Origin of the sequence: Rhizobium sp. IBUN (assembly GCF_000510625.1) — a bacterium.
GTDB classification, from domain to species: Bacteria; Pseudomonadota; Alphaproteobacteria; order Rhizobiales; family Rhizobiaceae; genus Rhizobium; species Rhizobium altiplani.
In genome coordinates this window covers 111,797-166,917 of sequence record NZ_AZNV01000003.1, presented here as the reverse complement: position 1 = coordinate 166,917, position 55,121 = coordinate 111,797, and the positions used below count along the sequence as shown (strand labels likewise).

The 55,121-nt window shown below is 61.6% G+C and carries 56 protein-coding genes and 1 pseudogene (2 of these 57 running past the window's edge); 34 read left to right on the top strand and 23 right to left on the bottom strand.

What is annotated here, in order from left to right:
- From rpsT to mutM, 3 genes are all read right to left on the bottom strand, one after another.
- Positions 1 to 121: the beginning of a 30S ribosomal protein S20 gene (rpsT, locus tag RHIBUN_RS0104895; RefSeq protein WP_016552476.1), read on the bottom strand. It extends 158 nt beyond the left edge of the window; the window shows 121 of its 279 coding nt (coding positions 1–121); the start codon lies at positions 119 to 121; its stop codon lies beyond the left edge, outside the window.
- A 185-nt stretch (positions 122 to 306) separates the two neighbouring features.
- The gene (locus RHIBUN_RS0104890) at positions 307 to 1,080 is read right to left on the bottom strand and encodes an enoyl-CoA hydratase (protein WP_025658686.1); all 774 of its coding nucleotides are present in this window, start codon (positions 1,078 to 1,080) and stop codon (positions 307 to 309) included.
- A 14-nt stretch (positions 1,081 to 1,094) separates the two neighbouring features.
- The gene (gene mutM, locus RHIBUN_RS0104885) at positions 1,095 to 1,985 is read right to left on the bottom strand and encodes a bifunctional DNA-formamidopyrimidine glycosylase/DNA-(apurinic or apyrimidinic site) lyase (RefSeq protein WP_025658685.1); all 891 of its coding nucleotides are present in this window, start codon (positions 1,983 to 1,985) and stop codon (positions 1,095 to 1,097) included.
- A 151-nt stretch (positions 1,986 to 2,136) separates the two neighbouring features.
- Between mutM and ubiE the strand changes: the two genes are divergently transcribed.
- The 9 genes from ubiE (at position 2,137) to RHIBUN_RS0104840 (ending at position 13,054) form a co-directional block, all read left to right on the top strand.
- Entirely contained in the window at positions 2,137 to 2,913 is a 777-nt protein-coding gene (gene ubiE / locus RHIBUN_RS0104880) for a bifunctional demethylmenaquinone methyltransferase/2-methoxy-6-polyprenyl-1,4-benzoquinol methylase UbiE (RefSeq protein ID WP_025658684.1), read from the top strand.
- 56 nt (positions 2,914 to 2,969) lie between these two features.
- Positions 2,970 to 4,544: a 2-polyprenylphenol 6-hydroxylase gene (gene ubiB / locus RHIBUN_RS0104875; RefSeq protein ID WP_025658683.1), complete on the top strand. Its 1,575-nt coding sequence runs from the start codon at positions 2,970 to 2,972 to the stop codon at positions 4,542 to 4,544.
- Positions 4,545 to 4,636: 92 nt separating this feature from the next.
- On the top strand, positions 4,637 to 6,220 hold the full coding sequence (locus tag RHIBUN_RS0104870; RefSeq protein ID WP_025658682.1) for an aromatic amino acid lyase: 1,584 nt from the start codon (positions 4,637 to 4,639) through the stop codon (positions 6,218 to 6,220).
- Positions 6,221 to 6,250: 30 nt separating this feature from the next.
- Entirely contained in the window at positions 6,251 to 7,633 is a 1,383-nt protein-coding gene (locus tag RHIBUN_RS0104865) for an amidohydrolase family protein (protein WP_025658681.1), read from the top strand.
- Positions 7,630 to 8,892, top strand: a complete 1,263-nt coding sequence (locus RHIBUN_RS0104860; protein ID WP_025658680.1) for a Zn-dependent hydrolase — start codon at positions 7,630 to 7,632, stop codon at positions 8,890 to 8,892. The genes RHIBUN_RS0104865 and RHIBUN_RS0104860 overlap by 4 nt, the downstream gene beginning before the upstream one ends.
- Positions 8,892 to 9,989 (top strand): DUF917 domain-containing protein, encoded by a 1,098-nt coding sequence (locus tag RHIBUN_RS0104855; RefSeq protein WP_025658679.1) that lies wholly within the window; start codon positions 8,892 to 8,894, stop codon positions 9,987 to 9,989. Before RHIBUN_RS0104860 ends, RHIBUN_RS0104855 begins: the two co-directional genes overlap by 1 nt.
- 4 nt (positions 9,990 to 9,993) lie before the next feature.
- Positions 9,994 to 10,323 (top strand): TfoX/Sxy family protein, encoded by a 330-nt coding sequence (locus tag RHIBUN_RS0104850; RefSeq protein ID WP_025658678.1) that lies wholly within the window; start codon positions 9,994 to 9,996, stop codon positions 10,321 to 10,323.
- 54 nt (positions 10,324 to 10,377) lie between these two features.
- A complete protein-coding gene (locus RHIBUN_RS0104845) occupies positions 10,378 to 12,039 on the top strand; it encodes a urocanate hydratase (protein WP_025658677.1) in 1,662 nt (553 codons plus the stop codon).
- 136 nt (positions 12,040 to 12,175) lie between these two features.
- On the top strand, positions 12,176 to 13,054 hold the full coding sequence (locus RHIBUN_RS0104840) for a DMT family transporter (RefSeq protein WP_025658676.1): 879 nt from the start codon (positions 12,176 to 12,178) through the stop codon (positions 13,052 to 13,054).
- Positions 13,055 to 13,076: 22 nt separating this feature from the next.
- Here the strand turns inward: RHIBUN_RS0104840 and RHIBUN_RS0104835 are convergent, their stop codons facing one another.
- Complete coding sequence (locus RHIBUN_RS0104835; protein ID WP_025658675.1) at positions 13,077 to 14,357, bottom strand: MFS transporter; 1,281 nt, start codon at positions 14,355 to 14,357, stop codon at positions 13,077 to 13,079.
- Positions 14,358 to 14,454: 97 nt separating this feature from the next.
- Here RHIBUN_RS0104835 and RHIBUN_RS0104830 point away from each other — a divergent pair, with 97 nt between their 5' ends.
- Positions 14,455 to 15,327, top strand: coding sequence for a LysR family transcriptional regulator (locus RHIBUN_RS0104830; protein WP_025658674.1), 873 nt, complete (start codon positions 14,455 to 14,457; stop codon positions 15,325 to 15,327).
- On the opposite strand, the gene RHIBUN_RS0104825 is transcribed toward RHIBUN_RS0104830, so the two are convergent.
- Complete coding sequence (locus tag RHIBUN_RS0104825) at positions 15,328 to 16,233, bottom strand: LysR family transcriptional regulator (protein ID WP_025658673.1); 906 nt, start codon at positions 16,231 to 16,233, stop codon at positions 15,328 to 15,330.
- Positions 16,234 to 16,358: 125 nt separating this feature from the next.
- Here RHIBUN_RS0104825 and RHIBUN_RS0104820 point away from each other — a divergent pair, with 125 nt between their 5' ends.
- Both RHIBUN_RS0104820 and RHIBUN_RS0104815 read left to right on the top strand, forming a co-directional pair.
- Positions 16,359 to 17,123, top strand: coding sequence for an SDR family oxidoreductase (locus tag RHIBUN_RS0104820; protein WP_025658672.1), 765 nt, complete (start codon positions 16,359 to 16,361; stop codon positions 17,121 to 17,123).
- A 132-nt stretch (positions 17,124 to 17,255) separates the two neighbouring features.
- Positions 17,256 to 17,993: an SDR family oxidoreductase gene (locus RHIBUN_RS0104815; RefSeq protein ID WP_025658671.1), complete on the top strand. Its 738-nt coding sequence runs from the start codon at positions 17,256 to 17,258 to the stop codon at positions 17,991 to 17,993.
- Positions 17,994 to 18,121: 128 nt separating this feature from the next.
- Here the strand turns inward: RHIBUN_RS0104815 and RHIBUN_RS0104810 are convergent, their stop codons facing one another.
- Positions 18,122 to 19,492: a PepSY domain-containing protein gene (locus RHIBUN_RS0104810; protein WP_025658670.1), complete on the bottom strand. Its 1,371-nt coding sequence runs from the start codon at positions 19,490 to 19,492 to the stop codon at positions 18,122 to 18,124.
- Positions 19,493 to 19,555: 63 nt separating this feature from the next.
- On the bottom strand, positions 19,556 to 19,963 hold the full coding sequence (locus tag RHIBUN_RS0104805; RefSeq protein ID WP_025658669.1) for a DUF2946 family protein: 408 nt from the start codon (positions 19,961 to 19,963) through the stop codon (positions 19,556 to 19,558).
- 124 nt (positions 19,964 to 20,087) lie between these two features.
- On the opposite strand from RHIBUN_RS0104805, the gene coaBC reads away from it, so the two are divergent.
- Positions 20,088 to 21,296 carry a bifunctional phosphopantothenoylcysteine decarboxylase/phosphopantothenate--cysteine ligase CoaBC gene (gene coaBC, locus RHIBUN_RS0104800; protein ID WP_025658668.1) on the top strand — a complete coding sequence of 403 codons (1,209 nt, stop codon included), beginning with the start codon at positions 20,088 to 20,090 and terminating at the stop codon, positions 21,294 to 21,296.
- Here the strand turns inward: coaBC and RHIBUN_RS0104795 are convergent.
- Entirely contained in the window at positions 21,286 to 22,095 is an 810-nt protein-coding gene (locus RHIBUN_RS0104795) for a class II glutamine amidotransferase (protein ID WP_025658667.1), read from the bottom strand. The two genes, coaBC and RHIBUN_RS0104795, sit on opposite strands and share 11 nt — an antisense overlap.
- A 259-nt stretch (positions 22,096 to 22,354) precedes the next feature.
- Here RHIBUN_RS0104795 and RHIBUN_RS0104790 point away from each other — a divergent pair, with 259 nt between their 5' ends.
- From RHIBUN_RS0104790 to otsA, 6 genes are all read left to right on the top strand, one after another.
- Positions 22,355 to 23,266, top strand: a complete 912-nt coding sequence (locus RHIBUN_RS0104790; RefSeq protein WP_025658666.1) for a pirin family protein — start codon at positions 22,355 to 22,357, stop codon at positions 23,264 to 23,266.
- 449 nt (positions 23,267 to 23,715) lie between these two features.
- Entirely contained in the window at positions 23,716 to 24,393 is a 678-nt protein-coding gene (locus RHIBUN_RS0104785) for a FadR/GntR family transcriptional regulator (RefSeq protein ID WP_018116802.1), read from the top strand.
- Positions 24,390 to 25,682 carry an MFS transporter gene (locus RHIBUN_RS0104780; protein WP_025658665.1) on the top strand — a complete coding sequence of 431 codons (1,293 nt, stop codon included), beginning with the start codon at positions 24,390 to 24,392 and terminating at the stop codon, positions 25,680 to 25,682. The genes RHIBUN_RS0104785 and RHIBUN_RS0104780 overlap by 4 nt, the downstream gene beginning before the upstream one ends.
- 86 nt (positions 25,683 to 25,768) lie before the next feature.
- Complete coding sequence (locus tag RHIBUN_RS0104775) at positions 25,769 to 27,292, top strand: carboxypeptidase (RefSeq protein ID WP_025658664.1); 1,524 nt, start codon at positions 25,769 to 25,771, stop codon at positions 27,290 to 27,292.
- Between the two features lie 90 nt (positions 27,293 to 27,382).
- Complete coding sequence (otsB, locus tag RHIBUN_RS0104770; RefSeq protein WP_025658663.1) at positions 27,383 to 28,177, top strand: trehalose-phosphatase; 795 nt, start codon at positions 27,383 to 27,385, stop codon at positions 28,175 to 28,177.
- A gap of 41 nt (positions 28,178 to 28,218) precedes the next feature.
- Positions 28,219 to 29,595 (top strand): alpha,alpha-trehalose-phosphate synthase (UDP-forming), encoded by a 1,377-nt coding sequence (gene otsA / locus RHIBUN_RS0104765; protein WP_018116806.1) that lies wholly within the window; start codon positions 28,219 to 28,221, stop codon positions 29,593 to 29,595.
- 8 nt (positions 29,596 to 29,603) lie between these two features.
- On the opposite strand, the gene RHIBUN_RS0104760 is transcribed toward otsA, so the two are convergent.
- Positions 29,604 to 30,506 carry a LysR substrate-binding domain-containing protein gene (locus RHIBUN_RS0104760; protein WP_025658662.1) on the bottom strand — a complete coding sequence of 301 codons (903 nt, stop codon included), beginning with the start codon at positions 30,504 to 30,506 and terminating at the stop codon, positions 29,604 to 29,606.
- Positions 30,507 to 30,687: 181 nt separating this feature from the next.
- Between RHIBUN_RS0104760 and betC the strand changes: the two genes are divergently transcribed.
- Together betC and RHIBUN_RS0104750 are read left to right on the top strand one after the other, a co-directional pair.
- Entirely contained in the window at positions 30,688 to 32,202 is a 1,515-nt protein-coding gene (gene betC, locus RHIBUN_RS0104755; RefSeq protein ID WP_025658661.1) for a choline-sulfatase, read from the top strand.
- A gap of 54 nt (positions 32,203 to 32,256) precedes the next feature.
- Positions 32,257 to 32,466: a TOBE domain-containing protein gene (locus tag RHIBUN_RS0104750; protein ID WP_018855162.1), complete on the top strand. Its 210-nt coding sequence runs from the start codon at positions 32,257 to 32,259 to the stop codon at positions 32,464 to 32,466.
- Between the two features lie 3 nt (positions 32,467 to 32,469).
- On the opposite strand, the gene tsaA is transcribed toward RHIBUN_RS0104750, so the two are convergent.
- Positions 32,470 to 32,991, bottom strand: coding sequence for a tRNA (N6-threonylcarbamoyladenosine(37)-N6)-methyltransferase TrmO (tsaA, locus tag RHIBUN_RS0104745; protein WP_025658660.1), 522 nt, complete (start codon positions 32,989 to 32,991; stop codon positions 32,470 to 32,472).
- 54 nt (positions 32,992 to 33,045) lie between these two features.
- Positions 33,046 to 34,629, bottom strand: coding sequence for a peptide chain release factor 3 (locus RHIBUN_RS0104740; protein WP_018116811.1), 1,584 nt, complete (start codon positions 34,627 to 34,629; stop codon positions 33,046 to 33,048).
- Positions 34,630 to 34,719: 90 nt separating this feature from the next.
- On the opposite strand from RHIBUN_RS0104740, the gene dut reads away from it, so the two are divergent.
- Entirely contained in the window at positions 34,720 to 35,190 is a 471-nt protein-coding gene (dut, locus tag RHIBUN_RS0104735; protein WP_025658659.1) for a dUTP diphosphatase, read from the top strand.
- Positions 35,187 to 36,089 (top strand): GNAT family N-acetyltransferase, encoded by a 903-nt coding sequence (locus RHIBUN_RS0104730; RefSeq protein WP_025658658.1) that lies wholly within the window; start codon positions 35,187 to 35,189, stop codon positions 36,087 to 36,089. Before dut ends, RHIBUN_RS0104730 begins: the two co-directional genes overlap by 4 nt.
- Before the next feature lies 1 nt (position 36,090).
- Here the strand turns inward: RHIBUN_RS0104730 and RHIBUN_RS0104725 are convergent, their stop codons facing one another.
- Complete coding sequence (locus RHIBUN_RS0104725; RefSeq protein ID WP_025658657.1) at positions 36,091 to 36,561, bottom strand: Lrp/AsnC family transcriptional regulator; 471 nt, start codon at positions 36,559 to 36,561, stop codon at positions 36,091 to 36,093.
- Positions 36,562 to 36,664: 103 nt separating this feature from the next.
- On the opposite strand from RHIBUN_RS0104725, the gene RHIBUN_RS0104720 reads away from it, so the two are divergent.
- Positions 36,665 to 37,561, top strand: a complete 897-nt coding sequence (locus RHIBUN_RS0104720) for a DMT family transporter (RefSeq protein WP_025658656.1) — start codon at positions 36,665 to 36,667, stop codon at positions 37,559 to 37,561.
- A gap of 32 nt (positions 37,562 to 37,593) precedes the next feature.
- Here RHIBUN_RS0104720 and RHIBUN_RS0104715 read toward each other — a convergent pair whose 3' ends face one another.
- Positions 37,594 to 38,112, bottom strand: coding sequence for a DNA starvation/stationary phase protection protein (locus RHIBUN_RS0104715; RefSeq protein ID WP_018116816.1), 519 nt, complete (start codon positions 38,110 to 38,112; stop codon positions 37,594 to 37,596).
- Between the two features lie 206 nt (positions 38,113 to 38,318).
- Here RHIBUN_RS0104715 and RHIBUN_RS0104710 point away from each other — a divergent pair, with 206 nt between their 5' ends.
- Positions 38,319 to 38,936 carry a LysE family translocator gene (locus tag RHIBUN_RS0104710; protein ID WP_018116817.1) on the top strand — a complete coding sequence of 206 codons (618 nt, stop codon included), beginning with the start codon at positions 38,319 to 38,321 and terminating at the stop codon, positions 38,934 to 38,936.
- Positions 38,937 to 39,068: 132 nt separating this feature from the next.
- On the top strand, positions 39,069 to 40,031 hold the full coding sequence (gene cysK, locus RHIBUN_RS0104705) for a cysteine synthase A (protein WP_018116818.1): 963 nt from the start codon (positions 39,069 to 39,071) through the stop codon (positions 40,029 to 40,031).
- A 118-nt stretch (positions 40,032 to 40,149) separates the two neighbouring features.
- Here cysK and RHIBUN_RS33085 read toward each other — a convergent pair.
- The 9 genes and pseudogenes from RHIBUN_RS33085 to rsmI all read right to left on the bottom strand — a co-directional run.
- Positions 40,150 to 40,715 (bottom strand): annotated as a pseudogene (locus RHIBUN_RS33085) (magnesium chelatase domain-containing protein); the annotation flags it as partial.
- A 266-nt stretch (positions 40,716 to 40,981) separates the two neighbouring features.
- Positions 40,982 to 41,929, bottom strand: coding sequence for a glutathione synthase (gene gshB / locus RHIBUN_RS0104695; protein WP_025658654.1), 948 nt, complete (start codon positions 41,927 to 41,929; stop codon positions 40,982 to 40,984).
- A 96-nt stretch (positions 41,930 to 42,025) separates the two neighbouring features.
- Positions 42,026 to 42,535, bottom strand: a complete 510-nt coding sequence (locus RHIBUN_RS0104690) for a cupin domain-containing protein (RefSeq protein ID WP_025658653.1) — start codon at positions 42,533 to 42,535, stop codon at positions 42,026 to 42,028.
- Positions 42,536 to 42,634: 99 nt separating this feature from the next.
- On the bottom strand, positions 42,635 to 43,732 hold the full coding sequence (locus RHIBUN_RS0104685; protein WP_025658652.1) for a sn-glycerol-3-phosphate import ATP-binding protein UgpC: 1,098 nt from the start codon (positions 43,730 to 43,732) through the stop codon (positions 42,635 to 42,637).
- A gap of 11 nt (positions 43,733 to 43,743) precedes the next feature.
- Positions 43,744 to 44,586 carry a sn-glycerol-3-phosphate ABC transporter permease UgpE gene (gene ugpE / locus RHIBUN_RS0104680; protein WP_025658651.1) on the bottom strand — a complete coding sequence of 281 codons (843 nt, stop codon included), beginning with the start codon at positions 44,584 to 44,586 and terminating at the stop codon, positions 43,744 to 43,746.
- Between the two features lie 9 nt (positions 44,587 to 44,595).
- Positions 44,596 to 45,477 carry an ABC transporter permease subunit gene (locus RHIBUN_RS0104675; protein WP_025658650.1) on the bottom strand — a complete coding sequence of 294 codons (882 nt, stop codon included), beginning with the start codon at positions 45,475 to 45,477 and terminating at the stop codon, positions 44,596 to 44,598.
- Between the two features lie 76 nt (positions 45,478 to 45,553).
- Positions 45,554 to 46,852, bottom strand: coding sequence for an extracellular solute-binding protein (locus RHIBUN_RS0104670; protein WP_025658649.1), 1,299 nt, complete (start codon positions 46,850 to 46,852; stop codon positions 45,554 to 45,556).
- Positions 46,853 to 46,939: 87 nt separating this feature from the next.
- Positions 46,940 to 47,341: a YraN family protein gene (locus RHIBUN_RS0104665; protein ID WP_025658648.1), complete on the bottom strand. Its 402-nt coding sequence runs from the start codon at positions 47,339 to 47,341 to the stop codon at positions 46,940 to 46,942.
- Positions 47,331 to 48,233 carry a 16S rRNA (cytidine(1402)-2'-O)-methyltransferase gene (gene rsmI / locus RHIBUN_RS0104660; RefSeq protein ID WP_037215011.1) on the bottom strand — a complete coding sequence of 301 codons (903 nt, stop codon included), beginning with the start codon at positions 48,231 to 48,233 and terminating at the stop codon, positions 47,331 to 47,333. The genes RHIBUN_RS0104665 and rsmI overlap by 11 nt, the downstream gene beginning before the upstream one ends.
- 270 nt (positions 48,234 to 48,503) lie before the next feature.
- Here rsmI and dnaN point away from each other — a divergent pair, with 270 nt between their 5' ends.
- The 7 genes from dnaN (at position 48,504) to RHIBUN_RS36755 (ending at position 53,462) form a co-directional block, all read left to right on the top strand.
- Positions 48,504 to 49,622, top strand: coding sequence for a DNA polymerase III subunit beta (gene dnaN / locus RHIBUN_RS0104655; protein ID WP_018116831.1), 1,119 nt, complete (start codon positions 48,504 to 48,506; stop codon positions 49,620 to 49,622).
- 117 nt (positions 49,623 to 49,739) lie between these two features.
- Complete coding sequence (pmtA, locus tag RHIBUN_RS0104650) at positions 49,740 to 50,333, top strand: phospholipid N-methyltransferase PmtA (RefSeq protein WP_018116832.1); 594 nt, start codon at positions 49,740 to 49,742, stop codon at positions 50,331 to 50,333.
- 4 nt (positions 50,334 to 50,337) lie between these two features.
- Positions 50,338 to 50,925 (top strand): histidine phosphatase family protein, encoded by a 588-nt coding sequence (locus tag RHIBUN_RS0104645; RefSeq protein ID WP_025658646.1) that lies wholly within the window; start codon positions 50,338 to 50,340, stop codon positions 50,923 to 50,925.
- Between the two features lies 1 nt (position 50,926).
- Positions 50,927 to 51,619: an orotidine-5'-phosphate decarboxylase gene (pyrF, locus tag RHIBUN_RS0104640; RefSeq protein ID WP_025658645.1), complete on the top strand. Its 693-nt coding sequence runs from the start codon at positions 50,927 to 50,929 to the stop codon at positions 51,617 to 51,619.
- A 27-nt stretch (positions 51,620 to 51,646) separates the two neighbouring features.
- The gene (locus RHIBUN_RS0104635) at positions 51,647 to 51,934 is read left to right on the top strand and encodes a DUF1330 domain-containing protein (protein ID WP_018116835.1); all 288 of its coding nucleotides are present in this window, start codon (positions 51,647 to 51,649) and stop codon (positions 51,932 to 51,934) included.
- Positions 51,935 to 52,046: 112 nt separating this feature from the next.
- Positions 52,047 to 53,027 carry a complex I NDUFA9 subunit family protein gene (locus tag RHIBUN_RS0104630; RefSeq protein WP_018116836.1) on the top strand — a complete coding sequence of 327 codons (981 nt, stop codon included), beginning with the start codon at positions 52,047 to 52,049 and terminating at the stop codon, positions 53,025 to 53,027.
- Between the two features lie 282 nt (positions 53,028 to 53,309).
- Positions 53,310 to 53,462, top strand: a complete 153-nt coding sequence (locus tag RHIBUN_RS36755; protein WP_007799501.1) for a hypothetical protein — start codon at positions 53,310 to 53,312, stop codon at positions 53,460 to 53,462.
- 106 nt (positions 53,463 to 53,568) lie between these two features.
- Here the strand turns inward: RHIBUN_RS36755 and RHIBUN_RS0104625 are convergent, their stop codons facing one another.
- Positions 53,569 to 54,366: an undecaprenyl-diphosphate phosphatase gene (locus tag RHIBUN_RS0104625; protein WP_025658644.1), complete on the bottom strand. Its 798-nt coding sequence runs from the start codon at positions 54,364 to 54,366 to the stop codon at positions 53,569 to 53,571.
- A 249-nt stretch (positions 54,367 to 54,615) separates the two neighbouring features.
- Between RHIBUN_RS0104625 and RHIBUN_RS0104620 the strand changes: the two genes are divergently transcribed.
- A protein-coding gene (locus RHIBUN_RS0104620) for a glutathione S-transferase family protein (protein WP_018116838.1) crosses the window boundary here: on the top strand, positions 54,616 to 55,121 show its 5' portion. 187 nt of this gene lie beyond the right edge of the window; 506 of the gene's 693 nt are visible here — the first part of the coding sequence; the start codon lies at positions 54,616 to 54,618; its stop codon lies beyond the right edge, outside the window.

The following is a 55,121-nucleotide window of genomic DNA, read 5'->3' as shown; positions in this document are numbered from 1 at the left end:
ATGCGATTGCCTCTTCGACCTTGCGAACGAAAGTACGAACGCGCGAGCGACGAGCCTTATTGACGTCGGTACGGCGGGCGATCTTGCGGGTCGCTTTTTTCGCCGAAGTTGTATTGGCCATGGATGCCTCTCTAAGAATTCGAACAAACTCCGTCATCACCGCGGGCCTTGCGGCCACTTCATACAGTAATGCGGGAGCATAATCGGAAAACCGGAGTGGCTTCCCGAACCGTGGGCGGGCATATAACCCTAAAGCCGACCCACGTCAACGCGCATTTTCAAGGAAACGCCGCCTTTCTCTAAGGCTCAGCGGTTCTTGAAGGCAGGCTTACGCTTTTCGATGAAGGCCGTCATCCCCTCTTTCTGGTCTTCGGTGGAAAACAGGCTATGGAAAAGCCGGCGCTCGAAGCGCAGACCTTCGTCCAGGGTCGTCTCCAAGGCACGGTTGACCGCTTCCTTGGCCATCAGAACGGAAGGACGCGACTGCGAGGCAATCCTGGCGGCCGCCTCCAGCGCCTCGTCCAGCAGGCGCTCGGGCGCCACCACACGTGAAACGAGTCCCGCCCGCTCCGCTTCGGCGGCATCCATCATCCGGCCGGTGAGGATCAGATCCATGGCTTTATATCTGCCGACGGCGCGCGTCAGCCGCTGAGAGCCGCCCATGCCGGGGATGACGCCGAGGGTGATCTCGGGTTGGCCGAACTTGGCAGTCTCCGAGGCGATGATGATGTCACACATCATTGCAAGCTCGCAGCCACCGCCAAGCGCAAAGCCGCTGACGGCAGCGATGACAGGCTTGCGCGCCTTGGCAACGTCGTCCCAGCCGCTCATCAGATCGCGGCTATAGACATCGACATAGCCGAGAGGCTGCATTTCCTTGATGTCGGCACCGGCGGCGAATGCACGCTCGGAGCCAGTCAAAACGATCGCACCAATAGCGTCGTCGGCCTGGAAGGCTTCATGAACCTGTAGAAGCTCCTTTAGCACTGTCGAATTCAGCGCGTTCAGCGCCTGCGGGCGATTCAATGTGATGAGCCCTACCGCTCCGCGAGTTTCGACGATCAGCGTTTCGTAGGCCATGGACAATCCTCCCGTTATTTTTGGCAGTCAGGGCAGTAGAAGGTCGAGCGCCCCGCCTGAACGATGCGCGCGACCGTACCGCCGCAACCGGGCGTGCGGCAAGATAGACTTTCGCGATCATAGACCGAGAAAGAGTGCTGGAAATACCCGAGAGACCCATCCGTCTGGATATGATCCCGCAGGGACGAGCCCCCCGCCTTGATGGCGTCGGCGATGACGTCGCGGATCGACGCAACGAGGAGGTCCATCTGCTTGCTCGGCTTACCGGTCTTGGTGACGACAGTCGCCGCTGCCCGGGTGGGGCGCAAATGCGCGCGCCACAGCGCCTCGCAGACATAGATATTGCCGAGCCCGGCAATATTCTTTTGATCGAGCAGCGCGCTCTTCAGCGGCTGCGCCTTGCCCATGAATCGTTCCGCCAGATAGGCAGCGCTGAGTTCGTTGCCGGTCGGCTCCGGCCCGAGGCCGAAGAGGAAGGGATTGAGATCAAGCTCGGAGCGCTGCGCCATATCCATGAAGCCGAAGCGGCGCGGGTCATTATAGATGACGCGGCTGATGCCATTCGGTCCTTCCAGGTGGAAGATCGCGTGGTCGTGCTTTTCATCCTTCGAACGGGCATGATGAAACTCGCCGGGAGCATCGGATAGCGGTCCTGCCTCGATGCGGAAGGAACCTGACATGCCGAGATGCGAGATGATCGTCGTGCCGTCATCGAGATCGATCAGCAGATATTTGGCGCGGCGACCGAGCGCGACGATTTCGCGACCGGTTGCCCGCGCCTCCAAACCGTCCGGAAAGGGAAATCGCAGGTCCTTGCGGCGCAGTTCCAGGCGGGCGATCCGCGCGCCTTCCATGGTGGGGGCAAGCCCGCGTCTGACGGTTTCGACTTCTGGCAATTCCGGCATCTTAACCCATCTATATCTAACATGTTTCAACCACGGGCGTTGTGCGCTATAGCGCCAAGGTGCCGCAGCTTTGACCGTGGCCCACAGATAGCGCTGCGCGGGTCCGTTCGCTATGGTCGCCGCGCCGATTTCAGATAGATGGAGTATTTCGATGTCAGAAAGCCGTACCTCCGCCGAAGGCGGCATGGAAACATCCTACGGCTTCCGCGAAGTGGCGGATGGTGAAAAGCAGGGCCTCGTCAACGAGGTCTTCCATAAGGTCGCCAAGCGCTACGACATCATGAACGACGTCATGTCGGTCGGCATGCACCGCGTCTGGAAGGATGCGATGATCTCAGCCCTCAATCCGCGCAAGGAACCCGGCTACAAGGTTCTCGACGTTGCCGGCGGCACCGGCGATATCGCGTTTCGCATCGTCGAGGCCTCGAACCGACAGGCCCATGCAACCGTGCTCGACATCAACGGCTCGATGCTCGCCGTCGGAGCCGAACGTGCCGCCAAGAAGAAGCTCTCCGACAACCTCACTTTCGTCGAGGCCAACGCCGAGGACCTGCCGTTCGAAGCAAACAGCTTCGACGCCTATACGATTGCCTTCGGCATCCGCAACGTGCCTCGCATCGACGTGGCGCTCAGCGAAGCCCATCGCGTGCTGAAGCGCGGCGGCCGGCTGCTCGTGCTCGAATTCTCCGAAGTGGACATGCCACTGCTCGACCGCGTCTACGACAGCTGGTCGTTCAACGCCATTCCGAAGTTCGGCAAGGCGATCACCGGCGAGGCCGAGCCCTATCAGTATCTCGTCGAGTCCATCCGTAAGTTCCCCAACCAGGAGAACTTCGCCGAGATGATCCGCAATGCCGGCTTCTCGCGCGTGAGCTTCACGAATTATACCGGCGGCATCGCAGCCCTTCATTCCGGCTGGAAGCTCTGACGCATGGTTGAGGGCACATCGTTCACCCGCTGGCTTTCGCAGGCAGGCAATCCGGCATGAGCACTCTGGGGGCATATTTCCGGCTCTCGCGCGTCGGCTGGATTCTGGTGCGCGAAGGTGTAATTTCGGCCCTGCCGTCGGAAGATCTTCCGCCGTCCGTCGGCATCGCCAAGTCGTTTGTCGGCTTGTTCGCGCGCAATCGTTCGAAATCGAAGAAGCGCAGCGACCGGCTGGCGCAGGCGGTGGAGCGGCTCGGCCCCTCCTACGTGAAGATCGGCCAGTTCCTGGCGACGCGTCCGGATGTCGTAGGCGTCGAGTTTGCCGACGATCTGTCGCAGCTTCAGGACCGCATGGCATTCTTTCCGCTCGTAGCGGCCAAGGCGAGCATCGCCGGGTCTCTCGGCCGCCCGATCGAGGAGCTTTATGCGAGCTTCGATGAGCCGATTGCAGCGGCTTCGATTGCCCAGGTGCACCCCGCCGAGGTCGATACGCCTGCCGGACGCAAGAAGGTAGCGGTCAAGGTCGTCCGCCCCGGCGTGCGCCAGCGGTTCACGCATGATATCGAGGCGATGTACCTCGTCGCTCACATGCAGGAGCGCTTCATGCCTTCTAGCCGGCGCCTGAGGCCGGTGGAGGTCACGAAAACACTGGAGCAGACCACCAAGGTCGAAATGGACTTGCGGCTGGAGGCCGCGGCCCTTTCCGAGATTGCTGAAAACACCGAGAAGGACCCGGGCTTCCGTGTGCCGAAGGTGGATTGGGAGCGCACCGGCCGCGACGTGATCACAATGGAGTGGATCGACGGCGTGAAGATGTCGGATGTCGAGGGCCTGCGCGCCGCCGGCCACGATCTCAACCTGCTCGCGGACACGTTGATCCAGTCGTTCCTCCGCCACACGCTGCGCGACGGCTTCTTCCACGCCGACATGCATCCCGGTAACCTCTTTGTCGACGAACACGGCGATATCGTCGCCGTTGACATGGGGATCGTCGGACGCCTGGGGAAAAAGGAGCGCCGCTTCCTCGCCGAAATTCTCTTCGGCTTCATCACCCGCGACTATATCAGGGTCGCGGAAGTTCACTTCGAAGCCGGCTACGTGCCAGGCCACCACAATGTCGAGAGCTTCGCGCAGGCGATCCGCGCGATCGGCGAGCCGATTCATGGCCAGCCTGCCGAGACGATCTCGATGGGCAAGCTGCTGACGCTGCTGTTTGAGGTGACCGAACTCTTCGACATGGCGACGCGACCGGAACTGGTCATGCTGCAGAAGACCATGGTCGTGGTCGAAGGCGTGTCGCGCATGCTCAATCCACGCTTCAATATGTGGAAGGCGTCCGAACCCGTCGTCGGCGACTGGATCCGCAACAATCTCGGCCCGAAGCGCATCGTCACCGATCTCAAGGACGGGCTGAAGGCGGCTGTGAAGCTTGCCGAAGCGGCGCCGGAGATTGCCGCCAAGACCGAGAAGTTTCACCATCAGCTGCTACAGATGAGCGAGAATGGATTGCGGTTCGACGCGGAAACGGCCGAGGCGATCGGCAAATCCGAGGCGCGCCATAATCGCTCCGGTCGGGTCGCCCTCTGGATTATCGCGCTTGCTCTTCTCTATATAGCCTGGGTGGTCACCTGATCCGTCGCAGCAATGCATGCTGTGTTCGATATTTGGGATATCCCATTCGGTAGCGCCGTCGCATACTCTCACTTTTCAAGGAGATATGGCAGATGAAGCATGAACGCCCCCGCATCGAACTTTCCGGGCAGCCGCTCAGCTTTGCTGAGATGGTGAGGATGGGATCGGGCAAGGTGGCGCTTTCAGCTTCCGCGACCGGAATGGCCCGCATCGAGATTGCCCGGGGGATCGTCGAGGACGCGATCAAGGCCGGGATGCCCGTCTACGGGGCGACCACCGGCGTCGGCGCCATGAAGGATGTCGAGTGGTCTCCAGAAGATCTGGACGCCTTCAATCTCGGGCTGGTGCGTGCGCATCACTTCGGCACCGGGACACCGTTTTCGAGCTCGGTCGTGCGCAATGCGATGGCCATCCGCATCAATACCGCGCTGACCGGACAGGTCGGCTGCACGCGCGAACTCGTCGATGCCTATATGCGAATGCTGGAAGCCGACATCATCCCGGTCGTCCGCCGCACCGGCTCGATCGGTTGCGCCGACATCGGTCTCATGGGACAGATCGGCGCCGTGCTGACCGGCGTCGGGGAAGCGGTCTATCGCGGCAAGCGCATGCAGGCTGCTGACGCCTTCGCCGCCGCCGGCATGAAGCCCTTTACGATGGCCCCGCGCGACAGCTTGGCCTCGCTCAGCGTTAACGCCGTCAGCTTCGCCGCGGCGGCGGATGCGACCCGCAGTGCCGCGGCCTCCATACGCGTGCTGCTGGCCTCCGGCATGATGGCATCAGGCGCGCTCGGCGCTTCCCGCGATCCGTGGCTTTCCGTTCGCCATGTCGGCACCTCCCGGGAGGCCTTGATCGGCTCCTGGCTCTGCAATGCGTCGGACGCCTGGCAATGGCCAGTCAAAACTCATGTCCAGGATCCGTTGAGCCTGCGCATGATCGCGCAGGTCTTCGGTGCAGTCATCGAGAACCTGCTGACGACGGGTCACAAGATCCTCGCCGCTACCGGACGCTCCGACGACAACCCCGTCGTCGTCGAGGGGCGGGTGATGACCTCGGGCGGATCGCTGCCGCTCGACGTGACGATCCTGCTGGAATCGGCCGCTCTCTGCATGGCGCACGCCGCCCGCAATGCTTTCAACCGCTGCGTCCTCCTCGGCAACGGCCAGCGCCGCGACCTGCCGGTCAATCTCGTGCCGCCTGGCCGCATCGCCACTGGCTTTGGCCCGATCATCAAGCTGGCCGGCGAAATCTTCTCCCGCGTCCTGTCTATGTCGAACCCGGTTTCGGCGCAGTCGCTGGTGGTTGCGGCCGGCCTCGAGGATGAGGCTGCCTTCCTGCCGCTGGTAATCGAGCGCTTCGAGCGCCAGATGCGGGCACTGATGCGCCTCGCCGCTCTCGAGGCGCTGCTTTCGGCCCAAGCCGTGGACATTCTCGGCGACAAGCCGAAAGGTGTCGGCGGAATGCTCTATGACGTCGTTCGCAAGCATGCGGACTTTTACACGGTCGACCGGCCACTCTCTGCCGAGGTGGAAGCGATCGAGGAAGAATTCGGCTCCGACGCCTTCATGTCCAAGCTGATCGAAGAGGTGCCGATCGCATCCTTCGACGATTTCTTTGCGCTCGGCTCACTGGAGCGTATCGAGCAGCGTCTGACCCAGGAACCGGTCGCCATCTGATCCTTCAATATTTGCCACGGAGAAAGCGGCATGGCTGATTTCGATCTCGTTCTGCAAGGCACGGTCGTTCTGCCGGAGCGTATCTTGGAAACCGGCTACGTCGCCGTCCGCGACGGCAAGATTGCGGAAATCGGCCTCGGCGTGCCGCCTGCCGCCCGCGAACGCCATCTCCTCGGCAAGGCATTGATCCTGCCCGGAGCAATCGACGCCCAAGTTCACTCTCTGTCGCAGAAGAACCAGGAGGATTTCATCTGGTCGACGCGCTCGGCTGCTGCCGGCGGCGTGACGACGATCGTCGACATGCCCTACGATGAAGGCAATCTTGTCTGTTCGGCGGAAGCGGTAAAGAAGAAGATCGCCCAAGCCGGCCCGCAGGCGCGGGTCGATTTTGCACTCTACGGCACCGTGGATCCCGAGGAAGGCGCCAAGCGGGTCGCCGAAATGGTGGATGCCGGCGTTGCCGCCTTCAAGTTCTCGACGTTTGGTACGGATCCGAAACGTTTTCCGCGCATTCCCCCTGCCCTGTTGGACGAATGCTTTGCCGCAATTGCGCCGACCGGGCTGACCGCCGGCGTCCACAACGAGGATGACGAGGCCGTCCGCGCCTACATGGAGCGCGTGAAAGCAAGCGGGATCACCGATTGGCGGGCGCATGGGTTGTCGCGGCCGCCGATCACCGAACTGCTGGCAATGCACACCATCTTTGAAACCGGCGCCAATACGGGATGTCCCTCGCATGTGGTCCATTGCTCGCTCGGACGCGGCTATGACATCGCGCGCGCCTATCGCCGTGACGGTTTCGAGGCGACGGTGGAATGCTGCATTCACTATCTGACGCTGGACGAGGAAAACGACGTCAAACGCCTCGGCGGCAAGGCGAAGATCAATCCGCCGATCCGGCCGCGTGCCGAGGTCGAGGCGCTGTGGCGCAGGGTTGCCGAGGGCAATGTCTGGCTGGTTTCGACGGATCACGTCAGCTGGTCCGAAAATCGCAAGACCAATCCTGACATGCTGGCGAACGCGTCCGGTGTGCCCGGGCTCGAGGTGATGGTGCCGCTCTTCATCAAGGGTGCCGCCGAGCGCGGTATCCCGCTGACCTTCGCGGCCAAGCTGATGGCAGAGAACCCGGCAAAGCATTTCCGCCTCGACCACGTGAAGGGAGCGCTCACGCCAGGCAAGGACGCCGATATCGTCGTACTTGAGCCGCGCGAAACGGTCTATGACGCAGCTGCGAGCGGCAACAACGTGGTCGGCTGGAGCCCTTACAACGGCATCCGCCTTCCCTGGACGGTCGCCGCGACCTATCTGCGCGGGGAGAAGATCACCCATGGCGCGACGGTGCTGGCTGAACCGGGGACCGGCCGATTTGTGCGTCCGCTGCCGAGGCAGGTGATCGCCGGAGCCGCAGAATGACCAGAAACCTGCCGGTCAACGCAGGTCGTATCGCCGAGGATATCGACGCTCTGGCCAGGATCACCGAGCCCGGCCGTCCCTGGACCCGTCGTGCCTTCTCGCCGCTCTTTCTCGAGGGGCGCGCCTATATCGAAGCGCGCATGCGAGCGGCTGGCCTTGAGACCCGGATCGATGCCGCCGGCAATCTGATCGGCAAGCGGCGGGGCGCCATCGACGGGCGCGGCACGATCATGCTCGGTTCGCATTCAGACACCGTGCCGGATGGCGGGCGTTTCGACGGCATTGCCGGCGTGGTGGCGGCGATTGAGGTCGCGCGTGCGCTCAGCGATCGGGGCATCGAGCTCGATCACGACCTGGAGATCGTCGACTTCCTTGCGGAGGAGGTCAGTATCTTCGGCGTTTCCTGTATCGGCAGCCGGGGCATGACCGGGCAACTGCCGGAAGCCTGGCTTTCGCGCGCGAGTGATGGACGCGACCTCGCCGAGGCGATTGCCGAGGTCGGCGGGCGCCCGGGCGTGCTGCAGCAGCAAAACAGGCCCGATATTTCGGGCTTTCTCGAACTTCATATCGAGCAGGGCCCGGTCCTTGAGAACGAGAAGAAAGATATCGGCATCGTCACTGCGATCGCCGGGATCACCCGGATTGAGATCATCGTCAAAGGCCGCGCCGACCATGCCGGGACGACGCCGATGGATAGCCGCTCGGATGCGCTGGTCGCCGCCGCGCAACTGGTCCTCGATATCCGCAATGCCGCAGCCGCCCGCGCGAAGACGCCGGGGCATTTTGCGGCGACGGTCGGCGAGTTCGGGATCGAGCCGAATGCCGCCAACGTCGTTCCCTCGAAGGTCGTCCTGCTGATCGATGGGCGCGCCGAGATTCGCAACGACATGGAGGCCTTCTGCGAGTGGCTGGACGAACATGTCATAAAGTTAGCCATCGCTTACGGAGTGTCCATCAAAAGCCCGATGCGCGTCTCCGACAACTATCCGACGCCGAGCGATGCCGGGCTATTAAAGACGCTCGAAAGGGCTTGCGAAACCGTCGGCGCCAGGCACCGGCGCATGGCATCGGGCGCCGGACACGACATGGCCTGGATTGCCAAGGTAGCGCCCGCCGCGATGATCTTCGTACCCTGCAAGGAGGGGCGCAGCCACTCCGCTGACGAGTGGGCCGAGAACGACGACATCGCGCTTGGGGCGGCCGTGCTTTTCGAAGCCGTCATGGACATGGACAAGAGCTTGAAGCAGGAGAATGCCTGATGGGACGCATACTCGTTGAGAAGGACGTAGAAGCAGCGGTCAAGGGCGGGTCGGTCTATGCCGCCGGCGGCGGCGGCTGGGCGGATCACGGACGCATGCTCGGCTATGCAGCGGTCAACGTCGGCAAGCCGGAACTTGTGTCGATCGACGAGCTGAAGGACGACGACTGGATCGCGACGGCCGCCGCGATCGGCGCGCCCGCTTCCACGACACCCTGGGAGATGCAGGGCATCGACTATGTGAAGGCGGTGCAGCTGCTGCAGGACGAACTCGGCGAAAAACTGTCCGGCCTGATCATCGGCCAGAACGGCAAGTCGTCGACGCTGAACGGCTGGCTGCCCTCCGCCATTCTCGGAACAAAGGTCGTCGATGCCGTCGGCGATATCCGCGCGCATCCGACCGGCGACATGGGCTCGATCGGCATGGCGGGCTCGCCCGCGCAGATGATCCAGACGGCGGTCGGCGGAAACCGCGCCGAAAGCCGATACATCGAGCTTGTGGTGAAGGGGGCGACGGCGAAGATCTCGCCGATCCTGCGGGCGGCTTCCGACCAGTCGGGCGGCTTCATCGCCAGCTGCCGCAATCCGCTGCGCGCCTCTTATGTGCGTACCCACGCAGCACTTGGCGGCATCTCGATGGCATTGGCGCTGGGCGAGGCGATCATTGCGGCTGAGAAGAACGGCGGGTCAGCCGTGATCGATGCCATCTGCAAGACAACAGGCGGGCACATCCTGGCCGAAGGGATCATCACCAAGAAGGACGTCGTCTATACCAAGGAGGCCTTCGACATCGGCACGATCGTCGTCGGCTCCGGCGACAAGGCGGTGACCATGCATGTGATGAACGAATACATGGCCGTCGACGACATCGAGGGCAAACGGATCGCCACCTTCCCCTCGGTTATCACAACGCTCTCGCCCGAGGGCGAGCCGCTGAGCGTCGGTCAGTTGAAGGGTGGGATGCATGTCTTCATCCTGCATGTGCCGATGAGCATCATTCCGCTGTCGGCAAGCGTTCTCGACCCGACCGTCTATCCCCCGGTGGAGAAGGCGATGGGGATCGAGCTTGCCCGCTACGCGCTCGCGGCAAAGGCCTGATCGCATGGCGCGGGACGTCGGCCTCGAGGAATTGCTGAGGGAAGAGCTGGGTACTATGTCCGGTCTCAGCGAGAAGCCGATGTTCGGTGGTTTGGCCTTTCTGCTCGACGGCAATCTCCTTTGCGGCGCCCGACAAGACGGCATGCTGGTCCGCCTCGGCAAAGGCAATGACGGCTGGGCGCTCGATTTGCCCGGCGCCGTGCAGATGCTTTCCGGCGGTCGCGCCATGCCCGGCTGGATCCGGGTCGGCGCGGAGATTTACGGCGATGACGATTTGCGGCGCCGCCTCCTGGAGGCCGCGACGGCCTTTGTGCGCTCACTGCCCGCCAAGTGAACGGAGCTTGGGCCTAAGAGACCCAAAAAAGACAGAGATAGAGGAACGACCAAGATGCCGAAGCCCAATCCACGTCACCCGAAATTTCCGATACCGGGCGGGCCGGAGCTGCGCGCCAAGGGTTGGCGGCAGGAGGCGCTGCTGCGGCTCCTGGAGAACGTTCTCTCCGTCGGTGAGGATCCGGACAATCTCATCGTCTATGCCGCGCTCGGCAAGGCAGCGCGCAACTGGGCGGCGCACAAGGGCATCGTCAAGGCACTGACCGAAATGGACGAGGACCAGACGCTGCTGATCCAGTCCGGCAAGCCGATCGGCCTCGTGAAGACGCATCCGAAGGCGCCGCTTGTCATCATGGCGAACTGCAACATCGTCGGGCAATGGGCGAAGGCCGAGGTCTTCTACGAGCTGCAGCGCAAGGGGCTGATCTGCTGGGGTGGGCTGACGGCGGGCGCGTGGCAGTATATCGGCAGCCAGGGCGTCATCCAGGGCACCTATGAAATCTTCATGCGCATTGCCGAGCGCCGGTTCGGCGGTGATCTCTTCGGACGCTTCGTGCTGACGGCGGGACTCGGCGGAATGGGCGGCGCGCAGCCGCTCGCCGGCCGCATGGCGGGGGCCGCCATCCTCTGCGTCGACATCGATCCCGAGCGCGCGAAGAAGCGCCAGGAGATCGGCTACTTGCAGGAAATCGCGCCGGATCTCGATACGGCGCTTGCGATGATCGATGCTGCAGTGAAGGACAAGCGGGCGCTTTCGGTTGGTCTCGTCGGCAATGCTGCGGAAATCTATCCCGAGATCGCGCGGCGCGGCATCGTGCCGGATATCGTCACCGACCAGACCTCCGCGCACGACCTCGTCTACGGCTACGTGCCGAAGGGCATGAGCCTTGCGCAGGTTCGCGAACTGCGCGAGGACGGTCAAGGACAGCTGATGGCGGCAAGCCGAGCTTCGATCGTGCAGCACGTCACTGCCATGCTGGACTTCCAGAAGAAGGGCTCCGAGGTCTTCGACAATGGCAACCTTATCCGCACACAGGCCAAGGAAGGCGGCGTCGCCAACGCTTTCGACATTCCGATCTTCACCGAAGCCTATCTGCGACCGCTCTTTGCCCGGGCAATCGGCCCTTTCCGCTGGATGGCACTCTCAGGCGCGGAAAGTGATATCGCCCTGATCGACGATCTGCTGCTCGAAATGTTCCCAGACAACAAGATTATCACCAACTGGATCCGGTTGGCGCGCAAGCACGTGCCCTTCGAAGGACTGCCGGCGCGTATTGCCTGGCTCGGTCACGGTGAACGCACGATGCTGGCCCGCCGGGTCAACGAACTGGTCGCAAGCGGTGAACTGAAAGGTCCTGTCGCCTTCTCGCGTGATCATCTCGACGCCGGTGCGATGGCGCATCCGAACATCATGACCGAGCGGATGAAGGATGGCTCCGACGCCATCGCCGACTGGCCGCTGATCGATGCGATGATGCTCTGCTCGTCGATGGCAGATCTCGTGGCCGTGCATTCCGGCGGGGGCGGCTATGCCGGCTACATGACGAGCTGCGGCCTCACCGTCGTGGCCGATGGCACCGACGCTGCCGACGAGCGGCTCGACCATGCGCTTACCAACGACACGGCGCTTGGCGTCATGCGCTATGCCGATGCCGGCTATGACGAGGCGCTCGACGAGGTGGCCAAGAAGGACGTTCCCTACATTAGGCTCGGATAGCGCTAAGGCACCTGTCTCGGAAGCATTTCTGTCCGATTACGCTATGGCGTGGCGCAACCGATCGATCGCAGGTCGTGCGCCTCTGATAGAGATCGAGTGTTGATTCGACGCTGCCCTTCCAATGAACGGACCCGCCATGCAGCCCCGCACCTACGGTATACTCCTCGTCAGCATTGCTACGATCATGTGGAGCACCGCGGGGCTCTTCGTCCGCGCGCTCGATCTCGATGTCTGGACCGTGCTCGGATGGCGCTCGCTGTTTGGCGGTCTGGCGCTCACGATCATCATTCTGGCAAAGAAGCGGATCAGTGCGGAACCCGGCAAGGTACCGCTCTATTTCTATCCGCTGTTCGGTCTCATGGCCGCTATATCGATGTATGGCTACATCGGCGCGCTGAAGCTGACGACCGTCGCCAACGTGCTGGCGATCTATGCGACCGTCCCGTTCGTCGCGGCAGCCATCGCTTATGTCTGGTTGAAGGAGAAGATCAGCAGGCGTGTGCTCATCGCCAGTATGATCGCCTTCGTTGGCGTTCTGATCGTTGCAGGTTTCGGCGCGAGGCCCCAGGACATCACTGGCAACGCGCTGGCGTTCTTGATGACGCTGACCTTCAGCATCCTGCTCGTCGCGGCGCGGCGCTACCCCGCACTGCGCTTGGCGCCGGTCAATGCGCTTGGATCCGGCTTCTGCGTGCTGCTCTGCCTGCCACTGATGTCGCACGCGATACCGAGCCTGCAGGAGATCCTCGTGCTTGCCGTCTTCGGGTCGACGACATCGGGAATCGCCTATCTACTGTTCATGACCGGCGGCCGCTATATTCCCTCGAGCGAGGCCGGGTTGATCGGTTTGCTCGACGTCGTGCTCGGCCCACTCTGGGTCTGGCTCGCCTTCTCAGAGACGCCGACGCTTTCCACGATCATCGGCGGCGTGATCATCCTGATCTCGGTCTTCTGGTATCTGTGGAGCGGCATGGCCCGGTCACAGCAGCCACGCCGCACGCTGAAAAACGTTTAGTCGGCTTATTTTTCGCAAATGATTACCGCTTCGCCAGCTTGGCGGCGGTGAGCGCCGCGACCATGCCAAGCGCCAGCAGCGACAGCGTGAAGGCAACGACGGCGTTCCAGCCATCGGCACCCCAGAAATAGCCACCGACCGAACCGGCAACACTGGAGCCGATGTAGTAGGACAACAGATAGAGCGCGGACGCGTGCCCCTTGGTGCCGCGGGCAAGGCGACCAACGAGGGCGCTCGCCACCGAGTGGGCGACGAAGAAGCCCGATGTCAGCAACACGATGCCAAAGACGATCAGCGGCAGCGAGGATGACAGCGTGACCGCGACGCCGACCGCCGCAATCGCAATGCCGGCCGGCAGCACGATGAAATGGCCGATGCGATCTCCAAGCAGGCCGGCGAGCCAGGATGCGGCGATACCGAACAGATAGACCGTGAAGATCAGGCCGAGTTCCGTCTGGTTGAGATTGTATGGCGGCTGAACGAGACGGAAACCGATGTAGTTGTAGACGGTGACGAAGCTGCCCATGGCGAGAAAGCCGATGGCGAAGAGCAATGGCAGCGCCGGGTTGCCGATATGGCCAACCCAGGCCCTCACGTGAAAGCGGACATCGAAACCCTTGCGCGGCGCAAAATTGCGCGACGCGGGCAGCAGCAGGAAGAAGCCGATTGCCGCGGCAAGGCCGAGCACGCCAAGCGAACCCAATGCAATGCGCCATGAGAAGAACTCAGCCAATGTGCCGGTGACGACGCGGCCTGCCATGCCGCCAAAAGCATTACCGGCGATGTAAAGACCCATCGAGGCGCCAAGACCGCGGGGATCGATCTCTTCCGAGAGATAGGCCATCGCCACGGCCGGCACGCCGCCAAGCAGCAGCCCTTCAAGCGCGCGGATGACGAGCAGGGCATGCCAACTCGGCACCAAGGCGCAGGCAATCGTGCAGACGGACGCGCCAAGCAGCGAGGCGAACATCAGGCTGCGGCGGCCGAAGCTTTCGGAGACGGCAGCGGCACAGAAGATCGCGAAGGCGAGAAAGCCTGTTGATAGGGACAAGGAGAGCGAGCTCGCTGCCGGGCTCACGCCGAAGTCCGTGGCAAAGATCGGCATCAGCGGCTGCACGCAATAGAGCAGCGAGAAGGTAGCAAAGCCGGAAAGGAAGAGGGCGAGGCTGGCACGTCGATAAGGTGACGTGCCGCGCAGCAAGAACTGCTTTTCCTGCATTTCCGTCGTCGTTCGCACGAGGTGGAGATTCGGACGGGGATGGGTTTCGGAGGCGTCTGGCGAGCTGTTTGCGGCGCGTTGCATTGGGGGTACCAACCTTTCACGCCTTTTGATCTAGCCAGCAGCGCGCCATTTGTCCAATATATGAAAATGACATTCTTCATAGCTTTTGGAGATACCGATGGAGTTGCGCCATATCCGCTATTTTCTCGCCGTCGCCGAAGAGGGAAATTTCACCCGCGCCGCAGCAAACCTCGGCATCGGACAGCCGCCGCTCAGCCAACAGATCCGCGATCTTGAAAACGAGATCGGGGCGGCACTGTTTCATCGCGTCCCACATGGCGCGGAACTGACGGAGGCTGGGAGCGCCTTTTTGCCGGAGGGTCGCGCTGCCATCGCGGCCGCCGAGAAGGCGAAGCTCGCCGCCCAGCGCGCCACCCGAGGCGAGACCGGTCGGCTGGCGCTCGGCTTCACGGCATCCTCAGCCTTCAACACGGCGGTCAGCGGCACGATCCGTCGCTTTCGCTCGCAGTGGCCAGAGGTGAGCCTCTCCTTGACCGAGATGAACAGTAACTGGCTGATGGAGAAACTGCTGCGTGAGGAAATCGACGTTGCCTTCATCAGGCCCGGCCTGGAGGATCCGAAGAACGTCACGCTGAAACGCCTGGCAGATGAGCCGATGCTGATTGCCTTGCCGGCGCACCACCCGCTTGCGAAATACGAGAAGGTGCCCGTGTCGGCGCTTGCCGGCGAGCCGTTCATTCTGTTTCCGCGGACGGTTGGCCTCAGTCTCTATGATGATATCGTGCGTGGCTGCCGCGATGCCGGTTTCGAGCTTGTCGTGACGCAGGAGGCGCCGCAGATCCCATCCGTCGTCAATCTGGTCGCCGCCGATCTCGGCGTATCGATTGTGCCAGCCTCGATTGCCCACCTGACACTCGACGGGGTCGCCTATCGCCAGATCGAGGGGCCGCCGCTGGTGGCGCGTCTCGGGCTTGCGATGCTGAAGGCGCAGCGGTCGCGCGTCGCCGCAAACATGATGAGCCTCGTCTGATCAGCCGGCAGGATCCCAATAAGGCGGATCGCCGAAGGTCTTGCGCAGGTGGTCGGCGACAGCGCGCAGCTTGGCGGACGGATTGCGCCCCTCCGGATGCGCCATGTAGATGAACTCGGCTTCCGGCCTGTAGCCGACATCGATCTCCTGCAGCTGTCCCACACTGATCGCAGGCCCAGCAATGAAGGCTGGCAGAAGCGCGATACCGAGACCCTCAGCCGCGGCATCGCGGATCATGTCCCCATTGTTCATGCCGACGGCCTGGCTTGCCCGCACGACGATGGCTCCATCCGGCGTCTGGAACCGCCAGTCCGCAACGCCCCGGTTGGTGTAGAAGATGCCTTTATGGCCATCGAGATCGGCAAGGGTCTTCGGCACACCATGGCGGCTGAGATAATCCGGTGACGCGACCAAAAGCCGACGGCTGCGACTGAGTTTCCACACGACCAACCGGGAGTCGACGATCGGACCATGCCGGACCACGGCATCATACCCTTCCGAGGAGACATCGACGCGGCGGTCGTCGATGTCGAGCACCAATCGGATTTCCGGATGCGCGGCCAGAAACGGGTATAGCGCGGGGCCAAGATGCATGCGCCCGAAGGTAACGGGGGCGGCAATGCGCAGCGGGCCGGACAACGTGCCTCGGCGCACCGCCATCTCGGCGGTGGCGTCCTCGATTTCCTGAACGATCCGCGTCGCGCGCTCCAGAAAGGCCGTACCGTCTTCCGTCAAAGTGAGTTTTCGCGTGGTGCGATGCAGGAGCACACCGCCAAGCGACTTTTCAAGCTCCGCAAGCCTCTCGCTGACGACAGACTTCGATAGGCGCAGGCGTCGGGCAGCCTCGCTGACCGAGCCGGATTCCACGATCGCCACGAAGGCCGTTATTCCCTCAACCCTGATCATCGTTCGGCAAATCCGAATTCGAGTTCCACCATTTGGAGACTAATCCGAACGAAAAGAAAATGCCATCTTCTGCCCATCGAAAGGGACGGCAATCGCCATCCCAACCCCATACTGGAGATGGAACAATGAACCGCTTGAATGGAAAAGTCGCCATCGTCACTGGCGCAAGTGCCGGCATCGGTCGCGCAACGGCCAAGCTCTTTGCGGCCGAAGGCGCCAAGGTCGTCGTCGGCGCCCGCCGCCAGGCTGAACTCGAAAACCTGGTCGCAGAGATCAAGGCAGCCGGCGGACATGCCGTTGCTGTTGCCGGCGACGTCCGCTCGGAAGACTATCACAAGGCGCTGGTCGCCACCGCCGTCGAGCGCTACGGTAAGCTCGACATTGCCTTCAACAATGCCGGCATCCTTGGCGAAGCCGGCCCGAGCACCGGTGTTTCCGAGGCCGGTTTCACCGAAGCGCTGACGATCAACCTGACGGCCTCCTTCCTGGCTGCCAAGCATCAGATCGCGCAGATGGAAAAGGATGGCGGCGGCTCCGTCATCTTCACCTCGACTTTCGTCGGCTACAGCTTCGCCTTCCCGGGTGTTGCCGCCTATGCCGCCAGCAAGTCCGGCCTTATTGGCCTGACGCAGGCGCTCGCTGCCGAATTCGGCCCGAAGGACGTGCGCGTAAACGCGGTTCTGCCGGGTGCGGTCGATACCGACATGTATCGCGAGATGAACGACACTGAGGGCAAGCAGAGCTTCATCACCAACCTGCATGCGCTGAAGCGTGTCGCAGCGCCTGAGGAACTTGCGCGCTCCGTACTCTACCTCGCATCCGACGACTCGAGCTTCGTCACCGGTACGGCCTCGCTGGTCGATGGTGGCGCATCGATCACCCGCACCTGATCCTGCGTTCGACTATCCGCTCTGACTGGACAAGCTTTCCGAAAAAGGGCGGATTATCGCGACGGCATTTTCATCACATCATCCAAGGCAGCAACGGGCGCTCGCCCAACGGGAACACAGGAACTCACGACAATGGCACGCTTACAGAACAAGACAGCCCTGATCACCGGCGGCACCAGCGGCATCGGCCTCGAAACCGCCCGTCAATTCATCGCCGACGGCGCTCGCGTTGCCATCACCGGCAGCAGCGAAAAGAGCGTCGCGGCGGCCCGTGCCGAATTTGGCGACAAGGCGTTGGTCATCCAGGCGGATGCCGGCAACGCAGCCGGCCAGAAGGTCGTCGCCGGCGCGATCAAGGAGAGCTTCGGGCATCTCGACATTCTTTTCGTCAACGCCGGCGTGGCGGAGTTCGGTGCGCTCGAACAATGGAGCGAGGAAGCCTTCGACAGGTCGGTCGCGATCAACGTCAAGGGACCTTTCTTTCTGATCCAGGCCCTTCTGCCGCTGTTTTCGAACCAGGCTTCGATCGTTCTCAACACGTCGATCAATGCCCATATCGGCATGCCGAATTCGAGCGTCTACGCCCTAACCAAGGGCGCGCTGCTGACGCTTGCAAAGACGCTCTCCGGTGAACTGATCGGCCGCGGCATTCGCGTCAACGCCGTCAGCCCCGGGCCCATCGCGACACCGCTCTATGGCAAGCTCGGCATGTCGGAAACCGACACCAAGGCAAGGGCGGCACAGATCCCGGTCGGCCGGTTCGGCGATGCCGGCGAAGTCGCCAAAACCATCATCTTCCTCGCCTCCGACGAGGCTCCCTACATCGTCGGCAGTGAGCTCGTTATCGATGGCGGGATGAGTAACCTCTGAGGACCGAGATCCATCAGAGGATGCCTGAGAAGGCCGCGGACCCCTCTCCTCCGCGGCCTTTCCGTGTTCATCAGCCGGCATCATGAGGACGACGGCGGGGAGCAGAAGCACCGGATCGCGGCCCGCACTTACGCCGAACGCTTCGTCCTGCTCCTGATATAGACCCAGTCCGCTGCCAGCATGACGACCAGCGACAGGCCAACGAGCGGGAAGAACACTCCGCAAACAGCGAGCATCGCGATCAGGCCGCGGACAACACGCTTGTCAGCAGGCATCGGCGGGACGCCGAGCGAGCCCGCTGGGCGTTGCTTCCACCACATGACGGCCGCCGAAACCGCAAGCAGGATGATCGCCGCGCAAGCGGCAAGCAGCACCAGTTGGTTCGCAAGCCCGAACTGCTGACCGAGATGAGTGTTGATGCCCCATTCGAGCGATTTGCCGAGCGGACCGTAGTCGGCATAGCTCATGTCGATCAGCGGCGTCCCGGAATATTGGTCGAGATGCACGACCCGCTGCTTGGAAAGATCGTCGGGATAGACCGATCCGGTAAACACCCCATCCGCTGTGGTTGGTATGTTGACGGCGTAACCCCGATGCAGGCCAAGACGATCAAAGGTGGCTACGGCGTCATCGAGGCCAATCGCCTGTGCATGATGGGCGTGCCCTGACGAGTGCGGTACTTGCGCCTGCTCCAGCGACCAGGATGTCTTGGCGACGTGGTCGAGATGCTCGTCGGACATAGGTACGGCAACCCGCACGCCCGCGGGATAGCCGAAGTTGTTGCCATTGGCCCATTCGTTGACCTTGCCGCCCCAGACCCCCGACCAAGGCATGCCTGTGATGGCCAGGAAGACGATGAAGAAGCCGACGAAGATACCGGTGACCGCATGAGTGTCCCGCCAGAAGACCCGCCGCTTAGGGGTGCCGCGAACGGAGAGAACACCGCCTGTCTGTAGGCGTGGCCACCAGAGGTAGACGCCGGTGGCAACCAACAGGATCGACCATCCGGCGGCGATCTCGATCAGCATACGCGCGTAGTTGCCGAAATATTTGAGGCTGTGGAGGTAGCGGATCGTCCACATGACAGTGCCGCGATCCGGCAACGCGCCCAGCACCTTAGCGGTATACGGATTGACGTAGACGGCAAGTTTGCCTTCCGCCTCGGTGCCGATGGTGACTTCGGCAGAGGCATCGGGCGTGGCAGGGTCGGTAAACTTGACTGTAATTCCGGGGTAAACAGCACGGGCAGCAGCCACCATCGTGGAAGGTGCCGCGCGGTTTGCGCCTTGCTGCACTTCGACGCGCTTGAGTTCGGAATGGATCACCGCGTCAATCTCATCCTTGAACAGGTAGAGGCCGCCGGTGATCGCCAGCGTGATCATGAAGGGCAGGACAAGAAGGCCTGCGTAAAAATGCCAGCGCCAGACGGCGCGATAGAGGTCGAAGGCGGAGCGCGCGGAGGCGCTGACGCTCTCGCGACCGATGGTAAGATCGGACATGGAGGACTCCCAACGTAGGAAAATCGAACCTCGGCGTGACGCGCGCGAGGTCGAGCGATGACGTCAGGCGGTAATGGGAGGTGCTCGCGGTTCAGCGATCCGCCCGCGTAAAGCGGGCAAAACGTCAGCATCGGTTCGGATCGCTGCGTCGATTGCAGTTTCGACTGCGACGTAGAGGACCGCCGCCTGCGCGGCGAGAACTGCCGGCATGGCAGCCGATGCCAGACGGCAGAGCGTGCCGCACGGGCACTCGGGCGCCTTCTTGGCCGGCAAGTTGCCATGTCCGGCATCGTCGATGGAACCGTGTCCGCTTGAAGAGCAGATGATTGCGAAGGGATCGACGGCGGACGCCGCCATGGAACCCTGCACAGTGCCGCTCAGCAGTCCTTGGATCAGGAATAGACAGGCGACCAGCAGCGCGACGGCGCTGGCCGATACCCGATCCCGCAAGATGCTTCGCATGGTCCCCATGCTTCGCTCCATGCCACAAGAGGGCAGCATTGTCACTGCGACCAACGCGCTTCCGGTGCCGATTGCTTATTATTCCCCAAAGGCTTAGGGTTTGATGCAATCAGATAATCGATGGGAAAAAGCCATGGTTCTCAGCGGCAAACGCATCCTCCTCATCATTTCAGGCGGGATCGCGGCCTATAAAAGCCTGGACGTGATCCGACGGCTCAGAGAGCGGGGTGCGTCCGTGCGACCGCTGATGACGACGGGGGCGCAGGAATTCGTGACGCCGCTTGCCGTCGGCGCGCTCGCCGCCGATCATGTGTTCACCGATCTTTTCTCCCGCCAGGACGAGCAGGATGTCGGCCATATCCGGCTGGCGCGCGATTGCGACCTCGTGCTGATTGCGCCGGCGACGGCGGACCTGCTCGCCAAGATGGCGAACGGGCTTGCGGACGACCTTGCCTCGACGGTGCTGCTTGCGACCGACCGTCCGGTACTCGCCGCCCCCGCCATGAACCCGCACATGTGGGCGCATCCGGCAACCAAGCGCAACGTCGAGACCCTGCGCGGCGACCATATCCGTTTTATCGGACCGATGTCAGGCGAGATGGCGGAGAGCCGCGAAGCGGGCGTCGGCCGGATGGCTGAGCCGCTCGAGATCGTCGCGGCCGCGGAAGCGCTGCTCAACGATGGACCGAGGCCGCTTACCGGCCGCAAGGCGATTGTCACCTCGGGGCCGACTCATGAGCCGATCGACCCTGTGCGCTACATCGCCAATCGCTCTTCCGGCCGTCAGGGGCACGCGATTGCCGCCGCCCTCTCCGCCCTTGGGGCAGATGTGACACTCGTTTCCGGGCCAGTCTCGGTCCCTGATCCCATGGGTGTGAAGGTCATTCACGTCGAGCGCGCAGACCAGATGCGCGACGCTGTTCTCGCCGCGCTTCCCGTCGATGTCGCGGTGATGGTTGCGGCCGTCGCCGACTGGCGTGTTGCCTCGGCCGCCGACCAGAAGATCAAGAAGCATCCGGGCGAATCCATCCCGACGCTCGCGCTGACTGAAAATCCCGATATTCTGAAGACCGTCGGTCATCACACGCTGCGGCCGAAGCTGGTGATCGGCTTTGCGGCGGAGACCCAGGATGTCGAGAGCAACGCCATGGCGAAACTCGAACGCAAGGGGGCTGACATCATCGTCGCCAACGACGTTTCGCCCGCAACCGGCATCATGGGCGGCGTTCGCAACAGGGTGAAGATCGTCGCTCACAGCGGCATCGAACAGTGGCCAGACCTTGCGAAGGAAGAGGTTGCGACGAAGCTCGCGGCGATGATCGCTGAACGGCTCAAGCAGTAATCGCGACCGGGGCGGTCTTTGCCACGGCCAGCGCCGGACGAAACGGTGCGATATCGAGGCCAATGTCGGCAAGCGTAACGGCACTGCCATCCGGGATCTCCGCCCAGGCATCGACATCGTCGTTGAGCGGCTCGGACACCAGGCAATAGCCCCTGCCGACAGGAGACGCGTAGAGCGTCGGCGCCTTGCGGTCGGTCGCATAACGGATCGCATAGAGTAACTTGCCATCGGAAAAGGCGGCCGTGTAGCGCACCAAGACTGAACCCAGGACGTTTTCGGCAAGGCCCTCTACGAAGCGTATCATCTCCGCCATGGCTGCCATCGGCGTCTGGCGCAGGCCAAACTGCAGGGCGAGCAGGAACATCAGTTCGGAATCGGTGGTCCCGCCGCGCGCGTTGAAAAGCTCATCGTCTAGCATGGCCTCCATGGGACGGCGCAGCCGTTCGAAGCCTGAGATCTGGCCGTTGTGCATGAAGGACCAGTTGCCGAAGGTGAAGGGATGGCAGTTGTCGCGCCGCGTGCCGCCGCCGGTGGCGGCCCGCACATGCGCCAAGAACAACGGCGACCGGATCTGCCGCGCAAGGCTCTTCAGGTTGCAGTCGGACCAAGCCGGCAAGGTATCGCGGTAGCGCCCTGGCTCCAGCCGGTCGCCATACCAGGCGATGCCGAAGCCGTCGCCATTGGTGGGGGTTTTGGCGCGGGTGGCGCAATGCGACTGCTCGATCAAGGAGTGCGCGGGCGAGGACACCAGTTCCTCCAGATAGAGGGGGTCTCCACGATAGGCTGCCCAGCGACACATGCTCTTTCCACTCCCGAGCCCGCCCTGAGGCGGGAGAATGCCGAAACGCGACAGTGATTGTCGAACCCGATGGTTAATAAGACCTGAACGGCCTCGTGGCTTGCAAGCGGAAGATGACAAATTTCCGGCGGCGGACGCGATCACATTGCGCAATGGCGCATCTTCTTTTGTGAACAGTGCGTTGCCGGGCAGGCTGATTTTGCGGATGCCGGTCAGGCGGCTATAGTCCCGGGCAAGTCGAACCCTTCGAGAGGATGCCATGTCGATCCGTCCCGTAAAGCATATGAGCACCGCAACTCCGACGATGGAGGGCGCCGGCGTGAAGCTGCATCGCGTCTTCGGCTTCGGGGATCCGTCAATGACCGACCCGTTCCTTATGATGGACGATTTCCGCAATGACAATCCGGCCGAATACATCCGTGGCTTTCCCTGGCATCCGCATCGCGGCATCGAGACGATCACGTACGTGCTCGCCGGCACGGTCGAGCACGGCGACAGCCTCGGCAATCGCGGCCTGCTCGGCTCCGGCGACATCCAGTGGATGACGGCCGGCAGCGGCATCATGCACCAGGAAATGCCGAAGGGCGATTTCGCCGGACGGATGCACGGCTTCCAGCTGTGGGCCAACCTGCCCTCGTCGCTAAAGATGACGGCGCCACGCTATCAGGACGTCAAATCCGCCGACATTCCTGTCGTGGTCGACGACGACGGCACCGCCGTACGCGTTATCTGCGGCGACTTTTGGGGCAAGGCGGGCCCGGTTGACGGCGTAGCTGCCGAACCGATCTATCTCGACGTCTCGGTGCCGCCGGGCAAGAAGAAGCGCCTGCCCGTCGACACCTATCGCAACGCCTTTGCCTATATCTTCGTAGGCTCCGGCACGTTCCGCGACGCCTCCAAGCCGTTTGGCGTCCGCGTCGAGAAGGAGGTCAACGGGGAGGAGTTGAACATTCGCGATATGTCCAGCAACCGCACGCTCGTCGTCTTCGACAGCGGTGATGAAGTGACCGTGCAGGCCGGCGACGAAGGCATCCGCTTTCTGCTCGTTTCGGGCAAGCCAATCGAGGAGCCGGTCGCCTGGCATGGGCCGATCGTCATGAACTCGCGAGAGGAGATCATGCAGGCGATGCGAGAACTGCAGAACGGCACCTTCATCAAGGCCGCACATTGAGCCGGCTTATCCACAAGCGCTACCACTAAATCTGTATATCGACACAACGAAACAACATTTCATTGTAAACGTTGGCGTATTCCCGACAGCGAGGAAATGAAATCGGGCATTCCTGAAGATGTGGCAGCGACTCGGCCGAGGTTTTTTCTTGCATCGCGGACGAATCATCCTACCTTCTTTCCATCGACAACAGAACGAAAGGAAGGTGATCCAATGTCTAATGAGATTTCAGACCTCGTAAAAGGCATGGAAGTGGTGATGAAAGCGAGGCAGCCCTCGCTCTAAGCCCCACCTTCCTAGGATCGCTTTGACGGTCCGGCCATTTACAGGCCAGAACTCATGGAAAGGGTCGCCTCGAGCGACCCTTTTCATTTTACATCACAGGATTGACGACGCCCACGATCTTGGCGTATTCGTAAAGTCATCAGATGACTTTACGAATACCGACGATGCAACCACTCGCAAAAACGAAGCTTGCCGACACGGCCATCGAGGCAATCCGCGCCGAGATATTGGGAAAGCGTTGGGCCGTTGGGGAAAAACTGCCCAACGAGGCAACGCTGTCGTCCATGCTCTCCGTCAGCCGCGGCACCATACGGGAAGCCGTCCGCGTGCTGGTGTCGCAGGGCCTTCTCGAAACCAGGCAGGGCTCCGGAACCTACGTGCTGTCTACCACCGATACGAGGCTGCCGCTCACCATGGCGCGTCGTGCCGGTCTGCGTGATCTCTTCGAGGCCCGGTGTGCACTCGATGTCGAGGCGGCGCGGCTGGCCGCGGTACGACAAACTCCGCAAACCATTGCGGAATTGAGGGCGCTTCTCGCCAAGCGGGGCAATTTCGAAGGCGGCGACAAAAGCGGCTTCGTCGAACGCGACCTTGCCTTCCACCAAGCCGTCATTGCGGCTTCCGGCAACCGCGCGATGGTTGAGATCTATCAGTTCTTCTCCGCCTCGATCGCCGAAACGATCGCGGCGACTTTGGACAATGAGATTCCCGAGCCTGATCTGCAGGCGCACGCCGACATCATCGACGCGATCGCCACCGGCGATCCGCAACAGGCCGACGCGGCCGTTCGCCGCTTCATGGCTCCCATCATCAGCGCTCTCGACCGGATGCTCCATTCATGACCACCCCCCTTCAGGACTCCGCGGAGGTCTACGACCTCGCGGACGAGCAACTTATCGATGCCGAAGCCGATAGCGTTCCCCAACCACAACCCCCAGTGGGCAGCAGTGCAGCGGCACGCTTCCTTCTCGGGGTTAGTCTCGTCCTGATCGCCTTCAATCTGCGGCCGGTCTTCTCCAGCGCCTCCGCGCTGCTGCCCGAAATCAAGACGGAACTCGGCCTTTCGTCGCTCGGCGCCAGCTTGCTGACCACCCTGCCCGTCGTCTGCCTCGGTGCTTTTTCGCCAGTGGCGCCGCGGCTTGCCCAACGAATCGGAGCAGAGCGTACGCTTCTGGGGGTACTCATCCTGCTGGCCCTCGGGACAGCGCTCCGGGGCCTTTCATCCATTCCGCTACTGTTTATCGGCACCGCGCTCGCCGGCGCTTCCATTGCTGTCGGCAACGTGCTGCTGCCTGGCTTGGTCAAGCGTGACTTTGCCGATCGCGCCGCGCTGATGACCGGCTTCTACACGATGGCGCTCTGCGCGGGCGCGGCAAGTGCTGCGGGCTTCACGTTGCCGCTCGAGCACATTCTCGGCGACTCGCTCTCCAGCGCACTGGCCGCCTGGGGGCTGCCCGCGCTGATCGTCGGGATCATCTGGTTGCCGCAAGTGCTGTCCACCAAGAGCCAGGTCAAGCGCAGCGGCTTTTCCGTCCAAGGACTCTGGCGAGACCGGCTGGCATGGCAGGTCACGCTCTTCATGGGCCTGCAGTCTGCTCTGGCTTATTGCGTATTCGGCTGGCTCGTTCCCATCCTGCGCGAGCGCGGCGTTGACGGTTTCACCGCGGGAGCGATCGTTTCGGTATCGGTGATGGTTCAGGCCGCGGCTTGCCTTGTAGCTCCGCAGATCGCCGTGAGGGGCAAGGATCAGCGACTGATCAACGCGTCGCTCTGTGCCGTCGCCGTCGTCGCCTTGCTCGGCCTACTGTTCGCGCCGCTCTCGACGATCTGGGTCTGGGCCGTGCTGCAGGGCATCGGCCAGGGCGGCCTGATCGCCGTCGCCATGACGACAATCGTGCTGCGCTCCCGCGATCCGCATGTGGCGGCCCATCTTTCCGGCATGGCGCAATGCGTGGGCTACCTGCTTGCGGCGATTGGCCCGCTGGTCGTCGGGCTCATCCGCGGCTGGACCGGCAGCTTTGCGTGGTCGGCCGTGCTTTTCGTCGCGCTTGGCGCGGGGGCTGCGATCAACGGCTGGAACGCCGGCCGCGCGGAATATGTGAATGCGCAGACGATCGCAAAAATGGACTAACGCCCCCTCACCATCTGTTGATTTCTCCCGCCAGACGGCGATGTTTAGGTTACGCCTCCAATACCGCTTCCGTCAGAGGTCAAGTTTTGCGTTTCCTATCCGCCATCCTGCTTGCAACAGCCTTGCTGGCGCCACTCGCACCCGCCGTGTCGCAGGAGGGTCGAGGCGAACCTGCCACACGGGCCTCATCGAGCGACGGCGTACTGAAGCTGCTGCCGGAGGACTCGGTCACCCAACACACACTGAAGATCGGCGACCGGACGCTCGACTATGTGGCCACGGCCGGAACGCTTGATCTCTTCGCGCAAGACGGCACCAAATCAGGCGCAATATTCTACACGGCCTATATCGCCAAGAACGGCGCCCCCGACCGCCCGCTGACCTTTGCCTTCAATGGCGGCCCCGGTGCGGCGTCGGCATTCCTGCATCTCGGCCTGATGGGGCCGCGTATCCTGGACTTCGGCCCGAAAGGCGACGATGGGGCCGACGCGAAGTTGGTCGACAACCCGCACACCTGGCTCGACTTTACTGATCTTGTTTTCATCGATCCGATCGGAACTGGCTGGAGCCGGACCGCCAAGGCCGACGACGCCTCCAAATACTACAACGTCAATTCCGACGCAGAGAGCATCGCGAAGGCGATCGCTCTTTATGTCACTCACAACAATCGATCCGGTTCGCCCAAGTATCTTCTCGGCGAGAGCTATGGCGGCTTTCGCGCCGCCAAGGTGGCCGGCGCCCTGAAGGACAGCCAGGGCATTATCGTCTCGGGCGCGATCATGCTTTCGCCACTGCTCGAGGGGCAACTGATGTTCAATGCTGATCAGTTTGCGCTCGGCGCGGCACTCGAATTCCCCTCGCTTGCAGCAGCGCACATGGACAGACGCAACGCTTTCGATGAAGGGCAGCAGCGCGATGCGGAGAAATTTGCGCTTGGCGACTATCTCACGACACTCGCCGGCCCGACGCCAACAGGCGAAGCCGCTAAGGCCTTTTACGAGAAAATTGCCGGCATGACCGGGATCCCCTCAGATGTCGTTGAGAAGAACCGTGGCTTCCTCGGAAATGCTTACGCCAAGCAATCAGAAGGGCAGGACGGGCGCGTTGTCAGCCCTTACGACGCGGCGTTCTCGACGCCCGATCCTTATCCGGAATCAGACTCCGATCGCGGCGACGACGCCATCCTCGACGGCTTCACCCGCGCCTATGGCGGGGCCTTCGCCGACTATGCGCGCAGTGAACTCGGATTCAAGACCGAGATGACCTATTCGCTGCTCGACAGCGATATCAATCGCAAGTGGGAATGGGGCGGGCGTGGCGGCGGTTCCATGCGTCAGGCGAGCGTTACCGACGATATCCGCCAGCTTCTCGCCTCCAATCCGAAATTCCGCCTGCTGATCGCCCATGGCTATAGTGATCTCGTGACGCCCTATGGGGTGAGCCGCTATGTTGTCGACCACCTGCCGGCGTCGCTTGCCGGCGAGCGCGTGGCACTGAAGGTTTATCGTGGCGGCCACATGTTCTATACGCGGGCCGACCAGCGCGCTGCCTTCACCGCCGGGGCCAGGGCCTTCTTCGCCGGACGTTCCGCTGCAATGCCGGCTGAATGAACTGGGTATCCAACGCGAAAACCTGAGATTTTCTCGCGTTTTACGCCAAAATGGGTTGCCTTCGGCCGATGCCGACATAGGTAAGTCACCATGTCATACCCCAGTAAGCCATTTCCTGCCACGATGCCGCAACCGGCCTCGGGGCAGACGGAATTGCTGAGCGCCCTTTCGTCCTCCCCTCAAGACTGCGCTCTTTTTCTCGATATCGATGGGACGGTGCTTGACCTGGCCGGGATGCCGGACGCGATTGTCGTGCCGCCGTCTTTGCCGGCGGCGCTTGACGCGGTCTCGCGAAGGCTTGGCGGTGCGCTTGCCTTGGTAACAGGGCGAGCGCTTGCCTATGCCGACGCGCTGTTTGCGCCATTTCGTTTTCCGATCGCCGGCTTACACGGCGCCGAACTGCGCCGACCTGATGGCAGCGTCGCAAAGGCCGAGACCACTGCCGCATTCGAAGCGATGAAAGCGGATCTTCGCAGGGCGGCTGAAAGCCTGGACGGCGTCATCGTGGAAGACAAAGGCGCCGCCGTTGCCGCTCACTATCGCCTTGTGCCGCAAAGGCAGACAGAGGTGGAGCCGATCATGGAGGCGATGCTGTCCAAGGTAGGGCCCGACTGGACCTTGCAGCGCGGCAAGATGGTTCTCGAAATCCGACCGGCCAGCGCCGACAAAGGTCAGGCCATAGAGGCGTTTCTTTCGATGCCGCCATTTGCCGGCAGGCGTCCGATCACCATCGGTGACGACGTCACGGATGAGGCGATGTTCCGTGTCGCCAATCGCCAGGGCGGCCTCTCCGTTCGGGTCGGCTCGCCCTCCGACACCACCGCCGCCTTGACGCTGCCTTCGGCGTCGGCGGTGCGGGAACTGATCGCGCAGTTCGCCGTTTGATCCCAAGCACCAGGTGCTGCCCTCCCAGGAAAGGAATTTTCGTGTCCCGTCTCGTCATCGTTTCCAATCGCGTGCCAGCTCCCGTGAAGGAGGGCGCAGCCTCGGCCGGCGGACTGGCGGTGGCGCTGAAGGCGGCGCTGGAAGAACGCGGCGGTATCTGGATGGGTTGGTCCGGCAAGTCGAGCGAAAACAACGAGCCCGGCCCGCTCTCCCTGACGGAGGAAGGCAAGATCACCTATGCGCTGACCGATCTCACCGGCAAGGACGTCGAGGAATACTACTTCGGCTTCGCCAATCGCGTGCTTTGGCCGATCTGTCACTATCGGCTGGACCTTGCGGAATACGGCCGCAAGGAGATGGCGGGATATTTCCGCGTCAATCGCTTCTTCGCGCATCGGCTTGCGCCGTTGCTCAAGCCTGACGACATCATCTGGGTACATGACTACCATCTGATTCCGCTGGCCGCGGAATTGCGGCAGATGGGCTTCAAGAACCGCATCGGCTTTTTCCTGCACATTCCCTGGCCGCCCGCCGATGTGCTCTACACCATGCCGGTTCACGAGGAGATCATGCACGGACTTGCGGCCTACGATCTTGTCGGCTTCCAGACGGACCACGATCTGGAGAACTTCGCCGGTTGCCTTCGCCGCGAGGATATGGGTGATGCCATCGGCGACGGCCGCTTCACGGCGAATGGTAAGGTCTTCAAGGGCGGAGCCTACGGCATCAGCATCGAGACGGCAGCCTTTGCCGAGTTCGCCAAGAGGGCCGGCAGCCATCACATGGTGCAGAGGGCGCGGCAGAGCATCAAGGACCGCGACCTGATCATCGGCGTCGATCGGCTGGATTACTCCAAGGGCATCACCCAGCGGCTGGATGCCTTCGAGCGCTTCGTCGTCAACAATCCGGCCCACCAGCGCAAGGTCACCTATCTCCAGATCACCCCGAAGTCCCGCTCGGAGGTGCCGGAATACGAACAGATGCAACGCACCGTCGCGGAGCAGGCAGGCCGCGTCAACGGTGCCTTGGGAACCGTGGACTGGGTGCCGGTCCGCTATATCAACCGCTCCGTCAGCCGCCCAATCCTCGCCGGTCTCTATCGGCTCGCCAAAGTCGGACTGGTCACGCCGCTTCGCGACGGCATGAACCTCGTGGCAAAGGAATATGTCGCAGCGCAGGACCCGGAAGATCCAGGCGTTCTGGTGCTCTCCCGCTTTGCAGGCGCGGCGCGCGAATTGAAGAGCGGCGCGCTGCTGGTCAATCCCTATGATATCGAAGGAACGGCCAACGCGCTGGCGCGCGCCCTGAACATGCCGATGGAAGAGCGCCGCGAGCGCTGGCAGCGGATGATGGACTATCTGCTTGAGCACGACGTGTCGCGCTGGTGCGACGACTTCCTCAATGACCTCGCTGCCTGAGCGCGAGTTCAGACGATTCCCGCCTCTGCCATAAGCCATGCCGTGAGCAGATCGCTTTGAGCGTCGCGTGTTCGCGGCGGCAACAGCCAGTAACCCCGGTCCGGCGCCTCCAGCGTCGGGCCTGCGGTTCTCAGCATCCCCGACGCGAGCAGCGGGTCGACGAGGCCCATCCATCCGATGGCAACGCCCTGCTCACCGATAGCGGCCTGCACGACCAGAGAGTATGTGTTGAAGCTCAGATCGCCCTGCCCCGCGTTAGGATTGCGACTGACCCCGAGTTGCGCGAAGTACCGCCGCCAATCGAACCAAGGCGAAGGCTCCGGCGCATCGAGATGGATCAGGCGTGCGCGGGCAAGGTCAGCCGGCGTGACGATAGCGCCATGGCGATCAAGGAAGCCCTTCGTACAGACGGGCGTGACCCTTTCCGGCAAGAGCAGAACGGCCTGGCGCTCGAACTCCGCGCGCGTACCAAAGACAACGGCAACGTCTCCGTCATCAGAGCGGTCGCGCTGCACTCTTTGCGTCGCGACAATCTGAATATCGACGTTCGGGTAAAGGGCGCGGAACGCATGCATGCGCGGAATCAGCCATAGCGCGGAAAACGCATAATCCGTGCGCAGCCGGATGATCGGCCGATCTGCTTCGTTGCGGAATCGCCGCGCCAGTTCATCGATGTCGCTGACACACTTTGCCACGACATCGAGGAGACGCTGGCCTTCCGGCGTCAACTCCACTCCCCGATGCTGCCGCTTCAACAGGCTGACGCCGAGTTGCTCCTCCAAACGACGGATCTGATAGCTCGCGGCCGGCTGAGTCAGGCCAAGAACACTTGCCGCCGCCGACAGGCTCCCAGTCTTGCCAATTTCCGCGAAGATGCGCATCCACCCAAGATCGAGACGACGGCTTTCCATAAAAATTCCTTAGAGGAGACGTCAAAAAATGCCTACTTCACAGGTCATGCGATATTGATAATCAATAAATCAAACAGATGGCAAACGTGAGGGACTCTCGAACTCTAAGCAGTCGATGCCAACCAGAAGACCTCCGCAGACACGGCTAAGTTCCCGCTCTCGCAAATGAAGGACGATACGCATGGCGCGCCCGAATATTCTCATTCTGATGGTCGATCAGTTCAATGGCACGCTGTTTCCAGACGGACCGGCTGATTTCCTTCACGCGCCTCATCTGAAGGCCCTGGCAGAGCGTTCGGTGCGCTTCGCCAACACCTATACGGCAAGTCCGCTTTGCGCCCCGGCACGGGCGTCCTTCATGTCCGGGCAGTTGCCGAGTCGGACTCGCGTTTATGACAATGCCGCCGAGTTTGCGTCCGATATCCCGACCTTCGCGCACCACCTGCGGGCGGCGGGCTATCATACCGCCCTGTCGGGAAAGATGCATTTCGTCGGCCCCGACCAGCTGCATGGCTTCGAGGAACGTCTGACGACCGACATCTATCCCGCCGATTTCGGCTGGACGCCTGACTACACCAAGCCCGGCGAGCGCATCGACTGGTGGTACCACAATCTCGGCTCGGTGACGGGCGCCGGCGTTGCAGAAATCACCAATCAAATGGAGTATGATGACGAGGTCGCCTACAACGCGACCCGCAAGCTCTACGACCTCTCGCGCCGTCACGACGACCGCCCCTGGTGCCTGACGGTAAGCTTCACGCATCCGCACGACCCCTATGTCGCGCGCCGCAAGTACTGGGACCTCTACGAGAATTCCCCAGCGCTGGATCCTGAGGTCGGCACAATTCCGTTCGACGAGCAGGATCCGCACTCGCAGCGTCTGTTGAAAGCCTGTGACTATGATGCCTTCGACATCACGCCGGAACAGATCCGGCGCGCGCGACAGGGCTACTTCGCCAGTATCTCCTACATCGACGACAAGATCGGCGAGATCCTTGACGTGCTCGAGCGCGGGCGGATGGCGGACAATACGATCGTTCTGTTCGTTTCCGACCACGGCGACATGCTTGGCGACCGCGGCCTCTGGTTCAAGATGTGCTTTTTCGACGGTTCATCGCGGGTGCCTCTGACGATCGCGGCGCTGGGCTGGACACCGGCCTCTATCCGGCAGCCTGTCTCGACGCTTGATGTGACCCCGACGCTGGCGGCACTGGCGGGCATCGACATTGCCAAGCTGGCGCCATGGACGGATGGCGAGGACCTGACGCCACTTGCGACAGGCACTGGCGGTCGTGGCCCGGTGCCCATGGAGTATGCCGCGGAAGGATCGGAAGCGCCGCTCGTCTGCCTGCGGGATGGCCGCTTCAAGCTGACGCTCTGCGACAAGGACCCGCCGATGCTATTTGATCTGGAGGCGGACCCGAAAGAGCTGATCAACCTCGCCGGCGATACCGGGTATGCCGACGTCCTGGCGAAGCTCACAGCCCTGGCCGAGAAACGCTGGAACCTGCAGAATTTCGATGCCGCCGTGCGCGAAAGCCAGGCACGCCGCTGGGTGGTCTACGAAGCGTTGCGGAATGGGGCGTACTACCCTTGGGACTACCAGCCACTGCAGAAGGCGTCAGAGCGTTACATGCGCAACCACATGGATCTGAACGTACTGGAGGAAAGCCAGCGCTACCCGCGCGGCGAGTAAATTGCAGCAGCACACCTCAGCCACCACACTCCGCACGCAAAACAGGAGGCTTCGATGCAGATCAGTGCACGCAATCGCTTGAAGGGAAAGATCGTCGAGGTGAAGAAGGGTGCGACCACGGCGCACGTCCGGATCGATATCGGCGGCGGCTCCATCGTCACGGCCTCAATCACCAACGAAGCGGTCGATGAACTCGGGCTTGCCGCAGGCGGCGACGCCTATGCGGTCATCAAGGCCTCTGATGTCATGATCGCCGTCGACTGACCGTCAGGCTTTCCTGCAATAATGTGCTACGTCGTCGCCGGTCTGGAAATCGCCAGGCTGCGGCGGCGCGATCGGCTTGAACAGCGTGCGATCGGGCTTCAGATCGAGAAGCGGAGTCCCATCCAGGCAATCCATCCCCCGCACCAGCAAGACGCCGTCTTCGACCCCTTCCAGCTTGACGATCGAGGTACCGATCGGATTTGGCCGCACCGGCGAGCGAAGCGAAAACGTGCCATGGACTTTTCCGCTATTGGCGGGGCTTTGCAGAACAAGATCGCGCCGCGCCCGATCCAGCCAATAAAGTATTTCCAGCCGCTCGAAGGCTTCCACGCCCCTGAGAGCCTGTCTCCAAGGCTCGAATATCTCGATTTTGCAGAGCGGACCGTCGTGCCGCCCCTGGCGCGGTGTCTCCATGCGCGAGGTCCAGGGCGTCGAGATACGCCCGATGAACACTAGGCCAGCGTCGGTCGCCGGGGGCACTTCAACCGCGACCTCATTTTCCCTGATTTCATTCTCGCGAACCATGAACCGCTCCCTTTCGGAACGGCATCATGGCAGATCGTTGTATCCAATCCAATATCACGCCGCCTTGACGGCGTGATATTCCTTGAGGGCGGCCATCTTGATCGCCGGATAGCGCTCGGCCTCGTAACGCAGCGAGAAGCTGTCCTGCGCCAGGAACACCGGATCATGATCCAGATCCCGCGCGATATCGCCGCGACGCGCGGTGATGAACTTTTCGAGCTCCGCCGGCTGATCGGCCGAAATCCAGCGGCAGACGGAAAAGCGCGACATTTCAAAGGAAACCGGCAGGCCATATTCGGCCATCAGGCGCTCCTTCAGAACATCGAGCTGCAGGGCGCCGACAACGCCAACGATAGCCGGCGAACCATCTTCCGGCGAAAACAGCTGGACAACGCCTTCTTCAGCCATCTGTTGCAGCGCTTCCTTGAGCTTCTTCGCCTTCATGGCGTCTTCCAGACGTACGCGGCGCAGGATTTCCGGCGAGAAGTTCGGCACGCCCTGGAACACCAGCGACTCTCCTTCCGTCAGCGTATCGCCGATGCGCAGCGTGCCGTGGTTGGGAATGCCGACGACGTCGCCGGCGTAGGCCGTATCGGCCAGCTGGCGCTGCGAGGCGAAGAAGAACTGCGGCGCGGTGAGACCGAGCTGTTTGCCGGTACGCGACAGGCGAGCCTTCATGCCGCGCTCGAGCTTGCCGGAGCAGATGCGGGCAAAGGCGATGCGGTCGCGATGGTTCGGGTCCATGTTGGCCTGGATCTTGAAGACGAAGGCGGTCATCTTGTTGTCGGTCGCCTGCACGGTGCGGATATCGGCCACCTGGTCGCGCGGCGGCGGCGCAAACTCGCCGAGCGCGTCAATGAGGTCGCGAACGCCGAAATTGCGCAGCGCCGAACCAAAGAAAACCGGCGTCAGATGGCCTTCGAGGAAGGCCTTCTTGTCGAAGGGTTTGCAGGCCTCGATCGCCAGCGTCGTCTCCTCGACGAAGGCGTCGCGCTCGTTTTCCGGCAAGCGATGGGCAACCATCTCGGGATCGGTGACCTTCGTCATGATCTCCTGCGTGTCGGCACCGCGCACCTCGTTCGTTGCGAGGTGATAGGAGCCGCAGAAGGTCTTCGACCGTCCGATCGGCCACGTCACCGGCGCGCAATCGAGCGCCAGCTTTTCCTCGACTTCATCCAGGATTTCGAACGGGTCGCGGCTTTCGCGGTCCATCTTGTTGATGAAGGTGATGATTGGAATGTCGCGCATGCGGCAGACTTCGAACAGCTTCAGCGTCCGCGGCTCGATACCTTTGGCGGCGTCTATCACCATGACCGCGGCATCGACGGCCGTCAGCGTGCGATAGGTGTCGTCGGCGAAGTCTTCGTGGCCGGGCGTATCGAGAATGTTGAAGACATTGTCCTTGTACTCGAACGTCATGACCGAGGTGACAACGGAAATGCCGCGCTCACGCTCGATCTTCATCCAGTCGGAGCGCGTCTGCATGCGATCCTTCTTTGCCTTGACTTCGCCGGCAAGCTGGATGGCGCCGCCGAACAGCAGCAGTTTTTCGGTGAGCGTGGTCTTACCCGCGTCCGGGTGCGCGATAATAGCGAATGTGCGGCGGCGGGAGACCGCCTCGGCGAGACTTTCGGCCATGATGTGAATCCTGTGGAATTGCGGCGTATCTAGCGATTAAAGCCCGTCATTGCAATTGACCTTGGCGCATCGGGCGCAAACTAATGCCCCATGACAATCCATACCGATACGCGCCCGACGCTCAACATCATCCGCCTCGCCAATGGCCAGGGCCTCGATCTGCCCACTTACGAAAGCAAGGGGGCGGCCGGCATGGACCTGCGCGCCGCCGTTGATGCCGACGCGCCGACCATTCTACAGCCTGGCAAGCGTGCGATGGTGCCGACGGGCTTCGTCTTCGAAATTCCGGAAGGATTCGAGGGCCAGGTACGCCCGCGCTCCGGCCTTGCCTTCAAGCACGGCCTCACCTGCCTCAATACGCCGGGAACGATCGACAGCGACTATCGCGGCGAGGTAAAAGTCCTGTTGATCAATCTCGGCGAAGAGCCGTTTGAGATCACAAGGGGCATGCGCATCGCGCAGATGGTGATTGCGCCGGCAATCCAGGCCCATATCTGCGAAATCTCCGAGGCGAGTGCCACGGCGCGCGGCGCTGGTGGCTTCGGCTCGACCGGCGTATGACCTCCAAGGGTATCGATCATTCCGGCCTGACCTTCCGCCGAGACTATTTCGGCGACCTCAAGGCCTGGCAGGCACTGGTCGATCTCCTGAAGGACACATTCGCTATCGATATCGGCCCGTTGCAGCAAATGGGCGGGCCGGACCCGAGCAGCATGCCCTTCGGCTGGTTTGACGGCGATGGCCTGCTTGCCGCCAATCTTTCGGCCTTTGCAATGCCGCTTGTTATCAACGGTCGACCGCTGAATGCTGCCGCCTTCCAGTCCGGTGCAGTTCGCCCGCCTTGGCGTGGGCGCGGGTTGTATCGCGACCTGACCCAAAAGGCGCTCGCCTGGTGCGAGGAGAAGGGTTTCGAAGCCATCGTGCTCTACACCGACAAGCCGGCGCTCTATGGACCTTACGGCTTTCGCGTGCTGCCGCTGCACGCTTATTCCGGCAAGGCACCGACGATACCGAAAGCACAGAGGTCGGCCCGGCGTCTCAATCCGCGAGAAACGGCAGACCTGGAGATGTTAAGCGCCGCCTTGAAGACGCGTCAGCCGGTCTCGGACGTGCTCGCCGTTTGCGAGAGCGCCGCGATGTTTCTGATCAACACCCAGCTCGATCCTGGCGTCAGGATCAGCTGGCTGGAACGGGAACGGGCCGCAGTTGCATGGAAGATGGACGCGCCGCGACATGTCATGCTGCTTGACGTCGTCGGCGGCAGTATCCCGTCGCTCGCGACGATCATTGGTGCACTCGACGTCGAGGCTGAGATCGTCGATGTGCTGTTTTGCCCGGACAAGCTTGACTGGAGTGGACAGGCGAAGCCTCTTGAGAGCCACACGCGTCTGATGATCCGAGCGCCCGGCACCATCGCCTTCGATCGACCAGCCATGCTCTCGCCGATGGCCGACTTCTGAGCTACCGCTCGCGCGAAAGCGGAGGCAGACGCCGCTTGACCGGCGATGCCTTGACCATCGAGGTGCTTGTTTCGGCCTTCTCCGCAACCTTGTCGAGGATCGTGTCGAGCTCCGGCATCGAGCGGACGACGAGCCGGGCAATGAAACAGTCATCTCCCGTCACCTTGTCGCATTCCACGAACTGAGGCGTCTCCTGGATGATCCGCTGAACGACATGCAATTGCCCGGGCAGCGGCCGAACGCGCACGATCGCCTGCAGCGGATATCCAAGCGCGGCCGGGTCGATGTCGATCGTGAAGGCGGCGATGATCCCGCGCTCTTCCAGGCGGCGGAGGCGTTCAGCGGCACTGGGCGAGGACAGCCCGGCAGCCTGGGCCAGTTCCTTCAACGAGATGCGGGCGTTCTCCGCCAACGCCTCCAGGATCTTCTGGTCGACATCGTCGATCACATTATCATTAGGCGATACAGACATTATACCTCACAATGATAGGAAAGAGCCGCAACCAACCTAATGCAAACTATATAATGCGGCGCACTGCCGCAATAGTCTTCATCCATCGAGATGGAGAGATGTGATGCAGAGCGAAATCCGCGCCGGCACGACCCAAATGACCGCCGCAATGCTGATATCGGGGACAATCGGTTGGTTCGTGGTAATGTCCGGCCAGCCGGTGAGCGGCGTGGTGTTCTGGCGCTGCCTCTTTGGCGCGATCAGCCTGCTTGTCGTGTGCGCGGCAATAGGGCTGCTGCGACCGGGCGTCATCAGCCTGAAATCGGCAGGCATCGCTGTCCTCGGCGGCGTGGCCATCGTGCTCAACTGGTTGCTGCTCTTTGCATCCTACGGCCACGCATCGATTTCGATCGCGACGACCGTCTACAACACGCAGCCTTTCATGCTGCTTGCGCTGGGCGCCCTGTTCCTCGGCGAAAAGATCACCGCCGCAAAGCTGTTTTGGCTGACGCTGGCCTTTGCCGGCATGGCGGCCATCGTCGAGGCCAAGCCGGCCGCGGCGGGTGGCCATGAGGGATATGGCCTCGGTATCCTGCTGGCGCTCGGTGCCGCCTTTTTCTACGCTCTCGCGGCGATCGCGGCAAAATGGCTCAAAGGAACGCCGCCGCATCTTATCGCGCTGATCCAGGTGGCGACCGGCGTGCTGATGTTGCTGCCGACGGTGAATTTTTCTGAGCTGCCCACAAATGGCCAGTCATGGTCGATCCTGATTACCCTGGGTGTCGTGCATACCGGTCTGATCTATGTGCTGCTTTATGGCGCGATCCAGAAGCTGCCGATCCATCTGATCGGAGCGCTGTCATTCATCTATCCGATTGCGGCGATCCTGGTGGACCGTTTGGCCTTCGGACACGCCTTGCAGCCGCTGCAGCTCGTCGGCGCTGCCGTCATTCTGGTCGCTGCGGCCGGAATGAACCTTGGCTGGACGCCCGCGCAGCTGTTGCGTACGCGGGCGGGCTGATGATTTAGAGCCTTTCAGGTTTAAAGGACCGGCTACTTCTGCTGCCGGGTCGTTTCGAACAGGAACCAGGTGCGGCGCTCAGCCTCGTCGATCCAGACCTCCAGCAGGCTTGTCGTCGCGAAATCATTATGCTCTGAGCAGACATCGTGCGTCTCGCGCAACAGCGAGACCAGCTGCTTGTTGTCATCACGCAGTTCCGCCAGCATGTCCTCAGGCGTGACGTAGTCTGCATCGTTGTCGTTGATGCGTTGCAGGCGGCCGATATGGCCGATCGAGCGCAGTGTCGTGCCGCCGATTTTGCGGGCGCGCTCGGCGATCGCATCGGTGGTGGCGAAGATCTGCTCGGCCTGCTCGTCGAGCATCAGGTGATAGTCGCGAAAATGCGGCCCCGACATGTGCCAGTGGAAATTCTTGGTCTTCATGTAGAGCGCAAAGACATCCGCCAGCAGCGCCGCCAGGGCGGCCGAAATATCCTGAATGGCATTGCTTTTCAGGTCGGTGGGGGTGGCGAGCGGGGCGATTTTGCGCTTTTCGGCGGCAGTGGGGCTCATCAGTGTCTCCTTTGGCGAGCGGCGGGTGGCAGGTGTCGGCGCGGTGGGGGGATGCAGGCTCCACCAGCCATAATCACCGCCTTGGAACTAGAACCGCGACAGGCAGCGTCAATAGCGACAAGCGACCGCAGCATGATGACAGAACGACGCTCCTTGAATGGAGCGGGCCGCAGGCGTAGAAGGCGGCTGAAGCAGGAGTCCACATCATGTCATTCACCGCCCTTTTAGCTTACGCTGCGGCGCTGTTCATCGCGGCGGCAATTCCGGGACCGGGCATCACGGCGATCGTCGCGCGCGCGCTCGGTTCGAATTTTCGCGAGACGTTTTTCATGGGCCTCGGCCTCGTGCTGGGCGACATGACCTATCTGACTGCCGTCATCCTCGGGCTCGCCTTCGTGGCACAGACCTTCACCGAGGTCTTCATCGTCATCAAGGTCGCCGGTGCGCTCTATCTCTGCTACATCGCCTACAAGCTATGGACCGCCGGGCTGCTGCCCCAGGACATCGCGGCCAAGAAGGCAAGCAGTGCCGGCATGAGCTTCCTGTCCGGACTGCTGGTCACGCTCGGCAACCCCAAGACCATGCTTTTCTACGTCGCCCTGGTGCCGACGCTGATTAATATCAACAGCGTCGGACCTCGCGAATACTGCACCCTCCTGGCAACCACCTTCGTCGTCCTGCTCGTGGTTCTGGTGCCCTATATGCTGCTGGCGTCGCGGGCGCGTATCATGCTCAAGCAGCCCCGCGCGCTGCAGGCGCTGAACAAGACAGCGGCAGGCATTCTGGCCGGTACGGCAGCCTTTATCGCCACCCGTACGGCGTGAAAAATTCAACCGGCAAAGTTCGGTTCTTAAAGGTTTTTTTCTCAAAGGATGGCCTCAAGCGGGTGAAGCCAGACTGGTTTCCATGCGCCTTTGACCCTATTCTCTCCGCACATTTCACCCAGGGAGAGCCTAATGTCGAAGAAACCTGGCCGCGGCCGCATCTATTCCTCGATCACCGAAACTATTGGCGATACACCGATCGTGCGGCTCGACAAGCTCGCCAAGGCGAAAGGCGTAAAGGCGAACCTGCTGGCCAAGCTTGAGTTCTTCAATCCGATCGCGTCCGTAAAGGACCGCATCGGCGTCGCGATGATCGAGTCTCTGGAATCGCAGGGCAAGATTTCGCCCGGCAAGACGACCCTCATCGAGCCGACATCGGGCAATACCGGGATTGCGCTGGCTTTCGCCGCTGCGGCGAAGGGATACAAGCTGATCCTGACCATGCCGGAAACCATGTCCGTCGAGCGCCGCAAGATGCTGGCGCTGCTTGGCGCCGAGCTCGTGCTGACGGAAGGTCCGAAGGGCATGAAGGGTGCGATCGCCAAGGCTGAGGAACTGGCTGCGACGCTCCCGGATGCGATTATCCCGCAGCAATTCGAAAACCCGGCCAACCCGGAAATCCACCGCCGCACGACGGCCGAGGAGATCTGGAATGATACCGACGGTACGGTCGACATCCTGGTTTCCGGCATCGGCACAGGCGGCACCATTACGGGCGCCGGCCAGGTGCTGAAGTCGAAGAAGCCCGGCATCAAGGTGGTCGCCGTCGAGCCGACGGAATCTCCGGTCCTTTCCGGCGGCCAGCCGGGACCGCACAAGATCCAGGGCATCGGCGCAGGCTTCGCGCCGGCAATCCTCGACACCCATATCTACGACGAGATCGTTACGGTAAGCGGCCCCGAGGCGCTGGAACTTGCCCGCGAAGTCGCCAGGCTCGAAGGCGTGCCCGTTGGCATCTCCTCCGGCGCAGCACTGGCCGCTGCTATCCAGGTCGGCCAACGAGACGAGAATGCTGGGAAAAATATAGTTGTGATCATTCCGTCCTTTGCCGAGCGCTATCTCTCGACCGCGCTGTTCGATGGCCTTGGAAGCTAGGCAACGCCTTTTCTGCAGCATCTGGGGCGCCTCGGCGCCCCTTTCTGTTCAGGCAGCCGTGCTTAGCCGCCCACCGGCGATGCGATAGGAAATTGCTTCAGCGAGGTGAATGCGGCCCCTGCCCTTTGATATCGGCTAGATCAGGCAGGTTCGCCGTATTCGCGCGGATCGCCGGTTCCGGACGGGCGGGACCTGGGTGCCACGAAAGTGATTGGCAAGCGCGATGAGGCTGCGGGGCGCGAGGATGTCGATATCGGGACCGGCCCAGGCTGCCTCGGCACCGCTCTCGGCCGGACAGATCAAGCCCTTGCCGATCGCGTTGGCGCCAATGGCCGCCGGCAGTGCCCCGGCAACGGGAGCGATCGTGCCGTCGAGATTGAGCTCGCCGATAACCACGTAGCCGGAGAGCGCGTCCGCAGGGATCGCGCCGAGAGCGGCCATCAAGCCGAGGGCAATCGGCAGATCGAAGTGGGAGCCCTCTTTCGGCAAGTCAGCCGGTGCCAGATTGACGGTAATCTTCTTGGCTGGCAGAGCCAGGCCGGAGGCGTGCAATGCCGCGTGAACGCGCTCTCGACTTTCGGCAACGGCCTTGTCCGAAAGCCCAACGATCTAGGTCACGACCTGAACTTCGACCGGAACACCCTCAATGCCCTGAAATGCAACCGTGCTGACGCGTGCGACCATGCCCCAATCCCCTGTGCCGCATCCCACTACACTACAGTTTAACGACGTATCATTGTCGACAATTGCAATCTTTCATAGAAAACAGAATGGAACAAGAACAATAAAAGAACGAATTCAAGCCTGCGCTGTAGTCAGGTTGTGGTTGGTTGCACTAGCAGAACAAAGTAAGGAAACGCCCGGATCGATGCCAATCCGGGCGCTCACAAACTCATTATAATTTTGCGGAAGAGCTCTCCTCACCGCGCATGAGGCGGCGAAGCCAAGCGCTAGGCGCGCTTGCGCTCAATCGCGTCCCAAAGAAGGGCTGAGATGTCGGCGCCGCCAAATTTGCGGACCTCCCGAATGCCCGTCGGCGACGTGACGTTGATCTCCGTCATGTAGTCGCCGATGACATCGATGCCGACAAAGAGGAAACCGCGTTCCTTGAGCGCAGGGCCGATACGCTTGCAGATTTCGATTTCGCGGGCCGTCAGGTCAGTCGCCTCGGCGCGGCCACCGACATGCATGTTGGAACGGCTGTCGTGCTCGGCGGGGACGCGATTGATGGCACCGACCGGCTCGCCGTCGACGAGCAGGATGCGCTTGTCGCCCTTGCGGACATCCGGGAGATATTGCTGCGCGATGAAGGGCTCGCGGAACAGCTGACCGAACATTTCGAGCAGCGACGACAGGTTGCGGTCGTCCCTGGTCGAATGGAAAACGCCGGCGCCGCCATTGCCGTAGAGCGGCTTCAGGATGATGTCGCCCATCTCGTCCCGGAACCTGCGAATTTCGGCCGCGTCCTTGGTGATCAGCGTCTTCGGCATCAGATCTGCAAATTCGGTGACGAAAATCTTCTCGGGCGAATTCCGGACCCACGCCGGGTCGTTGACGACGAGCGTCTTCGGGTGGATTCGCTCCAGCAGGTGCGTCGAGGTGATATAGGCCATGTCGAACGGCGGGTCCTGGCGCAGCAGGACCACATCCATCGTCGACAGATCCACGCGTTCCGGCGCCCCCAGCTCGAAGTGATCGCCCTTGACGTCGCGCAGCACCATCGGCTCCACGGTGGCGTACAGATTGCCATCCCTGAAGCTCAGGCGCTCAGGCGTGTAATGGAAGAGCTTGTAGCCACGGGTCTGGGCTTCCAGGCTCATCGCAAAGGTGGAATCGCCTGCAATATTGATGCCGGCAACATGGTCCATCTGGACCGCTACATTCTTGATCTTGGCCATTTCCGTCCCTTAGCTGATGCCGGACAGATGTAGGCTGCAGATGCCTTGAAAGCAACGCCAATCAATGGCGTCCGGGGCGATGAGCGGGCGAATTCCTCAGGCCGCGATGCCGCTCTTCGGCGCCTCGCCGCGCAACAGGCTGCGAAGCCGGTAGACAAGCGCGACCGGCTTCGGAAACGGCTTTCTCAGGAATGCGACCTTGCGCACATAATTGTCGACGCGCCAGCAGGCCCAGGTGCCCGCCGCGAAGAACGCAACGTCGCCAGCCTCCAGCGTCCGCTCCGTGCCATCCTCGGCAACAATATGGACGCCGCCTTCAAGGATCATCACCGTTTCGTCCCAGTAGAAGTGCCAGCGGAATTCGCCGGCTGTGCAATCCCAGATCGCCGTATATGCCGCATCATCATTGCTGCGCGAATGCTCGCCGGTGCGGGCCTGTGGCTCGCCGCCGATGATCCAGTCCGGGTTGATGGGCGTCGCGTGCATGACGAAGTTATCCCCGGACTTCGCCACGAAGGTCTTTGCTGCCGGTTGCGGAAGACTCGGAAGGGGCACTACCCGCGCGGCCATCGCGACCACGCTCGCCAGCATCACATGAATACCCATGAGCAACCCCCGCTGCTATCCAGTCCTTGTCGGGATAGCAGAGAGTCGTAAAGGCACCGTACAGGCGGTCGGTACAATTTGAGTGATCAGCCCAAGGCGTCAGGCGATTTCCGTTTTCACCTGGACGACCTGCGGAGACACGGTATCGCCGATGCGCTTCCCCGTTTCCTGATTGAAGAAATGCAGCTTCTCGGTGGCCACGCGTAACCGCAACTCGGACTTCAGCTCTGTCTCAGGGGACAGGACTGCCGTCAATGATTGGTCGCCCAGATTTCCATGCACGAGACGCTGGGAACCAAGCTCTTCCACATAGTCTACCGCAACGGTCATGGCATGTTCGCCGGGACCGGCAAGGCGGAGGTCCTCGGCGCGCATGCCGACGGTGACCGGCCCCGATGTAGGAGCAAGCCCCGCAAGGTCGATCATGCTTGGCCCCAATGCGAGCTTGTCGCCATGCAGTTCGCCCTTGAGCAGGTTCATGGCCGGCGAGCCGATAAAGCTCGCGACGAAGGTCGAGGCCGGGGTGTGGTAGACCTCGAGCGGCGCGCCGATCTGCTCGATCTCGCCGCCGTTCAGAACCACCAGGCGATCGGCCAGCGTCATGGCTTCCAGCTGGTCGTGGGTGACGTAGATCGAGGTGGTGCCGAGCCGGCGTTGCAGCCGCTTGATCTCGCCGCGCATCGAGACGCGCAGCTTGGCGTCGAGGTTGGACAAGGGCTCGTCGAACAGGAAGGCCGCCGGCTTGCGCACGATCGCGCGGCCCATGGCAACGCGCTGACGCTGGCCGCCGGACAAGGCGCGCGGCTTGCGCTCGAGGTATGCTTCGAGTTGCAGCATGCGCGCGGCTTCCGCGACGCGGGCGTCGATCTCGGCCTTCGGCGTCTTGCGATTGCGCAGGCCGTAGGCAAGGTTTTCATAGACCGACATATGCGGATAAAGCGCGTAGTTCTGGAAGACCATGGCAATGTCGCGCTCGGCCGGATCGATCTTGTTGACGACGCGATTGCCGATCTTCACGTCACCCTTGGAGATCTCCTCCAGTCCCGCGACCATACGAAGCAGAGTGGATTTTCCGCAGCCGGAGGGGCCGACGAGGACGACGAACTCGCCGTCCTTGATGTCGATGCTCACGGATTTCACCGCATGCACGTCCCCGGTATAGATCTTGGAGACCTGATTGATTTCGATGGCGGCCATCGGCGTTTCCTTTACTTGTCGCTTTCGGTGAGGCCCTTGATGAACCAGCGCTGGAACACCACGACGATGATGACAGGCGGTAGCATCGCGAGGATCGCGATCGCAAAGGCTTCGTTGTAATCGGGGATCTGAGCGCCGACCCAGACCAGCAGGATCTGCTTGATGCCGCGCACCAGCGTGTAGAAGCTCTCGTCATTGGTCATCAGCATTGGCCAGAGATACTGGTTCCAGCCATAGACGAACATGATGATGAAGATGGCTGCCACCATCGTCTTCGAGAGCGGCACGATGACGTCGAAGAAGAACTTGATCGGGCCGGCGCCGTCGATGCGCGCCGCCTCGAGCAGCTCGTCCGGGATCGATTTGAAGAACTGCCGGAAAAAGAAGGTGCCGGTTGCCGAGGCGAGTAGCGGCACGATCAGGCCGGTATAGGTGTTGATGAGGTGCAGTTGGTGCATCACCTCATAGGAAGGAAGGATGCGGACCTCGAGCGGCAGCAGCAAGGTCGTGAAGATCATCCAGAAAAACAGCGTTCCAAGTCGAAAGCGGAAATAGACGATCGCATAGGCGGCGAGCATCGACAGCACGATCTTTCCGACGGCAAAGCCGATACCGAGGATCAGCGAGTTCATCAGCATCCGGGTGCCGGTCACCTGTCCGGTGAAACCACCTTCGCGGTTCAGGACCGCATTGTAGGTCTCGACGAAATGGTTCCCCCACCTGAGCGTCAAACCGTTGCGGTGAATTTCGGCCGCCTCGTGCGTCGAGGTGAAGAAGGCGACGACGACGGGCGCCATCATGACGAAGACGCCCAGGAGCAGGATAATGTGATCGGTTATCTTGAGACGATACATTGCGCCCCCTCAATTGTAGTGAACGCGCCGCTCAAGGAAGCGGAACTGGAAGACCGTGAGCACGAAGACGACAATCATCAGGATTACCGACTGGGCCGAGGAGCCGCCGAGGTCGTTGCCACGGAAGCCGTCCATGTAGACCTTGTAGACAAGGGTGATCGGATTGTTGGCGGCCTTGTCCTTCACCATCACGTCGACGATGCCGAAGGTATCGAACAGCGAATAGGTGACGTTGATGACGAAGAGGAAGAAGGCGGTCGGCGCCAGGAGCGGCAGGATGACGGTCCAGAAGCGGCGGAAGCCCGAACGGCAGTCGAGCGCCGCGGCCTCGCGAACGGAAACGGGAATGCCCTGAAGGCCAGAGAGAAAGAAGATGAAATTATACGGGATCTGCTTCCAAACGGAGACGACCACCATCGCAAAGGCCGTGTCGAAGTAGTTCAGGCCGATCTTCATGTCCCAGCCGAACAAGGCGGCGAAACGCACAAAGGGGCCCATGTGCTGGTCGAAGAACATCATGCCGATCAGGCCGGCGACCGGCGGGGCGATCGCATAGACCGAAATTAGCACGGTCTTGTAAGCCGAGCTGCCGCGAATGACAGCGTCCGCCTTGACCGCCAGCAGGAGGCCAAGCGACAGCGAGAAAAACGTGACAAGCGCCGTGAAGATCGCCGTAAAGCCGGCAATCGAGCGGTACTCCGCGCTTTCGAGGATGCCCTTGTAATTGTCGAAGCCCACGAAGGTGGAGCCGAAGCCGAAGGGATCCTCAAGGAAGAACGAGGACTTCACCGCCTGAACGGACGGCCAATAGAAGAAAATGAAAATCACCGCCATCTGCGGCAGCAGGAAGAGATAAGGCAGCGTTGGCGACGAAAACTGCACGCGCTTCATGGCGGGACCTTTTTGCAAAGCGGTTCCGGAAACGGCGAACGCCCCCGGAACCGTTGTCTTTCAGCAATGGGCTAGATCAGCCGGCAGTCTTGGCAAAACGCTCGAGGAGCTGGTTGCCTTCCTTCTCGATGGTGTCGAAAGCGTCCTTGACGGAGGTTTCGCCCGAGAAGATGCGGCCGTATTCGCGTTCCATGATTTCGCGGATCTGCGGGTAGAAGCCGAGGCGGTAGCCCTTCGACCATTCGCCATCATCCAGCTTCAGCTGCTTGATACCGACTTCGGCAACCGGCTCCTTGTCGTAGTAGCCTTCCTTCTTGGCGAGCTCGTAGGCTGCCTCGGTGATGGCGACGTAACCGGTTGCCTGGTGGTAGAACTTCTGGATCTCAGGCGAGGTCAGGAACTGGAAGAAGTCGGCAACGCACTTGTTCTCCTCAGCCGACTTGCCGGACATTGCGAAGAGCACCGCGCCGCCGATGAAGCTGTGGGTGCCGGCGCCCTTGATCGCACCCCAATACGGCAGGAAGGTTGCCGAGAAGGGCATCGTTGCCGTCTTCTTCAGGCCGCCGAAGGAGCCCGAGGAACCGATCCAGAGAGCGACCTTGCCTTCTTCAAAGGGCTTCTGGTTGTCGTTCCAGCCGGCGCCGTAGTACTTGAAGTAGCCTTCGTCGGACCAGGCCTTCAGCTTGTCGAACATCATGATGAGGTTCGGATCGGTGACCTTGAGCTTGGTGTCGACAACGCTGTCGTAGCCGTTGTTGTTGGTGGCGAACTGGATGTTGTTGCGCGAGAAGAAGTTCTCGGTGAATTCCCAGGTCAACTGCGACTGGACGAGCGGGATATAGCCGGCCTCCTTGAGCTTCGGAGCAATTGCTTCGAACTCTTCCCAGGTCTTCGGAGCTTCGACGCCAGCCTTCTTCAGCGCTTCCGGATTGATGTACATAATCGGTGCGGAAGAGTTGAAGGGCATGCCGACGAACTTGCCGTCAGCGGCGGCGTAGAAATAGCGAACGCCGGGAATGAAGGCATTGCGGTCGAACTTGTAGCCGGCGTCCTTGATCAAGTCTTCGGCCGGAACGACAGCGCCCTTGGCGTTGATGATGGTTGCTGCACCTGCGTCGAAGACCTGCAGAATGTTCGGCTGTTCGCCCGAACGGAAGGCCGCGATGCCGGCGGCAAGTGCTTCTTCATATGTGCCCTTGCTGACCGGGGTCAGGGCGCAGGCGGACTGCGCAGCGTTGAACTTCTGTGCAACCTCATTGATGACTTCGCCGTTGCGGCCGCCCATGCCGTGCCACCAGGTGATGTTGGTCGCAGCAAAGGACGACGACGCCGAAAAGCTGGCCGCCATGGCGGCCATAGAAATTTTCTTGAACATGGCTAATCCCTCTCCACCAATTGTTGGGGTGAGGAGTGCAATAGAGGCCTTCCATGACGCCTCCTTGATGGTTTCATGACAGGACTGTTACAGCCGGATCCTTTTGCACGCGATTGCAATGACGTCAGAAGGCATTCGGAAAGTTCGCGGCAGGCGGCCGGGCAGGATGGCCACGATGTCGTAACGCCGCGAAAGCAAAGCATAATCGCGTTGTCGCTGTAGCCACAGATCGCTGGCCGCTCTGATGCGGTTTTGCGCTGTAGGAGACACGGCGTCGATCGCGCTCATCTCCTCGCGCCGCGCCTTCACTTCAACAAAAATCGCCAGGTTGCGCTTTGCAATGATGTCTATTTCCCCGAGCTTGGTGCGATAGCGCAGCGCGACGATGCGATAGCCCTTCAGCATAAGATAAAGAGCAGCGAGATACTCGGAGACCTGGCCCCGACCGAGCGCCCTGCGGCGGTCGGCAGCAGCAGCCCTATCGCCCATCGCCGCCCTTCATGTCGAGAAGCCGCTGATAGAGTTCCTTCTTGGAGACGCCAGTCAGCTTCGATGCCTCGGCTGCCGCTTTGGAGGTCGGCAGGGTTCTTGCCAGATAGGCCAAGATCGCATCGACGTCGGCAGCTTCGACCACCCGTTCGGGAGGCGGACCTATGACCAACACGATCTCGCCTTTGACGTTGTCGACATCGGCGTAGTGGGCAGCCAGCGTCCCTAGGGTGCCGCGGCGAAACTCTTCGAAGGCTTTGGTCAGTTCGCGACAGACGCAAGCCGACCGGTCTGCACCGAGCACATCGGCGGCGGCGGCAAGGGTCGCAGCAATGCGATGCGGCGATTCAAAGAACATCAGCGTCGCGGGGGCCGCCTCTAACTCCGCCAGCCGATCGCGACGGGCCTTGTCCTTGGTCGGCAGAAAACCGGCGAACAAGAACGCATCATTCGGCAGGCCGGAACCCACGAGAGCCGCAAGCGGTGCCGAGGCACCGGGGATTGGCACGACGCGATAGCCGGCCTCGATGGCGCTCTGTGCGAGGCGATAGCCGGGATCGGAGACCAGGGGCGTTCCGGCGTCCGAGACGAGAGCGACTGACTTGCCGGCCTCCAGCGCCTGCAGGAGCCGCGGACCAGCCTCGTCGGCATTGTGTTCGTGATAGGCATAGGGGCGGTTCTGAATGCCAAAACGGTCGAGCAAGACGCGGGTGACGCGCGTGTCTTCGCAGGCCAGCACATCGGCGCCGGCAAGCGTTTCCAACGCACGCAGCGTGATGTCGCCGAGATTGCCTATCGGCGTCGCAACGAGGTAAAGCGCCGGCTCCAACGGTCGTGCCGGAACAGACATATTATGCAGGCGGAAGCTGCGTTGCCTGCCGCCATCGGTCATCACATCGTCATTGCTCAAGGTATCGATACTCTCCTCTGGTTTCCGCTTTTATGGGCGAGACCCCGCCGTTCGGCAAGGCCGCAGCAATTTCTGTGTGCATTGCACCGGAAAACGGCAAATGCACTGGCGCGGCCATTCGCGCCTCTTGCAATCGGTCTCAAAATCCTGCCATTTTCCCTATCCACTCTATGGTCCCTTTTGGGCAAAGGCATTCCTTGCGGCGCGCAACATGCGCGCTCAAGCAGTAACGGTCGAAAGCGGTAGCATCCCATGCGTATTACAATTGAGCGGTCCAACCTTTTGAAGTCGCTGAACCACGTGCATCGCGTGGTCGAACGCCGGAACACGATCCCGATTCTGTCCAACATCCTGCTGCGCGCCGACGGCCAGAATCTGGACATGAAGGCGACCGACCTCGATCTCGAAGTGACCGAAGCGACGCCTGCGAATGTCGAGCAGGCCGGCGCCACTACGGTCCCCGCCCATCTTCTTTACGACATTGTGCGCAAGCTGTCTGATGGCTCCGAAGTTCTGCTGGCGACCAGCACCGACGGCGGCTCGATGACCGTCCAGTCCGGTCGTTCCAAGTTCTCGTTGCAGTGCCTGCCGGAGTCGGACTTCCCTGACCTCACCGCCGGCACCTTCAGCCATACCTTCAAACTGAAGGCGACCGATCTCAAGATGCTGATCGATCGCACCCAGTTCGCGATCTCGACCGAGGAAACCCGCTACTATCTGAACGGCATCTTCTTCCACACCATCGAGAGCAAGGGTGACCTGAAGCTGCGTGCCGTCGCAACCGATGGCCACCGCCTCGCCCGCGCCGACGTGGATGCACCATCCGGCTCGGAGGGAATGCCCGGCATCATCATCCCGCGCAAGACCGTCGGCGAACTGCAGAAGCTCGTCGATGTGCCTGATGCGATGGTGACCGTGGAAGTCTCGGACGCCAAGATCCGCCTCAGCATCGGCTCGATCGTCATGACCTCGAAGCTCATCGACGGCACGTTCCCGGACTACCAGCGCGTCATCCCGACCAACAACGACAAGGAAATGCGCGTCGATTGCACGACGTTTGCTCAGGCCGTCGACCGCGTGTCGACGATCTCCTCTGAGCGCGGTCGCGCCGTCAAGCTCGCCCTCTCCGACGGCCAATTGCTGCTCACCGTCAACAATCCGGATTCAGGCAGCGCAACCGAAGAAGTCGCGGTCGGCTACGACACCGACTCGATGGAAATCGGCTTCAACGCCAAATACCTGCTTGATATCACCGCGCAGCTTTCCGGCGATGAAGCGATCTTCCTGCTCGCCGACGCCGGCTCGCCGACGCTCATTCGCGACACGGCTGGCGACGATGCCCTTTATGTGCTGATGCCGATGCGCGTCTAGCCGCGCGTCGCATCTACGGTGCAAACTTTGCCAATTGCGACGTCAGGCCTTGTTTTTCGGCGGAACTGACTGCAATTAGAGAGCGGGCTGTTTTGTTGCATATCTAGGAGGACGGGCATGGCGTTGCGCCTAAAGGAACGGCTGGGCAAAAAATTCGATGAAGAAATCCGCTTCTTCAAAGGAATGATGCAGGGGCCGAAGACTGTCGGTTCGATTGTTCCCACCTCCTCCATAACGGCCCGCAAGATGGCAAGCGTCATCAACCCGCATTCGGGACTGCCGGTCCTTGAGCTCGGCCCGGGTACCGGCGCAATCACCAAGGCCATTCTTGGTCGCGGCGTGAAACCCGAGAAGCTGGTCGCCGTCGAATATTCGACGGATTTCTACGAGCACCTGGTCCGGCTCTATCCGGGCGTGAACTTCATCAACGGCGATGCGTTCAATCTCGACAAGACGCTCGGATCGATGAAGGATCAGACGTTCGATTCCGTCGTATCCGCCGTCCCGCTTTTGAATTTCCCGATGCAGGCGCGCATCGCGCTGCTCGAAAGCCTGCTCGACCGCTTGCCGGCAGGCCGCCCCGTTGTCCAGATCTCCTACGGCCCGGTGTCGCCGATCATCGCGCGGCCGGATCGCTACCATATCCAGCACTTCGACTTTATCGTCCGCAACATTCCGCCGGCACAGCTCTGGATCTACCGACGCGGCTGACCCGGTGTTCGGCCTCTACGTCACCCATCCGCAGGTGAGGATCGACGCAGCGGTTCCCGTGCCGAAATGGGGGCTGTCGGAGATCGGCGCCGCACGCGCCCACAAGGCCGCCGAACGCCGCTGGGCAAAGCAGCTGCGCCGCATCGTTTCCAGCGACGAGACAAAGGCGATCGAGACTGCCGAGATCCTTGCAGCCGCAGCGCAGGTGACCGTCGAGATCGTCCACGACATGCATGAGAACGACCGCTCGGCGACCGGTTTCATGCCGCCCCCCGAGTTCGAGAAGGCGGCCGACTGGTTCTTTGCGCATCCCGAGGCGAGCTTCAAAGGCTGGGAGCGTGCGATCGACGCCCAGCGGCGTGTCGTTTCCGCCGTCACAGATATCCTCGCGTCGCACAATCCCGCCCTGCCCATCGCATTCGTCGGCCATGGAGGCGTCGGCACGCTGCTCAAGTGCCACCTTGAGGGCCGCCCGATCCGGCGTGATGGCGATCAACCGGGAGGCGGTGGCAATCTCTACTGTTTCAGCCTTGCGGATCGACGCCCGTCGTGCGACTGGACGCCTATCGAAGAGTGGCAGGGATGGATGTGAGATGGACGTACGCGAACGCCTGATCGTCGGGCTGGATGTTCCAACACTTGGCGAGGCCGAAAGAATCGTCCATACGCTCGGCGACGACGTCGTCTTCTACAAGATCGGATATCAGCTGGCTTTTGCCGGCGGCCTGGAATTTGCGCGTGATCTTGCCAAGAGCGGCAAGAAGATCTTCCTCGACATGAAGCTGCTCGACATCGACAACACGGTTGCATCGGGTGTCGAGAACATCGTCAAGATGGGCATGTCGATGCTGACGCTGCACGCCTATCCGAAGGCGATGAAGGCCGCCGTCGACGCCGCCAAGGGCTCCGACCTCTGCCTGCTCGGCGTGACCGTACTGACGTCGATGGACGAGCAGGACCTGGTCGCGGCCGGCTACGAATACGATCCGCATACGCTGGTTTTGCGCCGCGCCGAACAGGCCCACCTCGCCGGTATGGGCGGCATCGTCTGCTCCGCAGAGGAATCGGCGGCCGTGCGCAAGATCATCGGCCCCGATATGGCGCTGGTCACGCCGGGCATTCGCCCTGCCGGCGCCGACAAGGGCGACCAGAAGCGCGTGATGACGCCGGCTGACGCACTGAAGGCCGGCTCCAGCCATCTGGTCGTTGCCCGCCCGATCGTGAAGGCAGCCCATCCCCGCGAAGCGGCTCGCGCAATCCTCGCCGAAATGTCGGCGGCCCTTTAATAATCTGACAAACAGGGAGGACCTGAAATGGCAAAGGCATATTGGATCGCACGCGTCGATGTTCGTGATGTCGAGCGCTACAAGGACTACGTCGCAGCAGGAAAGCTGGCCTTCGATAAGTATGGCGCCAACTTCCTCGCCCGGGGCGGCGCGATCACCGAGCTCGAGGGCAAGTCCCGCGCACGCAACGTTGTGATCGAGTTTCCCTCGATGCAGCACGCTGTCGATTGCTATAATTCGCCGGAATACCAGATCGCTGCGAAAATCCGCCAGGAAATCGCCGACGCCGAAATGATCGTCGTCGAAGGCATCTAAGACGAGTTCTCAGCCGTGAGATCTGCCGCGCGATGACCCTTTTCGTCGCGTCGTGATTGGTCTAAGACGAAACCAGATCGACCACACAACCGAGCCTTTCGAGGAGCCTGTCATGACCCTTGCCAACCTGCCGCCACTCGTTACCGTGTTCGGAGGGTCCGGCTTCATCGGCAGGCACGTCGTCCGTGAACTGGCAAAGCGCGGCTATCGCATCCGCGTCGCCGTTCGCCGCCCGGATCTCGCCGGCTTCCTGCAGCCGCTCGGCAATGTCGGCCAGATCTCCTTCGTTCAGGCAAACCTGCGCTACCGCAACTCCATCGACCGTGCCGTCGAGGGCGCCGACTTTGTCGTGAACTGCGTCGGCATTCTGCACGAAGCCGGCCGCAATTCCTTCGAGGCGGTTCAGGAGTTTGGCGCACGTGCTGTCGCTGAAGCCGCTCGCGGCGTCGGCGCCAAGCTGATCCACATCTCAGCAATCGGCGCAAACGCGCACTCCGATTCAGCCTACGCCCGCACCAAGGGCCGCGCAGAGGCAGCGATCCACGCGATCAAGCCGGATGCCATCATCTACCGCCCGTCCGTCGTCTTCGGTCCCGAGGACAGCTTCTTCAACAAGTTTGCCGACATGGCGCGCATCGCGCCGGCGCTGCCGCTGGTCGGCGGCGGCAAGACGAAGTTCCAGCCGGTCTATGTCGTCGACGTGGCCGAAGCCGTGGCAAAGGCAGTCGAGGGCAAGGTGACCGCGGGCCAGGTTTACGAGCTTGGTGGCCCCGAGGTGCTGACCTTCCGCGAATGTCTCGAGGTCATGCTCAAGACAACCTGGCGCAAAAATCGTCTGGTTTCGCTTCCCTTTGGCATTGCCTCGCTCATCGGCAGCATCGCTTCGCTCATTCCGTTCGTCACACCGCCGATCACCTCCGACCAGGTGCGTCTGCTGAAGAAGGACAATGTCGTTTCGAAGGAAGCGGAAACCGAAGGCCGGACGCTGAAGGGTATCGGCGTCACACCGACGCTGGTGAACTCGGTCATCGGCTCTTACCTCGTGCAGTACCGTCCGCACGGGCAGTACACCGGATCGGGCAAGGCGGCCTGAGAGCTGCGACCTTCCCAAAGCAACACGCCGCTCGCGACCTTCACGGGCGGCGTTTCACGTGGAAGGTTTTTTCAGAATCGCAGAAGTTGTGAACGCTTTTTTCCCTGTAGCAGACCGGCACTCGTTGCATAAAAGTCGCACGTAAAAATTAGCGGAATTAACACCAAATTTAGCAGGAACATTTATTGCTATTTGTCATTCCACTGACTACACACCCCGCGCGTTTCCCAATGGACTCAGCGCCTTGACGGCGCACTAACGACTTTTGAAAGGCTTTCTTCAATGGGTAGGTCAATCGCGCTCCTGTTTGCGTGTGCGGCGCTGGTTATTCTGGCAGGCTCCTTCATTGCGCCCGGATCGGTTGCAGCGGTGAAGGGTGAGTGCTCGCCGGCCTACGGTGTCGATCCCTGCGAGACCGGCTCGATTAGCCGATAATAAAAAACCGGCGCTCTTCACGCCGGTTTTTTCTTGCCTTGCTTTCGGTAGTGGAACTGATCCGCATCCGCGCCACAAGGACTCGGATGCGTCGATCAAGTGCGTCTCAGGCGATCATGCCTAATGCCGCCATGCCGAGCAGGATAGCGCCGAGAATGATGCGGTAGATTGCAAACACCGTAAACCGGTTGCTCCTGATGTAGGACAGCAGCCATTTCACGGCGATAAACGCAACAATCGTCGAGACGATGAAAGCGATGCCGAGGCTCGTCCAATCCTCGTTTGCAGCCCCGCCATCCTTGAACGTCTTCAGCAGTTCGTAGCCGCTTGCGGCATACATGGTCGGGATGCCGACCAGGAAGGCGAATTCGGTCGCGGCGGCGCGATTGCCGGTGCCGGCCAGCATGGCAACGAAAATCGTGGCGCCGGAGCGCGACGTTCCCGGGAAGACGCCGGCCACCACCTGGGCAATACCGACCAAGATGGCGACGAGCCAGGTAATCTCCTTGTGAGGCGGTCGACGAGCGGCGGCCCATTCGGCAAAGATCATCCAGATACCGCCGATGATCAGCGCCCAGGCAATCGGCGTCGCATTCTCCGGCAGTTGGAAGCCGAGCTTCTTGACGACCAGTCCGAGGATCGCCGTGATGAGAAACGCGACGATCAGCTTGGCCGCGTAAGTGCGATTGCGCGGATCACGCCAGCCCAGGACGAGATCCAGGAGGCGACGCCAGTAAATAATGGTGACGGCGAGAATCGCGCCCGCCTGAATGACGATGTTGAACATGTCCGACCGGTGGCCGAGCCATTGCTCAGCGATGATAAGGTGGCCGGTGCTCGAAATCGGCAGAAACTCGGTAATTCCCTCTACTATGCCTAGAATTATAGAGTTCACATAATCCATACATTCTCTCCGTGGAGTTTGGTCGGGCTTTGATTGGGGTTATGGCGTCCGGAAGTGACGAAGGCAGGGCGGGAAAACAAAAATCCGTTTTTCGAGCACGCCCACCTCCTTTGTCAGGGAGTTGGCTACCCGACTCGCTTGTATTGAAAGGGCCAAGCTCCTATAGCTTCAACGAATAAGACATGACTAGGGCGCTATGATCATCGCGCTCCCGCAACATGCCACACACCTCAAAAAATCCGAGAATCAATGCCCACGCTCTATCATCATCCCATGTCATCCGCATCACGCTTCGTTCGGCTGATCCTGACGGAGTACGGCTATCAGGCGGACCTGATCGAGGAGCAGACCTGGGAAAAGCGCCGGGATTTCCTCGCGCTCAACCCGGCCGGAACCCTGCCGGTTTATGTCGATGACAGCATGCGGGCGTTGTGCGGGGCGGCTGTGATCTCCGAGTATCTCGACGAGACGCACGGCGTGCTCAAGCGTGATCGCCGGCTCCTGGCGGAAGATCCATTCCAGCGCGCCGAGATTCGCCGGCTGACGGAATGGTTCATGCAGAAGATGGAAACAGACGTGACCAAGCCGCTCGCCCGCGAGCGGGTCTACAAGCTGCAGATGACGGCGGACCAGGGCGGCGGCGCGCCTGATTCCAAGATCCTCCGCACGGCGCGGGCGAATATCCGCCAGCACATGAAATATCTGGGCTGGCTTGCCGGCTCCCGACAGTGGCTGGCCGGCGACCGCATGAGCTA

Bases quoted from the DNA above. Each gene is read 5' to 3' on its own strand.
- RHIBUN_RS0104670 (WP_025658649.1), bottom strand. From the start codon at position 46,852: ATGTTCAAGAAAATTTCTATGGCCGCCATGGCGGCCAGCTTTTCGGCG.
- betC (WP_025658661.1), top strand. From the start codon at position 30,688: ATGGCGCGCCCGAATATTCTCATTCTGATGGTCGATCAGTTCAATGGC.
- RHIBUN_RS0104685 (WP_025658652.1), bottom strand. From the start codon at position 43,732: ATGGCCGCCATCGAAATCAATCAGGTCTCCAAGATCTATACCGGGGAC.
- gshB (WP_025658654.1), bottom strand. From the start codon at position 41,929: ATGGCCAAGATCAAGAATGTAGCGGTCCAGATGGACCATGTTGCCGGC.
- dnaN (WP_018116831.1), top strand. From the start codon at position 48,504: ATGCGTATTACAATTGAGCGGTCCAACCTTTTGAAGTCGCTGAACCAC.
- RHIBUN_RS0104720 (WP_025658656.1), top strand. From the start codon at position 36,665: ATGCAGAGCGAAATCCGCGCCGGCACGACCCAAATGACCGCCGCAATG.
- RHIBUN_RS0104835 (WP_025658675.1), bottom strand. From the start codon at position 14,357: ATGCAACGCGCCGCAAACAGCTCGCCAGACGCCTCCGAAACCCATCCC.
- RHIBUN_RS0104715 (WP_018116816.1), bottom strand. From the start codon at position 38,112: ATGAGCCCCACTGCCGCCGAAAAGCGCAAAATCGCCCCGCTCGCCACC.
- RHIBUN_RS0104860 (WP_025658680.1), top strand. From the start codon at position 7,630: ATGACCAGAAACCTGCCGGTCAACGCAGGTCGTATCGCCGAGGATATC.
- RHIBUN_RS0104855 (WP_025658679.1), top strand. From the start codon at position 8,892: ATGGGACGCATACTCGTTGAGAAGGACGTAGAAGCAGCGGTCAAGGGC.
- RHIBUN_RS0104815 (WP_025658671.1), top strand. From the start codon at position 17,256: ATGGCACGCTTACAGAACAAGACAGCCCTGATCACCGGCGGCACCAGC.
- dut (WP_025658659.1), top strand. From the start codon at position 34,720: ATGACAATCCATACCGATACGCGCCCGACGCTCAACATCATCCGCCTC.
- RHIBUN_RS0104635 (WP_018116835.1), top strand. From the start codon at position 51,647: ATGGCAAAGGCATATTGGATCGCACGCGTCGATGTTCGTGATGTCGAG.
- RHIBUN_RS0104760 (WP_025658662.1), bottom strand. From the start codon at position 30,506: ATGGAAAGCCGTCGTCTCGATCTTGGGTGGATGCGCATCTTCGCGGAA.
- RHIBUN_RS0104810 (WP_025658670.1), bottom strand. From the start codon at position 19,492: ATGTCCGATCTTACCATCGGTCGCGAGAGCGTCAGCGCCTCCGCGCGC.
- RHIBUN_RS36755 (WP_007799501.1), top strand. From the start codon at position 53,310: ATGGGTAGGTCAATCGCGCTCCTGTTTGCGTGTGCGGCGCTGGTTATT.
- RHIBUN_RS0104790 (WP_025658666.1), top strand. From the start codon at position 22,355: ATGTCGATCCGTCCCGTAAAGCATATGAGCACCGCAACTCCGACGATG.
- RHIBUN_RS0104825 (WP_025658673.1), bottom strand. From the start codon at position 16,233: ATGATCAGGGTTGAGGGAATAACGGCCTTCGTGGCGATCGTGGAATCC.
- RHIBUN_RS0104840 (WP_025658676.1), top strand. From the start codon at position 12,176: ATGCAGCCCCGCACCTACGGTATACTCCTCGTCAGCATTGCTACGATC.
- RHIBUN_RS0104890 (WP_025658686.1), bottom strand. From the start codon at position 1,080: ATGGCCTACGAAACGCTGATCGTCGAAACTCGCGGAGCGGTAGGGCTC.
- RHIBUN_RS0104740 (WP_018116811.1), bottom strand. From the start codon at position 34,629: ATGGCCGAAAGTCTCGCCGAGGCGGTCTCCCGCCGCCGCACATTCGCT.
- tsaA (WP_025658660.1), bottom strand. From the start codon at position 32,991: ATGGTTCGCGAGAATGAAATCAGGGAAAATGAGGTCGCGGTTGAAGTG.
- RHIBUN_RS0104665 (WP_025658648.1), bottom strand. From the start codon at position 47,341: ATGGGCGATAGGGCTGCTGCTGCCGACCGCCGCAGGGCGCTCGGTCGG.
- cysK (WP_018116818.1), top strand. From the start codon at position 39,069: ATGTCGAAGAAACCTGGCCGCGGCCGCATCTATTCCTCGATCACCGAA.
- RHIBUN_RS0104690 (WP_025658653.1), bottom strand. From the start codon at position 42,535: ATGGGTATTCATGTGATGCTGGCGAGCGTGGTCGCGATGGCCGCGCGG.
- RHIBUN_RS0104730 (WP_025658658.1), top strand. From the start codon at position 35,187: ATGACCTCCAAGGGTATCGATCATTCCGGCCTGACCTTCCGCCGAGAC.
- RHIBUN_RS0104625 (WP_025658644.1), bottom strand. From the start codon at position 54,366: ATGGATTATGTGAACTCTATAATTCTAGGCATAGTAGAGGGAATTACC.
- ubiE (WP_025658684.1), top strand. From the start codon at position 2,137: ATGTCAGAAAGCCGTACCTCCGCCGAAGGCGGCATGGAAACATCCTAC.
- RHIBUN_RS0104675 (WP_025658650.1), bottom strand. From the start codon at position 45,477: ATGAAGCGCGTGCAGTTTTCGTCGCCAACGCTGCCTTATCTCTTCCTG.
- pmtA (WP_018116832.1), top strand. From the start codon at position 49,740: ATGGCGTTGCGCCTAAAGGAACGGCTGGGCAAAAAATTCGATGAAGAA.
- ubiB (WP_025658683.1), top strand. From the start codon at position 2,970: ATGAGCACTCTGGGGGCATATTTCCGGCTCTCGCGCGTCGGCTGGATT.
- RHIBUN_RS0104820 (WP_025658672.1), top strand. From the start codon at position 16,359: ATGAACCGCTTGAATGGAAAAGTCGCCATCGTCACTGGCGCAAGTGCC.
- RHIBUN_RS0104630 (WP_018116836.1), top strand. From the start codon at position 52,047: ATGACCCTTGCCAACCTGCCGCCACTCGTTACCGTGTTCGGAGGGTCC.
- mutM (WP_025658685.1), bottom strand. From the start codon at position 1,985: ATGCCGGAATTGCCAGAAGTCGAAACCGTCAGACGCGGGCTTGCCCCC.
- RHIBUN_RS0104710 (WP_018116817.1), top strand. From the start codon at position 38,319: ATGTCATTCACCGCCCTTTTAGCTTACGCTGCGGCGCTGTTCATCGCG.
- otsB (WP_025658663.1), top strand. From the start codon at position 27,383: ATGTCATACCCCAGTAAGCCATTTCCTGCCACGATGCCGCAACCGGCC.
- ugpE (WP_025658651.1), bottom strand. From the start codon at position 44,586: ATGTATCGTCTCAAGATAACCGATCACATTATCCTGCTCCTGGGCGTC.
- coaBC (WP_025658668.1), top strand. From the start codon at position 20,088: ATGGTTCTCAGCGGCAAACGCATCCTCCTCATCATTTCAGGCGGGATC.
- RHIBUN_RS0104865 (WP_025658681.1), top strand. From the start codon at position 6,251: ATGGCTGATTTCGATCTCGTTCTGCAAGGCACGGTCGTTCTGCCGGAG.
- RHIBUN_RS0104845 (WP_025658677.1), top strand. From the start codon at position 10,378: ATGCCGAAGCCCAATCCACGTCACCCGAAATTTCCGATACCGGGCGGG.
- RHIBUN_RS0104725 (WP_025658657.1), bottom strand. From the start codon at position 36,561: ATGTCTGTATCGCCTAATGATAATGTGATCGACGATGTCGACCAGAAG.
- RHIBUN_RS0104780 (WP_025658665.1), top strand. From the start codon at position 24,390: ATGACCACCCCCCTTCAGGACTCCGCGGAGGTCTACGACCTCGCGGAC.
- RHIBUN_RS0104750 (WP_018855162.1), top strand. From the start codon at position 32,257: ATGCAGATCAGTGCACGCAATCGCTTGAAGGGAAAGATCGTCGAGGTG.
- RHIBUN_RS0104785 (WP_018116802.1), top strand. From the start codon at position 23,716: ATGCAACCACTCGCAAAAACGAAGCTTGCCGACACGGCCATCGAGGCA.
- RHIBUN_RS0104795 (WP_025658667.1), bottom strand. From the start codon at position 22,095: ATGTGTCGCTGGGCAGCCTATCGTGGAGACCCCCTCTATCTGGAGGAA.
- RHIBUN_RS0104870 (WP_025658682.1), top strand. From the start codon at position 4,637: ATGAAGCATGAACGCCCCCGCATCGAACTTTCCGGGCAGCCGCTCAGC.
- RHIBUN_RS0104850 (WP_025658678.1), top strand. From the start codon at position 9,994: ATGGCGCGGGACGTCGGCCTCGAGGAATTGCTGAGGGAAGAGCTGGGT.
- RHIBUN_RS0104805 (WP_025658669.1), bottom strand. From the start codon at position 19,963: ATGGGGACCATGCGAAGCATCTTGCGGGATCGGGTATCGGCCAGCGCC.
- pyrF (WP_025658645.1), top strand. From the start codon at position 50,927: ATGGACGTACGCGAACGCCTGATCGTCGGGCTGGATGTTCCAACACTT.
- rsmI (WP_037215011.1), bottom strand. From the start codon at position 48,233: ATGACCGATGGCGGCAGGCAACGCAGCTTCCGCCTGCATAATATGTCT.
- RHIBUN_RS0104830 (WP_025658674.1), top strand. From the start codon at position 14,455: ATGGAGTTGCGCCATATCCGCTATTTTCTCGCCGTCGCCGAAGAGGGA.